Origin of the sequence: Priestia sp. BR_2 (genome assembly GCF_041954005.1) — a bacterium.
GTDB classification, from domain to species: domain Bacteria; phylum Bacillota; class Bacilli; order Paenibacillales; family Paenibacillaceae; genus Paenibacillus_AQ; species Paenibacillus_AQ lautus_A.
On sequence record NZ_JAVFHM010000218.1, the window covers coordinates 288,358 to 343,362 of the forward strand.

The window sequence follows — 55,005 nt, forward strand, 5'->3', positions numbered from 1 at the left end:
TCATCGCCTCCTCATAAGCCGCCGCATATTCCTTCTGCCCATCCTCTGTAACAAAACCGCTTAACGACCCGTCATCTCTGAATAGAAAGCCTGCTACCGTCAGTATAGCTAGTATCGCAATGAGAATGCTACCCAAGATAATCCATCCTTTTCTTCGTTTCACTTCAATCCCCTCCTAAGGCGACTATAAGCTATGACGTAACGTTATACGCAACCCCCATGCGCTCTATAGCTGCCTGTTACCGAATCGGCTTGAAATCCCTTCCTTCTTGTGCAATAGTGAAAGGTAGAATATTGAAGGAGGGATCCGCTTGTCCCTTACGGAATGGATGGTTGATATCTTTGGCTCGCTGGACGGGCTCGTGGCCGCGCTTCTTGCCACTGCGGTATTTGCGGGCCTGTACATATACAGTGCGTCCCGGCTGCTCGGTGCACGCAAGGATTCGCTCGCTCGCATTCGTCAGACCTTGACGGTCTACGCCAGGCTGGCAGGGCTTCTCGGCACGCTGATCCATCGACCGACCCGGACGGCCGTCCCCGAGGATCTGCTGATCCGGCTTCTGCAGGAATGCAAATCCGCTGACCTGTTGACGCGTGAGCTCCACGAACAAATGGATATTTTTCTAAGCGATCGCGATGAATCCCGATTGACGACGCTTCACAAGCTGCTGGACCGCGAGATCAACAGACTCATGAAGGAGCGCGACGAGCTGGTTGGACGGCTGGAGAAGCCCGGCTGGGGGATGGGCTTGTGGCTGCTCCTAAAACCTGCCGTACCTGCCCTTTCACTGGGTGCCGCGCTCCTATGGACGGCGGTCCTTGCGGAGGAACTCAGGCAAACATCGGCCTGGGCAAGCCCCGAGGTTTGGTGTTTATGGCTCTCCAATATCATTGCCACGATCTCTTTCTACCGTTTATTGATGGATTCGAGAAGAAAAACGCATGGCATGATTTATACCGTGCTGCATCTGCTGATTGTGGCTTCGGCCTTATTTAATCTGATCGGCGGCGAAGCCTCGCCTTACGTTCTGGCTACCCAATGCTTGCTCTATCTGGCGGGTTTCCGGGTAACGGCCACCCGTAAGCGGCGTGAGCGGCCCTATGCCGGCCATCCGGAGCTGATGGAGCAGTTCCTTCATCCTGCCGGGGATCACGATCCTCTAAGCGAAACAACAGGCGCAGGCGAGCCGGAGATCGGCAGCAGCCCGCTCCGGTCGCGATAAGATGCCTGATACATGAATACGATTAACAAACAGCCCGACCGATTCAACGGCCGGGCTGTTTGTATTATTCATATACTCTATCTCTAATAGAAAAGAACTCCCGCATGATTCCCAAAGCGCGTTCCCCTGGTCTACTTGGTCAACACCCGTGGTGTCTTTTCCATGTCGACTGGACAGGCTGCACTTCAGTTATCTGGCGGAAGTTCTTTTTACGGTACCTGATAGCTTTTGCTTGGTCATCTTGTATTCGTTCTTCGCTGTTGGCCGGATGCCCGGGACGATCCTGACGTCTTGACCGCTCCGGAGGCCGTATTCTCGAAACGCTTGCGCTCCGTTCGTTCCATCTGAACGATTTGACCCTCATGCACTACGATTTGCAGCGAACCGAATTCCATGTCGTTCAGCAGGCTTGCTATGCGCTCGAGCCACATTTCATCCACTTTTAATGGTTTAGCCATGGATACGCCTCCTCACCGGGCAAAGCCCTCATTTATTCACTCATCTTCATCAGCCGAAGACACATTCACAATGTAAACGATCATTATTCATTCTTTTCCAACCAATATAGTATGAATTAACCTTAGCATGGGGTGGAAACGACTGTCAATGGGCATTTTTTCGCGTAAACCAATTTTTAAGCAGCAGCGTAATCACGGCTAACAACAGCAATAAGGAGGCCACCGCGAACGATGCCGAAAACTGATACTCATTGTACAAAATCTCGACATGAAGGGGCAGCGTATTGGTCTCTCCGCGGATATGGCCGGATACGACGGACACGGCCCCAAACTCGCCCATGGCCCTGGCATTGCACAGAATGATGCCGTACAGCAGTCCCCATTTGATATTGGGCAGGGTGACCCGCCAGAAGATTTGCCAGCCCTTGGCGCCGAGCGTTACAGCCGCCTCCTCTTCCTTCGTCCCTTGGTCCTCCATCAGCGGGATCAACTCCTTGGCCACAAAAGGAAACGTAACGAATAACGTAGCCAGAACGATGCCGGGCACGGCAAATATGATCTTGATATCATGGCTTTCGAGCCAAGGGCCAAACCAACCCTGACGGCCGAAAATAAGCACGAAGACGAGGCCTCCGATAACCGGCGATACCGCGAACGGTAAATCCAGCAGCGTAATCAGCAGATTTTTGCCTTTAAAGCGGAACTTCGTTATGGTCCAAGCCGCGATGACGCCGAATATCGAATTCAGCGGTACCGCAATCGCCGCCACCAGTAAGGTCAACCGCAGCGCGGACAAGGCATCGGGATCGGACAAGGCCGCGATATAAACCTCCCATCCCTTCTTCAGCGCTTCGGACAGCACCGTAACGAGCGGCAGCACAATAAGCCACAGAAGCACAAGGCCAGCCAAACTAATGAAGGTCCATTTCACCCAGGTTTTCTCCGCTGCAGCCGGAGAGGGCGATGTGCCTCGTTTCCCTGCCGGGACGGCAGCGGGTACGGTTCCAGCCATATAGTTCCCCCTCCCTAGCGTGCGGTTTTCCGCGTCCAGTGTTGTAAAATATTGATTCCGAGCAGCAGCGCGAAAGAGATGAGCAGCAGAATCAAGGCAACCGCCGTAGCGCCGGCATAATCAAACTGCTCCAGCTTCGTCATGATCAACAGCGGCGCAATCTCCGTCTTCATCGGCATATTTCCCGATATGAAGACGACGGAGCCGTATTCTCCGATCCCCCGGGCAAAAGCGAGCGCAAACCCGGTCAGCAGCGGCGGAATCAGAGTCGGCAGAATGATGGTGCGGAACGTGCGCCACCGGCCTGCCCCTAGCGTGGCTGCCGCCTCTTCCGTGTCCCGCTCCGCGTCCTCCAGCACAGGCTGTACCGTCCGCACGACGAACGGTATGCCGATGAACATCAGGGCCAGCGTGATGCCCAAGGAAGAGAACGCCGCCTTGATGCCGAGCGGCTCCAGCAGCGATCCGATCCATCCATTCGCGGAATAGATCGCGGTTAATGCCACCCCCGCCACGGCCGTTGGCAGGGCGAAGGGCAGGTCGATCAGGGCATCCCACCATTTTTTGCCCGGAAAATCATACCGCACCAGCACCCAGGCCAGCAGCAGCCCCAGTATCGTATCCGCTAATGCGGCCAGCGCCGCCGTCGTCAGACTGACCCTGTAGGATGCCAGCACCCTCGGATCGGTTGCAACCGACCAGAACTTCTCCCAGGTCAATCCGGTTTGATTAAGAAGCAGCGCCGATAGCGGCACGAGCACAACCAAACTCATATAAAGGACAGTCAGTCCCATGCCGACTCCAAAACCCGGGAGCACCCTGCGATGATTTCTGCCTTGCTTCCGTACGGGGAGTACCGTCATATCCACTCATCCTTTCCTGCCTTCGGCGGTTATGCCGATCAGCTGCCTGGCACGTAAATCTGATTAAAGATGCCGCCGTCATTAAAATGCTTGGTTTGCGTCTCTTCCCATGTTCCAAACACGTCCTTGAGCGTAAACAATTCGATGGCCGGGAATTTCTCCTTGTATTTGTCGGCTACGCTGGCAAGCGTCGGACGGTAGTAGTTCTCCGCCGCAATCGTCTGCCCCTCTTCGCTGTACAGGTATTCCAGATAGGCTTCGGCCACCTCCCGGGTGCCGCGCTTGTCAACGTTCTTATCCACGACGGCAACCGGCGGTTCTGCCAAAATGCTGACGGACGGGTTCACGATTTCGAATTTATCCGGTCCCAGCTCGTTAATCGAGAGATAGGCTTCATTCTCCCAAGCCAGCAGCACGTCCCCGATTCCGCGTTCCACAAAGGTGGTTGTCGCTCCCCGTGCGCCGCTGTCCAGCACCGGCACATGGGTGAACAGCTCTTTCACGAATTCCTGTGCTTTCGCTTCGTCGTTGTTGTTGTTAACCTTGAGTGCATAACCCCATGCCGCCAGGTAGTTCCACCGTGCACCGCCGGAGGTCTGCGGGTTCGGCGTGATGACCTCCACGCCCTCCTTAATCAGATCCGGCCAATCCTGGATGCCTTTCGGGTTTCCTTTGCGGACGAGGAAAACGATGGTCGAGGTGTAAGGCGCGCTGTTATGCTCAAACTTGCTCTCCCAGCCTTCATTGATCAATCCGGCCTGACGGATCGCATCGATATCGTATCCGAGGGCCAGTGTCACCACATCCGCCTCCAAACCGTCGATAACCGAACGGCTTTGCTTGCCCGAACCTCCGTGCGATTGCTTAAACGTCACCTTCTGGCCTTGTTCCTTCTCCCAATGCGCCGCGAATGCCTTGTTGTACTGATCGTATAACTCCCGGGTCGGATCGTAAGAAACATTAAGCAGTTCCACGCTCGGCTTGCTTGAACCCGAAGCAGGCGTTGCTTCGCCGGCGGTTGCGGCCGTTTCTGTTTTCTGTGAGCCGCAAGCCGTCAGCGCCGCCGTCAGCATGACTGTTAATCCGATGAGAACCCCTTGCTTCAACACCTTTTTCATATGGATCACTCCCCCTATTCTTCTCTACTAAACAGGCCCCATGGCAAAAAAAGACGGAGGAAGGCTCATCGGAACAGAGTCAAGCCGGTTTGCAACCGTGCCTGCCCTTGTTCTTCGAGCGTTCCTCCGTCGATACGGTGAGAACAATATATTATAATTCCTACCTGTTTAGTATGTTATGTTGCTATTGTAATAAGTCCCCCTTCTGCTGTCAAACCTTTTTTTCAAAAAATTTCAAGTTTAGGACCATTCGGACCATAGAACCATTTTTGGTACAACAAACGCAGTCACGGCGCGGATTTCCATTTACTGATGGTTGTATGAACCCGTTTCCAACCTTATAATTCTACCCCAAAGGAGTTGATCACGATAAGAAAGCCAATACGGAAAATCATATCTGCTTTTTTCCTTAGTGTTCTTCTGATCCTGCCGACATTCGCCCAAACGACGGAGGCCGCTCCGCTGTTAAAGCCCGGCAGTGAAAACGGGGATGTCTGGGACCTTCAATATCGCCTGAAAACGCTGGACTTCTACACGCAGCCGCTGGATGGCAAATATGGCGCAAACACGAAAGCAGCCGTTAGCCGTTTTCAAAAAGAATACGGCGTGCCAGCCGATGGAATTACCGGTGCGCAAACCTGGAGACAGCTGAAAAAATATACGTTGAATCAATCCGAAATGGACGTCATGGCCAAAGTCATTTACAGCGAAGCCCGCGGTGAGCCGTACAAAGGGCAGGTTGCGGTCGGGGCCGTTGTCATGAACCGCATTCAATCCAGCGAATTTCCGAATGACATTCGGGGCGTCGTCTTTCAAAAAGGGGCTTTTACGGCCGTGGATGACGGACAATACTGGCTGACGCCGAACCGTTCCGCCTATCTTGCCGCATTGGATGCCGTTCGCGGCTGGGATCCGACTTACGAATCCCTGTATTATTTCAATCCTAAAACCGCGACCAGCGACTGGATCTGGTCCAGGCCGCAAGTGCTGCAGATCGGCAATCATATTTTTGCTCATTAAGGATTCATTCAGTTAATCTTTCATTAGCTGAAACACACGAAGACAGAATTTTCGACGCCTTGTTCCTTGTCCGTCGCTGCGGGCAAGGAGAGACGCATAAAAGAAGCAGCTTGATTCCCTTCCCGGGTCTTTAAGCTGCTTCTTCTTTCATATAAGTTAACGTTTGTTTGCTTTGGCCTTCTCCACGGGACAAATGCACACCGGGCGCGTGACTTCCAACGTATAGCCCGTAGAGACCAGATTCCCCGTATCCGGGTCGATCCGGAAGCTTGCGATCAATCCGTTATCCTGATTCGCCGTAAGCAGGAAGCCATCCGGCAGTATATTGAAGTGGCGCGGCGTTTTGCCGCCGGAAGACACCCAGTTGACGGCACGGAGCGTACCGGCTTCCTGGTCGATTACATATTGGACGATGCTGTCATGGCCCCGATTTGAGGCATACAGGTAACGGCCGCAAGGAGATACCAGCAGATGGGCCGATGTATTGCTATCCATCACGACGTCCTCCGGCAAGGTCGAGATATGCTGCAATATTTTCAGATCCCCGAACGTTGCGTCGTTCGCGTATGCCGTTACCGTGCTGTTCAGCTCGTTCGTGCCGTATACCCACTTGCCAGACGGATGAAAAGCCACATGCCTCGGGCCGGAGCCTGGCGGCAGGCTGATTTCGCGGTGGGTCACCAGCTTTCCGTCTTCCAGCCGGTACACAATCACGTCATCCATCCCCAGGTCACTGACCAGGATATACTTGTTGACCGGGTCTTGGAATATCGAATGGGGATGCGCCTCTGATTGACGGTCATCGCGAAGGCCGCGTCCGCTGTGCTTGATCTTGGAGGCCAGCTCGCCGACCCGTCCGTCCTGCTCCAATGCCAGCACCGAAATCTGTCCATCGCCGTACCCTGTCGTAAGCAGATGCTTCCCGTCCGTTGTGCGGGATACATGACACGCGCCGGACGAGCCGGTAGACTGAACATTCAGCAGCGTCAATTCGCCGGTGACCAGATTGGCCGAATAAGCCGACACATCGCTTTCGCCCTTCTCGCTCGCCGCATACAATACGGAAATCGAGTCATCGAAATCCAGATAGGTCGGGTTCTCGATGCCTGCCGTACCGCCTAACAGGCGCAGCTCCCCGGTAGCCCGATCCATCGCCCCCCAATGAATGCGATTCTCTTCTTCCGAACCATAGGTTCCTATGTAAAATATCAGTTCCTGTCCTGCTGTCATGTGATCCACTCCTTTGTCTGATGAATGATCCGGTGGCCCGGCCTGATTCTTACTATGTATTACCCATCGGAGCCCCATGCCTACCGCCCTTTTTTAAGTCGTTCCGGCAAGTCGTCACCGCGCTGTCTCTACCAATTACTGCACGCAAAGAAATGTATTGCTACCATTGGTTTTATCATGTACGATTACCACAATTACCTCTCTATTCTATCATTCGTTGAAGGAGATGACAGCACATTGAAGAAAAAAATCAGCCTACTGGCTATCGCTTTCCTGTTCTTGTTCGCAAGCGCGGCCCAAGCCGCTCCGGCAAAGGATCAAGGGAAAATCAGGGTCTATCTCGATAACCGGGAAATTCAATTTGCGGCGGCGCCGATCATGAAGAACGGAGTCACTTTCGTTCAATTCCGCCCTTTGTTCCAAGCCCTGGATTATAAGGTCCATTGGAACGGCGCGAACAAGCAGGTGACGGGTACATATCTCGATCAGAAGCTGCAGATGACGATCGGGCAGAAGACCGCCTATGTCAATGGCGCAAAAACCACGCTGCAGATCGCTCCTTTCACTCAAGGCGGCAATACGCTGGTTCCCCTTCGTTTTGTGGCTGAAGCCACCGGACTCCCGGTAAAGTGGGATTCCAAGGCGCGTACCGTCAAGATTGACCGCGAGGGTGCGACCGCCAAAGCCGAAGACGAGGTGAAGAAGCTTTACCATATCATTGAAGAGGCTGGAAGCGCCAAGAAACTGGACGAAGTTATGAGCGTATTCCACCCCGAATCTCCCGTTCTTGCGGAGGTTAAGCAAAACTATCAGGATCAATTCAAGAACGACAAACATGTATCCGCGGACGTATGGGATGTAGCGGTAGCCGGAACGTCGATCCACGCCTACACCAGTGTGAGCCTAGACCGCATCGGCGGGCCGTTTGCATGGGATGTTACGCTCCATTACGAGAATCTCCTGAAGAAAGATGCGTCGGGCGCATGGAAAATCTATGATTTGAACCTGTACGAGACAGAATATTTCCTCGGAGACAAACTGCTTGAAGCTCGTCCCGTAGTGCCGGAAGCGGAGCAGAAAGCCATCGTGGAGTCTATCGACATTCAGTACAAGGGCTTCAATGAGGAGAATGGCCCGCTGCTCATGTCTGTCATTCACCCGGACTCGGTCTTCCACGAGATGTTCCAAACCAGCATTGAGGAAGGCATCTTCGATGAGGTGAATTTCAACCTCAAATCGGGGGAGCTCCGGACGGTCTTCTTCCAAGGTGAAGACGCCGTCGTTTATGCCGAAGAAAGCGATGATGCGGACGGCGAAACGATTTATTCGACGTCGCTCTACTGGCTCAAGAACACCGAAGGCAAATGGCTGATCTATGACGTGCTGGAGCTTGAATAGATTGCGGATATCATGAAAAGCTTACGTAATAACCGTGAATTCCCGGCAAGGGAAATTCGCGGTTTCTTTTTTTGCACCTTCTTTAATTAAATCCTCCTCCGTCTAGGTCTACTTCGCCCCAGGTGACATATATCATAATAGTAATCCATAAAGGAGGGGTTTTATGGGGATTAAATTAATCAAAATCGCTGCTGTTTACTTCGTGCTCGGGGTGCTGCTCGGCATGTACATGTCGATCACCCACAGCTACGATTACGCCTCGGTTCACGCACACGTCAACCTTCTGGGCTGGGCGTCCCTGGCTCTTGCAGGCGTTATTTATGTTCTGTTCCCGGCTGCCGGGGAGTCCACTGCCGGCAAAGTGCATTTCTGGCTGCACAATATCGGTCTGCCCGTCATGATGATCGGTCTTGCCCTGCTGATGAGCGGCATCGAATCGGTAGAGCCGGTCATTGCCGTGGGAGGCGTTCTGGTAACGCTGGGCGTTCTCGCTTTCCTCTATAATGTGTTCACCCATGTGAAGAGCTCGCAGAGTAGAAGGAAACGCTGACTTTTTTCCTTAAAGAATCGCCTATTGAGGGCGATTCTTTTTCATGTTTCAAACTGCTCCTTAAGGGAAGATGGGTCACAGTTACCGACTATTGGGTAAAAGTAGATACCTTTCTCTTTGAAGGAGGCAACATAGACATGGAAACGAACTCGGCAATTCAAGTCCAATTCCACTGCCGCCAGTGTCAAACGGAAATCGGGGTTACGTTCACATCCGAACAGTTCACCACGGTTCACTGCCCGCAGTGCGATTACAGCTATTCACTCATGCGACCGACCATCGGGGAAGAGATATTGCTTGATTGGGAGAAAGAAGCCGTATTCCAAAAAGTCCGCGCAGACCAAACCGAGCATGACAAAATGGAGCTGATGCTCCTCGTCATTAAGGTCGTCGAGCTGCTGACCTGGCGGGATGAAGGCAACGGCCATATCCGTGCCATCGAAACGCTTCGCCAATGGCTGATCCTCAACGGCGTGCCCAAAGCTCTGATCGAGCTGCTGGATGCTAAAGGACCGGCAGGAAGCTCCCCAACCGAGCGCAGGGAATAGCGGCATCGACCCATGATCCAGGATTTAAATAAATGAGAAAAAAGGAACCGTCCTCCGGCCTTCATGGTCGGGGGCGGTTCCTTTTTCGTGTCCTAAATACCCTTCGTGTCCTAAATTTCGGACCATCCTATTTTTCATGTAACGGAACTTACTGCTAAAACCATTCGTAGTAACTCTTAAGAGAGGGGCTGATCAAATGTTCGATTTCATTTCTGTGCTGTTCATGGGTCTTGCGCTCACCGGGATCGGCATTTATGCCATCCGCAATCCGTACTCTTGGTGGTTCAGAAGATCGAGAGATGACACGGAACCCAGCGATCTGAGAATATGGTACTTAAAACTTATGGGTAAAGTAACCTTGGCATTCGGCGCATTGGTCATTCTGATGAGCTTTCAGCATCTCTAATCTCATCGAATCGGCACCTCGAATGCATGTTCCATAACGCCAGGGTAGCTGCTTAACGTAAACGTGAGCGGCTGCGGGTAATCCCCGGGTTTAAGGTGGATATACTGCGTGATGAGGCTTTTCCCGGTATCCGAAGAGGATCGGGACGAGGAACTGAGTCCACCTGCGTCCTCGTTAATTGTATGCTTGTTCCCTTCCCCGTCCACGAACTCCGGCTCAATCGATACGCTGCCCATATGCCGGTCAGCCCGCTCCTCGTATTCCAATGTCAGCGTATGCCCCGTGTACGCTCCGAACCGAAGATCGCCGTCCGGTGCACGAAGAATCTCCTTCTTATCCGTATCGACTACAAGTTTCATCTCGGAGGGGTCCACCGCTTGGAATCCGCTCGCTTTCAGCGTGATCGAATCCGGATTCTCCAATATATTGCTGTCGAAGAAGTATGTCATGTCCCCTCCTCCCGCACCAGGCAAAAATGCGGAATCGCTGTTCAATCGGATCTGCTCGCCGTTCACCACGGTTTCCAAATACACGTCCCATAAACCGGATACCTTCATCGTATTGGTCGAAGGGATGTTCGCTTTCAAGACGATGCCGGCAGGGGATAACACGGCTTCCTTCAAATAGAACCTTTGACTCTCAATCTGCAGCATTTTGTTGAGCGGAATCGTGCGGGTAAACTTTTGGACGGTCTCCATATCAACGGATACGTCGATATCGAGAACCTGCTCGCCCTCTGCCGAGGATTGATGCACCGTATTCGTTGTATAAGGGGCGATGCTAAAAGATAACGTCATTTCTTCGGGCACGAATTGGTTCTCGCCCATATGAATGTCCGATCGGGAACGGAATGTTTGGCCGGGCTTAATCTGGGTTCCACCCGACGACCCGATGCTGTATGGCAGCGACTGGCTGGAGCCCTTACGCTTCATCTCGACCCGCTTTAGGTCCGCATGATACTCCGCATCGTTTTGGATCGTATAAAACACCTCCATCTGCTGGGAGCCGACAAGTATCCCGTTCAGCGTTATCGTATAATCCCCCCGGGTCACCGATTGATTCACCGGCTGGATCATGCCGTGTTGGTTAGCCGTATTCAGCGTAATATCTTCTCCGAGATCAAACCCGGTCAATGGCGGGTACGGCCCTTGCGCCGCCATTTGCTCCTTCGGCTCCACGATGCCTCCATCTCCGCCCCATACCACGAACAGCAGTGCGGCAGCTACAGTGGCGATCACGGAAGAAAAGGCAGCCATTCGCTTCCGGCTCCGCTGCATGCCCCGTCCTCTCCGCATTCCGCTTCGAACAGCCGCTTCCAATGCTTCATCGGACACAACCGCCGTGTAGATCTCCGCATCCCTATTCATCTCGTTCAGCATCCGCTCTTCCTTCTCATACATGGAATACGGCACCTCCTGGCTCGATTTTTTGCCGAAGCAGCTTTAATCCTTGATGCAGCCGGGTTTTGACCGTTCCCTCCGGCACATCGAGAATATGCGCGATATCGCTGATCGTCATGTCCTGGTAATATTTCAAGATCAGCACATGGCGATATTTGGGCTTCATGCGGCTCAGCGCGCGCTCCAGATCCAGCTTGCTGTCGCTGACCATCTCCGCGGCCGCCTCCCGGCTGCGCACTTCTTCTACGGGAAGCATGCGCTTTTTCCGTTTCTGTTCATCCACGCAGCAGTTAATCAATATCCGAATGAGCCAAGGGACGAACGCCTCCGGATGCTTCAGCTTCCGGCATTTCATCCACGCCCGGCATACCGTCTCCTGCAATGCCTCCAAAGCGTCGCTCTCGTTATGCAGATAACTGTACGCAATTCCGTATAGGCGCCTCCGATGCTCGGTGACGAGTGCATAGAACGCTTCCTCGTCTCCCCTGCATGCCGCAGCCGCCAGCTCTTTAGTTTCCAACATCCGATATACCTTCCCCTCGTTCGACCTGCCTCGCTGTTTACTTCACTCTATATAAAGACTGCGAAGCCAATCAAACGGTTTTTTTATTTTTATGCACAAAAAAAGCCCGCCCGGGCAAGGCAGACTTGTATGTCAGTCCCAATTAACTTCGTCTTCTGCGTCCTTTAAAGAAATAATGGTATCCCAGATAACCGATGCCGCATAACAGCAGCATCAGAGCGGAGATCCAGATGACAGGAAGCAGATATGGCGTGTGCTGGCTGGCTACGTATAACAGAACTGCGGAGAAGGCATACATCACCATCAGAAGTACGATGCGTTTGAACATATCCATATCGTCCGCCCCTCATCCTTCATCTAAACAACCTACATTTTTTTCCGTATATCTATCTTTATGGTAACGCAAACCGACGAAAATTGCACTCAAAATTTGGTAAATATATAAAAATTTTAGTGGTTCAAAGGCTCTATTCATGAAAATGTTAAAATCAGGCTTGCTAAAACTAATATCATTAGTTATTATACTAATAACATTAGTTTTAAGCGAAAGGGGTTCGGCTTTATGTTAAAAACGACGATTGAACAGGTGACTCAAATTTCTTTTCTTCCTCGCCTTTTTCCGATCAACGTTTACCTAGTAGAAGAAAGCGATGGGGTTACCCTCATCGATGCGGGGATGTCATTTTCCCAAAAGGGAATCCTGCAGGCTGCGGCCGATATCGGAAAACCCATTAAACGGATCGTGTTGACCCATGCCCACGGCGACCATGTCGGTGCGCTCGACGGATTAAAGAAGGAGCTTCCGAATGCCTCGGTCTGCATCTCGCGGCGCGATGCGCTGCTGCTGAAAGGAAATGCCGAGCTCCAGCCCGGAGAGCCGCAAACGCCGATACGCGGGGATATCCCGAAGAACATGACCACCGTTCCGGACGTTCTTCTGGAGGACGGGGACTCCATTGGTTCCCTCAAGGCCATCTCGACTCCAGGCCACACGCCGGGGCATATGGCGTTTCTCGATGAGCGCAGCGGCATCCTGATCGCCGGCGATGCTTGGCAGACGCGTGGCGGATTGGCCGTATCGGGCGTCATGAAACCATGGTTTCCGTTCCCTGCCATGGCCACCTGGAGCAAGGAGCAGGCCTTGGAAAGCGCCGGAATGCTTACCGCGCTCAAGCCCGCCGTTCTGGCCGTCGGCCATGGACGGATGCTGAGAAATCCGGCGGGTGCCATGCAGCAGGCCGTTGCGGAAGCCGAATCAACGCTCAGGAGGAATGCACGATGAGTCCAAGACCCGGCATCGATCGACTTCAACTGCTTCAAACCGCTGCCGAATTAGCGGATCAGGAGGGACTTCACGCGGTGACCCTGGCTGCGCTTGCAGCCAAGCTGGGGGTTCGCTCCCCTTCCCTGTATAACCACGTAGACGGGCTTTCCGGTCTGCATGCCGCCCTGATGCGGCATGGTCTCCAGACGCTCCATGACGAACTGCTGAAGGCTGTCGCCGGCCGGTCGGGCGAAGATGCCCTGCGCCTTGTATGCCTTACTTATGTCGACTTTGCTCGAACACACCCCGGATTGTACGAAGCCGCCTTGCAGCCGGTCCGTCCCGAAGAGCAGGAGACGCAGCGAGTAGGGAATCAGATTGTCGAGCTGCTTCTTCAAATCCTGGCCCCTTACCAGCTCAGCGAGGCGGAAGCGTTGCATGCCGTACGGACCCTTCGCAGCCTATGCCACGGCTTCTCTTCCCTGGAACGCGCGGGCCAATTCGCCATGGATCTGAGTGTTGACGACAGCCTGGATTTCATGATCCGGAGTTTCGTCACCGGGCTCCATCTTCAAGACGGACGGCGCTAGAAGGGCCGTACCTCCTGCGCCTGCCTGATTTTGCCTGGCATCAGAATGTGCTATAATCATAAGGCAGCACATTGTGATGTCATTTTATTTATGGAAAGAGGTCTGAATTGTGGTTAATTTCGATTCCCCAATTCTTCAGATAGGCTCTACGATCGCGATGCTGGTTATGGCGCTGGCCGTTATTTTCATTCGAATGAAGGCGAGCAACCGTCCCGTAACCGTCAAGAAGATTATCATCCCTCCCGTAGCGATGAGCACCGGATTCCTGATGTTCGTTGAGCCGCAGGTACGCATCCCCTTATGGTGGGCGGGAATCGCCTTTTTGGTAGGCTGGTTCATCTTCTCGTACCCACTGATCCGCAGCACCAAATTCGAGAAGGTCGACGGTCAGATCTTCATGCAGAGATCGAAAAGCTTCGTGTACATTCTGCTTGGCCTGCTGGCCGTCAGGCTCCTGCTCCATGGATATATTGAACAGCATATTTCCATCCCGCAGACCGCGGCGCTGTTCTTCATGCTGGCTTACGGCATGATTGTCCATTGGCGCATTTCGATGTACCGCCAATATCAGCAGTTCATGACGCCGGAGGCGGCGATATAGCGGACATGTTCCAACGTAAACCAGTCATGAAACTTAGTTAAGCGCAAAAAGAAGAGTGCCGAAAATCACGCCATCCGGGAGGCAATTGCCCTTCCGGCCGCAAAGCTCCCTCCGAGGAGACTTGCGAAGTCGTGAAATCGACACTCTTTTATTTTTTGTATGTCAAAGGATCAGCTTTGTTCTTCGCTTACCTTCACCAGCTGTTTCCCGAGATTTTCTCCGGAGAACAGCCCCAGAAACGCCTCAATCGTCTTGTCGAAGCCGTCGACGATATTCTCGGTGTACTGAATCTTGCCATCCCTTAGCCATTCGGCCAGCTCCTGCAGCGCCTCATTGTACCTGCTGGCGTAATCGCCGACCAGAAAGCCCTTCATCAGTGCCGTATTGGTCAGCAGCAGGCTCTGGATTCTTGGGCCCGTATCCGGCTTCTCCAGGTTATAGAGCGCGATTTGGCCGCAAATCGGGATCCGCGCATTTTTGTTGATCAGGCGCAGAACCGCATCCGACACCTCGCCGCCGACATTGTCAAAATAGACGTCAACCCCGCCCGGACAAGCTTCCGCCAAAGCCGAAGCCACATCTTCGGTCCGGTAATTGATCGCAACGTCAAAGCCGAGCTTCCCGGTCAGGTATCCGGTCTTTTCGTCAGAACCGGCAATACCGACCACCCGGGCTCCCTTGATCTTGGCAATCTGCCCGACAATCATGCCAACGGCGCCAGCGGCGCCCGATACAACCACCGTCTCCCCTTCCTTCGGCTGACCGATATCCAGGAGTCCGAAATAAGCCGTCAAACCGGTCATCCCCAACACGCCCAGCGCGGTCGAGACGGGTGCCAGATCCGGGTTGACCTTGCGCAGCGTCCCGGTGCGTACGGCGGCAAAGCGCTGCCAGCCCCAGGTGCCTGCAACAAAATCGCCCTCCCGATAGGTCGGATCCGTCGATTCCATGACCTGCCCTACTGCGCCTCCGGCGATAACCTGCCCTACCTCATATGGCTTGGCATAACTCTTGGCATCGCTCATTCTGCCCCTCATATACGGGTCTACCGATAAATACACGGTCCGTACAAGGACTTCCCCGGCTTGAGGTACGGGCAAAGGCTGCTCCTCAAACGTAAAATCCGACTCCTCCGGCATGCCTTGCGGCCGCTTGGCTAGTAAAATTCGTTCATTCACGGACATCTGAGTACCCTCCTTTTAGTAAAGCCGTCATCTTATCTTTACCCATTTTGTCCGTTTACCAATTTCCTAGCCTTTGCCGCGCCCGTCCTTCATCCCCTACCTGCTCTTTACGAGCAAATTAACGGCATCCTGCACAAGCTTCTCCGTATCCTCGCCGTTCGCTTCGGCCTTGCGCACGCAGTCCACCAGATTGGAGCTTACGACAACGCCAATGGTCCGGTCGATTGCCGTACGCGAAGCGGATAATTGCGTGATGACCTCCCTGCAGTCCTTGTTTTCCTCCATCATCTTCAAAATGCCGCGAAGCTGTCCTTCAATCCGCTTGATCCGGTTTTTCATCTGATCGTCGTATTGCATATATGTTGTCCTCCTCATTGCGTATCTGCTTGTCAGGCTTGTCCTTATCCCTTTATTATACAACAAACGCCGACTCTTTCCTCTTGACTGCCCCTCCCGGCAAGATCTCGCTAAAGAACCTGGTCGTTCCGGCTTCGATGCAGCATGGAGATCTGCCGCTTGTACTTAGGGCTTGAATACGCTCAGAACGCGTGGTATATTTTTAATCAGCTAATGAATTCATAAGCAACCCGATTCAAACCTCATAATCTAAAGGCAATGTTATCTTACAAAGGTACAACCTCGGCTATTCATAGTCCTGGCTGTGCCTTTTTTTAATTTCACTATTTAAGGAGGAATCATCGATGTTTCTGGAAGCCATCTATCACCGCCCGCGCAAAAACTGGTCCTACGCTTATAACGGCACGACCATCCATCTCAGAATCCGCACCAAAAAGGACGACCTTACCGAAGTGTATGCCCTTGCAGGCGACAAGTACCTGTGGGATCAAACGATGGAATACATTCCGATGACCAAGCTGTCCTCGGATGAAATGTTCGACTATTGGGAGTGTGAGGCAACTCCTCCATACCGCCGCTTGAAATACGGCTTCCTGCTGCAGCAGGGCGACGAGAAGCGCTGGATGACCGAATATGATTTCCTGACGGAGCCGCCGGCCAATCCGGACCGCCTGTTCGAATACCCGTTCATCAATCCGGATGACGTTTTTCATCCGCCGGCATGGGTCAAAGACGCGATTTTCTATCAAATCTTCCCGGAACGCTTCGCGAACGGGGACACGAGCAATGACCCGGAAGGCGCCTTGCCTTGGGGCAGTGCCGAACCGACGCCGAAGAACTTCTTCGGCGGTGACCTGCAAGGGGTTATCGACCATCTCGACCATTTAAGCGAGCTCGGCGTCAATGCGATTTATTTCACGCCGCTGTTCACGGCAACGACAAACCATAAATACGATACCGAAGACTATATGGAAATCGATCCGCAGTTCGGCGACAAGGACACGCTGAAGAAACTCGTTGATCTGTGCCACGCGCGCGGAATCCGCGTTCTGCTGGATGCGGTCTTCAATCATTCCGGCAGAACGTTTGCCCCGTTCGTCGACGTGCAGAAGAACGGTTTGAACTCCAAATACAAGGATTGGTTCTACGTCCGCTCCTTGCCGCTGGAAGTGGTGGACGGCATTCCGACTTACGATACGTTTGCGTTCGAGCCGCTGATGCCGAAGCTGAATACGGAGAATCCGGAAGTCCGGGCTTATCTGCTCAAGGCGGCGGAGTACTGGATCAAGGAAACGGGCATCGACGGCTGGCGCCTGGATGTAGCCAACGAGGTCGGACACAGCTTCTGGCGCGAATTCCGCCAAGTCGTAAAAAAAGCCAACCCGGATGCTTACATCCTTGGCGAAGTGTGGCATGAATCCTCCATCTGGCTGGAAGGCGACCAGTTCGACGCCGTCATGAACTACCCGTTCACGAATGCCGTACTGGATTTCTTCATCAACCGTACCGCCGATGCCGAGAAGTTCTCGTTCATGCTCGGCAAGCAGCTTGCCGGCTATCCAAGACAGGCCAGCGAAGTGATGTTCAACCTGCTGGACAGCCATGACACCGCAAGACTGTTAACGCAGGCGAACGGCGACAAACGCCTGATGAAGCTGGCCGCCATGTTCCAGTTCACGTATTTCGGCACGCCTTGCATCTATTACGGCGACGAAATCGGCATGGACGGCGGGCACGATCCGGGCTGCCGCAAATGCATGGAGTGGGACGAGTCGAAACACGACAAAGACCTCTTCCATTTCTACCAAACGCTCATTAAGCTCCGCAAAGAGCATTCCGCTCTCCGCACGGGAACCTTCAAATTTTTGAAGGCCGAGAAGAACGGGGGCAAAATCGCTTACCTGCGCGAGGACGACAATGAAACGATCCTCATTGCCGTCAACAACGACAAGGCGGGCAACACGATGACCCTCCCTGTGCTGGACCGCCAGTGGACGAACCTGTGGAACGGCGAAGGCCTCAGCGCGAAGCAAGGCCAGCTGACCGTGAAGCTGCCTGCTTACGGCTTTGCGATCTTGAAAGCCGGGCAATAAACACGAAACTCCCTTTGAATGCCATCGAGCCCGAGTATGCGGGCCGGCAGTCGAAGGGAGTCTTTTTTATCCGAGCAAAAACTGATCCGCCAAAGTAAACAGCAGAATCGTCAGACTAATCACCTGATTCAGATTGTAGGAGGCAAGCTGCATCCGCCTGCGGCTGGAAGGCCTGATCATGCGATGCTCCACGGCCAGCAGCAGCACCGAGATGGCAATTCCCGTCAAGTAGAGCCAGCCCAAACCTTGGATAAAGTAAAGGGAAAGCAGCAGCATGACCATAATCCCGTGCAGCATTCTGGAAATGAGCAGTCCGCCTTCGAATCCAAACGCGCGGGGAATGCTCCATAAGCCGGTGCTGCGATCGAATTCGATATCCTGCGTGGCGTAGATGATATCAAATCCCGCAATCCACAGCATCACGACCGTGCCGATGATAAACGGAATGAAGGCCAACTCCCCCGTTACGGCAAACCATGCCCCGATCGGAGCCGAAGCGATCGTAAAGCCCAGGTACAGATGGCACAGCCAGGTGAAGCGCTTGGTGTACGAGTACGTGCAGATCAGCACAATCGCTGCCGGTGATAGCACCAAGCAGAGCGGATTCAGCATGCCGGCCGCGAGAATAAAGACGGCAAAGTTAACGACCACAAATACGTACACCTCGCGAGGCAGCAGAAGCTTTCTTGGCATATGGCGGTCCGCCGTTCTCGGGTTGGCCGCGTCGAACTTCAAATCGACGACGCGATTGAAGGCATTGGCCCCGTTGCGGGCGGCCACCAGCGCAATCAACGACCACAGCACGACATGCCATGACGGCACGCCGCCGGCGGCCCAGACCATGGATATGATCGCAAAGGGCAGCGAGAACAGCGTGTGGGAGAACATCACCAGTTCTCCGAACATTTTGGTCTTATGAACGACTTTATACATCATCTGCATCCGGATCAACCTCATTCGTTTATGTTTGGGATAACCCTGCCAGCACCTTATCCAAGGCACGGAGCATCGCTTCGATCTCTTCCTCCGGGATGATCATGGCGGGCTGAAAGGCCAGCACGTTTCGGCCCACCCCGTTTTTACCGATAATAAAGCCTTCATCCTTCATGCGCTCCAGAATAATATCAGTCCATGCTGCGCTCTCCTCGTTGGTCGCACCCCGGATTTCGGCTCCGGCCATAAACCCTTTGCCTCGGACATCGGCGATAAGCCCGTATCGGCCCTGCAGCTCCCTCAAGCCTTCGATCAGCCGTCCGCCAACGCGCCGGGAACGATCAACCAGGCCCTGCTGCTCGATGTAATCCAATACGGCAAGCGCCGTGGCCGATGATACCGGATTGCCGCCAAAGGTCGAGGCGGAGGGCCGATTCAGACTGGCGGCGATCTCATCCGTCGTGCAGAACGCGCCGATCGGCACGCCATTGCCCAAGGCCTTCGCCATGGTGAGAATATCGGGCACGATGCCGTAATGCTCGATCGCGAACATGCGTCCGGTGCGGCCGCAGCCTGTCTGGATTTCGTCGGCAATCAGGAGTATGCCGTGCTCTTCCAGCATCGCCTTCAGCTCGCGGAAATACCAATCCGGCGGCGCGATCATTCCCCCGTTGCCTTGGATCGGCTCTACGATCATGGCAGCAAAGCTGTCTCCCTTTGCAGCGAGCACGCTCGCCAAGGCATCCAGGGAGCGGCGGGCAGCGGCATCCTGATCCATGCCAGGATCATATGGTCGTGGAATAAACTCAGCCACGTCTTCATCCAAGAAATCGTCGGCACGCCACATCGGAATGCCGGTCACGTTCATGGTCAGGAAGGTGCGGCCATGAAGGCCGTATTCCAACGCCAGGAAGCTGCGGCGTTTCGTATGCAGACGCGCGGCGAGCAGCGCGCCTTCATTCGCCTCGGACCCGCTGTTCACAAAGAACGTTCGCTTTAAGTTGCCGGGCAGAACGCCGTTCGCCAACCGCTCCGCCAGGTCCACCATCGGCTGGGTAAGGTAAATGGTTGACGTATGCTGCAGCGTCTGCAGCTGTTCGATCGTTCTAGCCGTAATGGCTTCATTGCAATGGCCGCAGGCAACGACCGACACGCCCGTGAAGAAGTCGACATAAGCTTTGCCGTCATGGCCGTAAAGCGTATGCATCTTGCCGCCGACGATCTGGGGCGGTTCGCTGTAGAAATGCGCCGTGCAAGGATAGCCGTACCGCCGGCGCTTGGCAGCGACGGCTTCCGGACCGATATGCGTATGGCCTTCATGTTTCATGGAGGCTCCCCCTCTTTCGATTATTTCCGTTTTTCCATGTTCCGTGATAGAGACTGAGGAAAACGGTGCCTCGCATCGGATCATCTTCCTGCCCCGTCTCTAAGGGATCTCATGCCTCCGTCAGCTCAAGTTCCAGGGAATGGCCGAATTGGAGCGAACCGAGCGTGAACCCGGCGTATACCGGTGCCATGCTTTGATACAGCCTGCCGCACGCATCCAGGTTCGACGCAGCTTGACGATATAACCGCACCAGGCTGCGAAGCCGCTCGGTCGTATACGTTTTTCCTTCGATGCGGAAATGATCGACGCCGGCTTCATACAGCTCCTTCAGGATCGGCATGTAGCACAGCTCCTTCGCCAGCGCCAAGTGGTTGCGCCCTGCGGCGTCCCGGTAAACGGGGTTCTCCCCTTTATCCGTAAGCAGCACGAGATGGCGGTTATCCACGAAACGGTTGTCCTCTTCCGCTATGGGCTCGAACTCTGCGGCATTGGCGTATAAATCATGCTCCAGATACATGACGATTGGCGAGCCGTGAACGATGATCTCAAGGGAAATCTCCGGATGGCGCAGCAATTTCGTCAAATCATGGAGCTGAAGCTCAAGGGACGGATTGATTCGGGATATGCCAAAATGGTCCTGATAAAACGAAGCCGCCATATGGTTGTAAATGTTCAGGCTGAAATCGGCGATCAGCGGCAGCCCGATGGTTTGAAACCTGTGCATGGCACCGATGTTGGTCGCAAGCAGGCCGTCCAGACCGTAATGGTTAAACTCCTTGCCTGCGCTGAGAAACTGATGGTACTGCTCCATCTGAAGCTCATTCATCATGCGGGGCATGCCAAGGACAATCTCCGCGTCCCCTTTATCCGCCGTCAAGGCTTCGATGTCTTTGCGGCCAAACGGGCGATCCGGCTGGAATACGTCCCCCGTCAGGTAAATGACGCCTGCTCCTTCTTCTAATGCCGCACGGGCCTGCTCTACCGTGTTGACATGCACCGTAATTTGCGGAATCGAAGTGCCCGGCCGTTCCCGCTTCGCATGGCGAAGCGATTCCTTCACCTGAAGCACCCGTTCCTCCTTCGTCTCGCGTTCGGCGGTAGGCGTACTGAACACCTTCCCCGTACTGTAAAACTTGCCTGTTCCCTCATAGCGGCGATTAATGAAGCCCAGTCCCGGCTTGCCGAAGGCATAAGCCGTCGTGAAATCGCGCTTGCGATGTTTATGCAGCGTGTCCGCCCCCGCCTCGCGATTGTAGCCCAGCGGATCCGCAATATAACGATCGATGGCGTCTCCGTACGAATTCACGAGCATCAGCAAAAACTCGGTGTCTCTCATGCGTCCTTCAATTTTGAAGCTGGTGATGCCGGACTTGATCAGCTCAGGAATGCTCTCGTACATGTACATATCTTTCGCCGCGAGCGGATACTCGGTCGGATAGAGATAGCCGTCCTTCTTCACCCGGTAATCCCAGCGGCAAGGCTTCATGCAGCGCCCGCGGTTGGAGCTGTTGCCGAACAGCATCGAGCTGTACAGGCAGTTGGCCCCGTGAACCGTGCACATGTCGCCGTGCACAAAATACTCGAACTCCATCCCGCTCCTGGCCTGCAGCACCTCTGCCGTTTTCAGGTCCATTTCGCGGGAAGCCACGATGCGGGAAACGCCCAATGCTTTGAGCGCTTCGATCATTTCCAGGTTGTGCACGTTCATCATGACCGAGGAGTGAACCGGAATATTCGTGTAATTCATCTCTTGGATCAGGGGAAACACGGCCAGGTCCTGCGCGATAATGGCATCCGGGCCGATCTCGTTCAGAAAGGCGAAGTAGCGCTTCGCTTCCTCCAAGTCCTCTTCATTCATCAGGTTGTTCACTGTAATGTAGGCACGTTTCCCGCGGTCATGCGCCAATTGGACGGCCTCGCCGACCTCCTCATAACTTAAGTTGTATCCCTTGCGCATCATACGCATGTTCAGCGATGGCCCCCCGAAATATACGGCATCGCAGTTTGCGTCAATGACGGTCTTGAATATCTCGAATGTTCCGGCTGGAGCCAATAGTTCCACTTCTTTACCGTTAAAATAACGAGCCACAGTCCGTTCCCCCTACTCCCAAAAATATATTTTTTTCGATTGTAACATAATTCACAAATAAGATTAGTGAATTATTTCACATCGATATTTACAATAGGATCCCAGCTTTGAAAGGCAAATCAAGATACGAGTCGATTTTCTATTGACCAAACGTTCATTCAATAATAAAATAATGTTCATCAAGCGCTTCACATCATTGAAAATCGAATGGAGGTATTCTATTGGATCTGCACTATGAAGTTCATGGAAACGGTAAGCCGATCGTCCTTGTTCACAGCGGTGGAGCCGATCTGCGGGACTGGAGTTATCTTGTCCCTCTTTTAGCGGAGCATTTTTGCGTCATTGCCTTTGACGGTCGCGGTGCCGGACGCTCTCCCTCTCCCGCTCAGCCGCCGAATTATGTTGAAGATTTGTTATCTCTTCTTGATCATCTGGATATTCCGCAAGCTGCGATTGTCGGTCATTCTATGGGCGGCCGGATTGCCACGGAGTTCGCGATCCATTATCCTGAAAGGGTATCGGAACTGATTGTCATAGCGCCCGCCCTGTCCGGTTTTCCTTATTCTGAGGAAATGCAAACCTACATGCTCGGGGTAAGCGCCGCTGCCCCTGATATCGAGAAAATGATCGAGCTGTGCATTGAGCCGCCTTCTTATGAAATTACAAGGAACCGCGCCGAGCGGGAGCTGATGGTCCAAATGCTTCGCCACCATTTCGAGCGGACGTTTACCTGGTCCACCTTTGACTCGGTTTGGCCGGAGCCGCCGGCGATGGATCGATTACAGGATATCTCGGCCAGAACGCTGTTCATCATAGGAGATCATGAACTGACCGATAACCAGCAGGTAGGAGAACAATTTCGAAGGGTTCCAGGCATTCGATTTGCCACCATCGCGGGAGCGGATCACATGGTCACGCTAACGCATCCGGAGGAGTTATCCCTTCATATCACCCCATTCGTAAAGGAATGAAGATTTATGCCACGCTCACCCATCGAGAACGAACGCATACGCCAGATGGCAAAAGAGAAGATTTTGGAAACTGCCATGGATTTGTTTATCCATCAGGGGTACCATGCCACTTCCATTAGCGATGTAGCCAAGAAAGCCGGCACATCCAAAGGGCTGCTCTATAATTATTTTTCAGGCAAGGAAGGACTTCTTGCCGCTATGGTCGAGGAGCGAATCGCAAGCGTTGCCGAAGTTATGGAGAATTCCGCTTCACTCCAAGCACCAGCGGATCAGCTGAAATATATTTTGGAGCAAGCCATCGACAACGTCTATCAGCAGCCGGAGGTATTCCGTTTTTACTTGCATCTTCAAACACAGCCCGAAGCGGATCAAGAGCTGTTTCCCTACAGCAAGCGTCTTGTGGAAGAGGCTGCACGGCAATTTGAGATTCAATGCCGCATATTCGAAAGTCTCGGAGTACCCGAGCCGCGCAAGCGCTCCTTGTACTTTTCTTCTACCCTTCAGGGCATCATGCTGATGATATCCACCTATCCCCTGCACTTCCCCATTGAAGAAGTGAAGGAGCAGATGCTGAAGGAGTTTTGCCCGTAACGCCAAAAGAGCCGAGGTTTCCTGTATCTTTAGGATACCTCGGCTCTTTGCTGCACGAAACGATTATTATGGCACACGAAAGGGATGCTGATCTTTATCTATTATGAATTGCCTCTTCTACAGGAAACAGCATGTGGAAAGTATCGCTCTCTTGGTCACGCCCCTCACCGCACCCGTTCAGTCGGTATTCGATTCCCTGTTCCGTCTGCTCCGCTACCAGCTCCTTGCAGAATTCGACGGATTTTACCGGCTTCCCCAGCGGGTCATGCGTAGTATCGAGCCGATGCCGGATGAACTCGCCTTGGTAACCATGCTCCAAATCATGAAAAATGGGGCTGCCCTCTATTGTATACAGCGTCAGCTGTACAGAAGCTGGGTGCTTCTCCTCCACTTGCTTCACGAATTGATCCCATGCCTCCCGGTTGGCAATCAACCCATCTAAACTAAATACAACATCCCCATTCTTCTTGGCCTGCTCAGGCGTATATCGCAATTGATCGATCAATTCCGTGAGCTGGGCTGTCAACTGCTCGGTCAACGTATATCCTGTGCCGGTATCCGTTATATAGGTAAACATTCCACGTTTACTGTCGGGTTCTAGCCATAGATGAATGGATGTGCTCTCCCCGTCAAGGTGAATCACCGCATCATAATCCGGTTCTCTTACATCCATGATTCCCTGCATCCTCACCGCTGTCCGGATGGCTTCATCGAACACCTCAACGTCCTTCACGCTATCCAGCGTTCCGAAAATACCCGAACTGACTTTACCGAACCCCTGACCGCGGTGGATCGTTACATAATCTTGGAGTTGGCTATCCTCCTCCATTCCTGAAGTTATGGCTCGTTCCCCTGTTTCGGAAGACCTCTTCACATCCCCATCCTTACCGAGACCGCAGTCTGTCAGCAGCATCGTCAAAACCATCACCCATAGCAAGACCGTTCCCCTATTCGCCAGCTTATATTCCCTCATGATCCCCATCGCAACATCACCTCTACCATTCAGACGTATGACAATGCCCATTTGTTACCAGAAGATGGTCACCTTTTCTTCATCTTGTATCTCATGGCATTAAACGCGGCTGCTTGATCATCGGTAAATCATGCGGAGCGAATCCTGCGGACCCTGATCATGATTGGACTTCCTCATGACATCGATCACGTCCCCGCCCCCATGAATTACAGTAACTTTTTCGATTTTCCTCTTCCTTCATGTCCTTAATCAGTTATGCTATGAATAACAGGATCGAAACGTACGAGGAGGAAAGAAACGATGGCTATTCACTGGCTGGAACCGGATATCGCCGAATGCACCCGAAGAGGAATCGCCTACTTTACGTCGGAGCTGGAGATGGCGAATGGCCTGCCCTGCAAAATGTACCGCATTACCGAGAAGTTCGGGAGTTTATCCGATCATATGCATGACTATCTTCAAATCTGGTATGTCAGCAAAGGCGAATTCATCCATACGCTCTATGGCCAAAAATACCGGATGGTCCAGGGCAATATATTCGTGCTCCCTCCTTACAGCGTCCATCGCGTGGAGATGGTCCCCGGGAAAGAACTGGAGGTGCTCGGGTGCGAATTCATGCCGGCCTTCATTAACGAACGATTGGAGGGGATGCCGGACGAGCCGCAGCTGTTCGACATTTCCTTCATCAAGCCTTTTGTCACGACCGAAGACCGCGTCCCGCTCAAAATCACCTTGACCGGCGGCAGTGACCTAGTCGTTAAGGAACTCCTGACCGAAATGCTGAACGAGTTCGGAGGCCGGGGCCCCTTCTTTGATATTCTGCTGAAGGCCAATCTGCTGAAGCTGCTGGCGATCGTGAACCGCGAGCATGCCGAGCAAAGCAAGCATATATCCGTAACCGCGGGCAGCGCCCCGTATCGGGAGCCCATATTGGAATCCGTTCAATATATCCACGACCACTTCGATCAGCCCCTGTGGCTGGAGGATCTCTGCGCGCGGACGATGATGTCCCGGACGAGCTTTTGCCGACGTTTCAAGGAAGTGACAGGCTGGACCTTCAGCCAGTACTTGGCCAACTATCGGATACGAATGGCAATGCGGCTGCTGACGGAGCCCGAGCTGACGGTAACCGACGTGTGCTTCAAGGTCGGGTTTAACGAGCTTCCCTACTTCTGCCGCATTTTCAAAAAATACACGGGAACGACCCCCGCTTATTATAAAAAGAACGCTTTTAAAACCGTGGACTAGCGCCTCGGTACGATAATCCAATAAATAAACACGATAGTGAAATCGAAGCGATCGCGCACATGCTATACTCGGGGCAAGCAATAACGAAGAATCAAGCGACAGGCTCATGTCATCACTGCATCATCAATCCACGATTTTGGAGGAGAACCGATGAACAAAATTACAATTGCCGTGATTGGCTGCGGCACGATTGCGAACAGTGCCCATATCCCCGCCTACATGGCCAACGAAGATGCCGAGATCAAATATTTCTGCGATATCTTGAAGGACCGGGCCGATGCCGCCGTCGCCAAATACGAATGCGGCCAAGCCATCGAAGATTACAACCAGATCCTGAACGACCCTGAGGTCGACGCGGTATCGATCTGTACGCCGAATGACGTTCATGCTTCCATCGCCATCGATTGCTTGCGGGCAGGAAAGCATGTATTATGCGAAAAACCGGCAGCCCGCACCTACGCGGAAGCGCTGGAGATGCAGAAGGTTCAGCACGAAACGGGCAAAACGCTCAATATCGGGGTGGTCAACCGTTACAATGAAAGCGTAAACAGAATCAGAAAAATGATCCAAAACGGCGATCTTGGCGAGCTGTATCACGTTTATGCCAGCTTCCGTTCCCATCGCTCGATCCCGGGTCTCGGCGGCGCCTTCACGACCAAAGCCATTGCCGGCGGCGGCGCGCTGATCGATTGGGGCGTTCACTTCCTCGATGTCGTGATGTACTGTACGGGCGATCCGAAGCCGAAGACCGTCTCCGGTCAGGCTTATTGCAAGCTGGGCAAAGACATGGAGAATTACACCTTCCTCAAAATGTGGGCAGGTCCGCCGAAATATGACGGCACGTATGACGTCGACGATTTTGTCACGGCCCTCGTCCGCACGGAAGGCCCGACCATTTCCCTGAACGGCGCATGGGCGCAAAATATCGGCGCCGAAGAAATGTTCATCGACTTCCTCGGCGACAAAGGCGGCATCCGGCTGAAATACGGCGCGGACTTCACCTTCTACACCACGGAGGACGGCGCATTGATCGAAACCACGCCGAAATTCAATCTCGGCAGCATGTTCCAGAATGAGATCGACGGATTCATCCGCTGCATTCAAACCGGGGAGAAACAGCCTTCGCATATCGATACGGTCATCCTCTCCTCCCAGATCATCCAGGCGATTTACGACTCTTCCGACCAAGGCGCGGAGGTTTCGCTTCAGCCCGTTGCCCAGAACAGCCTATAACCTATAGTTCGAACGCCAGGGAGGCCCTTTTATCATGAAAAAAATCGGATTCATCGACCTGCATTTGGACCAGTTCCACGCGAACAAATATCCCGCGTGGATTGAGCAGGCATCGGAACATGCCATGAAGGTCATGTACGCCTACGGCAAGAGAGACAAAGAGAACGGGCTCACGAACGCCGCCTGGAGCAAGGAGTTTGGAATTGAGCTGCTGCCCACGATCGAAGAGGTGGTGGAGCGCAGCGATTACCTGATCGTGCTGTCCCCGGACAATCCGGAATTCCATGAGGAGCTGTCCCAGCTGCCGCTGCAATCCGGCAAGCCAACCTATATCGATAAAACGTTCGCGCCTGACCGCGAAACGGCCATCCGCCTGTTCGACCTGGCAACAAAGCACGGAACGCCGATGTATTCGACGTCCGCCCTCCGTTTTGCCAGCGAATACCGTGAGCTGGACCGAAGCGATATTCAAACGATCAGCAGCTGGGGACCGGGCGCCTTCGCCAATTATTCGATTCATCAAATCGAGCCGATCGTCAGCCTGATGGGGACCAGCCCGAAGCGGGTGATGTACATCGGAACGCCTGACTCCCCTGCCCTGCTGATCGATTTCGGGAACGGACAGCAAGCCACCGTGAATCATCTCGGGGATAATTGTCCGTTTACCTTGGGGATAAAAAATGGCGACGGGGGCTTCAAGCAGGTCACCGCGAATTCGAATTTCTTCGCCTTGTTCATCGAGAATCTGGTGAATTTCTTCGAAACGGGCGAGCCTGCCGTCAACCCGGCAGAAACGGTCGCCGTCATCACGATTATCGAGTACGGATTGAAGGCGGCTGACACCCCTTATGTGTGGGTGGATTTGCCTCAATAGCTAAACCAAGGGTTCGTTACACATAGAAATATATAAAAAGAGCTGCTCCAACAGGCCGTAAGGGCCTGAGGGCAGCTCTTTTTCATAAAACCAAGCCAGCTTTGAAATCCAGTTCTGAAGAGTTACACTTCTTTCCGCTGAAAATAGACGAAGCCCGCGAGAAAGAACAGTAGAAACCCTCCCACCACGACGGTCATGAGGCTTTCGAACGGCAGGTTGAATGCACCGAAATCGGCTTGACCCGCGGGCATCATCGCCAGAAACGGCTGCGTCCACGGATAGTAAGGGGCATACGTCTGCGAGTTGGCTACCAGCATGTTGGGTATGGTGAAAACGACGTTCAATGCCAGCGGAGCGGCAAAGCTGCTCCAGGCCGTTGAGACTCCAAGCTGCAGCGCGGCAAGCGGCAAGCAGGCGACCCAACCGCCAAGCAGGCAGCGCAGCAGCATTTCCCACGGAATCGGAGCATCCACCTTGTGGATCAAACCGGCTCCCAGCACGGCGCCCATGAACAGTAACTGGACGACGGCCAGCAGCATGGCTACCACCGAGAATTTCGCAAAATAGACGGCGCCGCGTGAAACCGGCAGGACGAGCAGCTGCTTCCATCCCCCGCCCGAATGCTCATACCGGCATACCATGGCACTGAATATCCCCGTCAGAATCGGGAGCAGCAGCATGGCATGCAGAACGATCATAATGCTGATCAGATATTCCCATGGCGCCAGCTCCTCAGGCTTTCCGTTTAATATGCCGAGCAGCATGACCAGGACCCCGCACAGGAAGATTTGCGGCCATAGCTTCGATTTCGACAGCTTAAGCCACTCTGCGGATACCGCTCTTAGATAGGATGCCATCTTAGTCCACATCCTTTCGGTTAAAATGAATCAGGCCAGCGCATGCGATCACCGCGCCCAGCAGCAAACCCGCTCCGATGACGCGGGCTTCTCCCGGCCCCATGTAAGCCAGCAGCGGCCATTTTAGCGGCATCCAATCAGGAAACTGCAGGGCGAACATCGACACGACCGAGGCGGTAATGCCGATTCCGACCGCGATCCCCTGGTTCTTAAGCGTCAAAGACATCCACAGCTGAAAGGCCAGCATGGGAAGCGCCGCGAATAACTGCACAAAGCCAATGCGCAGCAGATCGACATACGGCATTTGATCTGCCCCCATCCCCAGTATGATGCCGAGGACGGCGGTGCTGAGCGACAGAAGGAAACAGGATACGCAGAGAATCAGGAAGGCCTGCACGAACTTGGCACTGAATACCGCCGTTCTGGATATAGGCAGTGCCAGCAGCTGCTTCCACGAGCTCAGCTGATGCTCCACGTTGGCCATCAGCGAGCAGACCAGCGTGATCCCGAGGAACAGGGCAATCGGCACAAAGAAGAGCACGTTCTCCAGCAGCCCGCCCCAAGGATCCGCCGCGTAGGATTTCATCAGGTAATCGTATCGAAGTCCGAAGTTCAGCCCTTGCATCGCTGCCAGCCCGACGGGACCGAGCGCAGCGAGAAACCAGATGCCCTTGCCCCGGATCTTCAGCCAATCGGCGGAAAGCGCACGGAACATCATACCCGGCTTCCCTCCCCTACGATCTGCATGAAGATATCCTCCAGCGACCTCCGCTGCTCTTCCACCCGGTATACCGCATGCTGGTTCTCCACCAGGCGCTTCACGAGCAGCGCGATTTTGGCATCCTGCATGCTCTCCAGCTCCAGCATCTGGTTCCGCAGGACGCCTTCGCAGCCTAAGTCTAGGGCTAGTCCAAGCGCTGCCTCTGGCTCGGATACCGATAAGCGGAAACCGCTGGACGCCGTGGATACCAGATTGTCGATCGTATCCTGGAACACCATCCTTCCTTCGCGGATAATGCCGACTTTGTCCGCCATCAGCTCGACCTCGCCCAGCAGGTGACTGGATACCAGCACGGTAATGCCGTATTGGCGCGGCATATTCTTGATCAGCTCCCGGATTTCATGGATGCCGGACGGATCCAGGCCGTTGGTCGGCTCATCCAGAATGAGCAGCTCCGGATTGTTCAGCAGGGCGGCCGCGATGCCAAGACGCTGCTTCATCCCAAGCGAGTATCCCTTAACCGGGCGCTTGGCCTCCTTCGTCAAGGAGACGATCTCCAGCACTTCCGCGATGCGGGATTTCGGGCCGCCGGTAATCCGGCGGATCGCTTCCAGATTCTCTACGGCCGTCAAGTGGCCGTAATACGATGGGTACTCCACGAGCGATCCGGTCCGGCGCAAAATGTCCATTTTTTCGCTCTTTAAATCCTTGCCGAACAAATGAATCGCGCCACGCGTCGGTTGAATGAGTCCGAGCAGCATGCGAATGGTCGTCGTTTTCCCGGCACCGTTCGGGCCGAGGAAGCCGTAAATATCGCCGCGGGCGATCTCCAGGTTCAAATCCACGACCGCTGCGCGCTTTTTGTATATTTTATATAAGCCTTTTGTTTGAATGACGAGTTCCGTCACGTTCATCACCTCAGGTATACATCCTACATGTCCAAGGTTAAATGCCGGTCGGCCCCAAGTTTAAATTTTCTTTAAAAAAGCTGGCAGTCTATCCAACGTTTTAACAAGTGTCCGTATATGATATAATTAATTTGCCGAAACGCTTATGGCGTCCGTACAGGGGGGCTACCTGACGCTGATGATGGCATGCCGATCACTTTTCTCTCTTATCGATCGATTCACCGTTACGATTGGAGCGTGGTTAACCATGAATATGCATGTTTTCGTTCGCCTTGATTTCAGAATGGATCTCTCTTTGAGTCTAGCAGCTGTAGCCTGCCTTGCTTATGAACCCAGTTCACTGACGAGCTCGTGAAACTCGAGCGAAAAGCAATGGTACGAAGACGCCTTATAGGGCGTCTTTTTCTGTCATTGGCAGCAAAAAAAGAGGAACCGATAATCGTGCCGGCTCCTCTTTTTATCTATTCAACCCAGGCCTCAGCACCCCTGATGGAATGCTTGATAGCCCAGCGCTTGATTGCTCAACGCTTCCAGATGCGGATCCTCGTTCCCTCCTCCGAGCTTTCCACATGGCTTTCCAGCCCCATCTCCCTGGTCAGGTGGTCCACGATGGCCAGGCCGATGCCCGTGCCTTTGTTGCCGGAATCGCTTTCGATCCCCGGTCCATGGTCCGAAATGACGAGGACGCCCTCAAATCCTTCCCTCTCCTCGGTATGAATGCCGATGTACTGCCCGGATCGGGCGTGGCGAGCGACATTTTGGAACAGATTATCGAGGAGCCTCCGGAACCACAGCACGTCTACGTTCCAGTGGAGCGGCTCGTCTCGCACCTGGATGTCAGGCTCGATTCCCGCCTTCTCCCATACCGGATACCAGGCTGCGGCGCTTTCCTTGACGATTCGCAGCACGTCTGCAGATTCCATGTTCAGCTGCACTCTGCCGCTGGTCAGCAAGTTGTAGGACAGCAGATTGTCGATCAGGCCGCCCAAATCGGCGATTTTCGATTCAATGAGTGACAGCGATTCTTTCCCCTTCGGGCTCAGCGGCTCCCTTTCCATGGAGAAAATATGGCTTCGAATCACCGTCAGCGGGGTTCTGAGATCATGGGACAGATTGGCGATCAGGGATTTGCGCAGCTCTTCTTCCTCGCGCTGGCGGCGCTGCCCCTCTTCCAACTGGATGACCATATCGTTATAGCCCTCTTCCAGCTGTCCAATCTCGTCATACTTGGTTAACGTAACCGGCTGCGGTATGCCCGTCGTCGCATGGGACGACGTCATGGCCGAACGAAGCCGCAGCAGCCGCTTGCGTATACGCACGAAGAACAGCCAGGAGACCAGAATGAACAGGCCGGACATCGACGCCGTGAACAGCCCGTACAGCGCCGTCTCACTCGCAATGGGCTGCTGGACATTAAGGTATTTTCTCGGCAGCTGCATGACCATGAAGCCTTCTCCCGATCCCTCTCCCCCGATAAAAGCCACGGAGGTGAACGGTTCGCTATCCAGGGAGTTTTTCATAAATTGCACGGTATAGGGCGCGCTCCATACCTCGGGCAGGTTAGGCTGCACCGGCAGCTGCAGCCTGGTCTTATTGCCGCCATCCACCCAGAACATGGAGATCTCCGGATACTCCTGCCATATCGAATTCAGCTTCTGCTCAATGGCCTCCGGCGAAGCTCCGCTTAATCCGGCTGCTTCCTCGTGCCACATTCTCTCTAACGCGGCACCGCTGGTATATTTCCCGGCTGGGGCCGGCGGCCGATCCGAGAAGGTATCGTTCACGAACCAGTAAAAAATCGACGCTAACGGAAACATGATCGGCATGAAAATCATGGCCATCAAAATCAGCAGCAAATACCGGTTGGTCAGCGAATTGCGGAACCTTCCCTTCTTCCTTTTCCATCTCATGCTCTCACCCGGTAGCCAAGCCCGCGAACGGTCTCAATAATCTCCGGGTTGGCGGGGTCCCGCTCGAGCTTCTCCCGGAGATACCGGATGTGGACCATCAGCGTCTTATCCCCTTCGATATATGATTCTCCCCAGACCGACTCGTATATTTGCTCCTTGGTCATGACACGCCCCTGGTGCTGGAGCAGATACATAAAGATTTGATGCTGTTTGCCGGTCAGCAGCGTCTCCTCGCCGGTATCCTCGTTCACGATCCGATTCTCGTCTTCATATACCGATAAGTGCTTCACTCGGATGGGCTCCGCGGATTTCACGACAGACCGTCGCAGAAGCACCTCGAGACGGGCAGCCAGCTCGTCCGGGTGAAAAGGCTTTGTCAGGTAATCGTCGGCGAACTCAAGCCCCTGCAGCTTATCGTCAATGGAGGTTCGCGCCGACAGCATCAGGATGGGCAGTCCGGGATAGGCCTTTTTGAGACGCTGCCCGACCGTAAAGCCGTCCAGCCCCGGAAGCATGACGTCCAGAACAACGACCGCGCACGGAGCCGCTTCCTGTACGGCCTGTTCTCCGCTCAGCAGCCACCGCACCTCGTATCCCTTGTCTCTGAGAAATTCGCTGACCCATCCGCCGATCTCCCGGTCATCCTCAATATATAGAATGCATGCGCTCATGGTAAATCTTCCTTTCCGTACGAACATTCGTATCTCCCCATGAGGGGTTATTCTATAGCCTTTAAGTCAAAAAAAGGCCCTTGCAAGCTTTTTTTATGTATGCCGTAAATTCATCTTTTGTCATTGTAACATGGGATCCCCGATGTTCATGCATCCGATTTGCTAACCTGGCCGTACTCCCTCGGGAATATCCTGTTCTCCGGCAAACCGGCGGAGCTTCTGGAGAGCCCGCATTCCGTGACGGCCAATTATTTGCGGCAGTTTCGGGCTTAGTCCTCTGAGTAGCCTATGGGCTTGAATGTCAAACAAGACCCCGAGCACGCCTCCTTCCAGGGGCTCGGGGTCTTGTTGTGTTTTGCTGGATAAGGCAGGATCGCAGCCTATTCCAAAATAACGGTCGTATAAGGCGGCAGTGTTAAACTGCTGCCATCCCATGCCGCGCTGTCGTCGGTGGTTCTCGCCAATGACCGGAAATCCGCAGATCCGTTCTTTGATGCCAGGTCCACGGTCTGCTCCGCGCCTGACAGGTTATGAACCACTAAGGCCCCGCTCTCGTTTGTCCGGCGGATATAGGCCATCACTTGCTGGTTCCCTGACGCATAAGATTCAATCGTGCCGCTGTTCAGGGCAGGCAGCTCATTCCGCCACCGGATCAGCGTGCGATAGCGGAACAGCAGGGAATCCTCGTCTCCGGTCTGCTGCTCTACGCCTTGGACCTGATCGCCGCGGTTATGCGTAAGCGGCTCCCAGTTCGTCTGTCTCTTATCGCTGCCCGTATTGGACCAGATCATCGGCTCCCGGATTTGCTCGTCCGGCTTCGCTCCCTTCATCCCGATCTCTTCGCCGTAATAGATAAACGGATGGCCCGGCATCGTCAGCAGGATGCCGGCAGCCATCTTGGCGTGGTTCACGTCATCCTTCAGCTGGGACATGACACGGTTCATGTCATGATTCGTCAGGAAGGCAGCATCCGTAAACTTGCCGTCCGATACCTGGCTGAACAAGCCATATGTCCGCTCCAGGGTGAAGGCCAGGTTGTTATCCTTCTCGTTCATGGCGGCACCGACGATGCTCTCGCCCAAGCCGAAGTTGAATCCGGAATCGAATGCATTCTCCAAATACGGCGCGATGACCGCAGCGGAATTATCCCAAATCTCCCCGACGATATAAGCCTCCGGGTTCACTTCATTCATGCTGGCTCGGAATTCCTGCCACCAAGCCGTATTCTTGGCCGTGGTCGCCTCGCCTTTATCGGACATCAGATCCTCGTAAATATGCTTGGCTGCATCGATCCGGAAGCCGTCGACGCCCAGCTCCAGCCAGAACTTCCCGATATCCTTCATCTCCTCGCGGACCTTCGGATTATCGAAGTTCAGATCCGGCATTCCGCCCCAGAACGTGCCCATGTAATGCGCCCCGTTCATCTCATGCCAAGGGGAGCCGCTTCCCGCCGCGCTGGATCCGGAAGGCGTTTTCCCTTGATCCTCGGCCCAGATGTACCAATCGCGGGTGCCCGAGGCCTTGTCTTTCGCAGCCTGCTGAAACCAAGCATGCTCCGTGCTCGTGTGGTTGACCACCAGATCCATAATGATCTTGATCCCGCGCTTATCCGCTTCGGCAAGCAGCGCCTTAAAGTCATCCAGCGTCCCGTAATCCGGGTGAATGGAACGGTAGTCGGTCACATCATAGCCGTGATAGCTCGGCGAAGGATGGATCGGCATCAGCCAAATCCCCGTCACGCCAAGATCCTCCGAGGTTTCCGGATTTCCGTCATTCAAATAATCCAGCTTCTCAGTGATCCCTTGCAAGTCACCGATCCCATCCCCATCGGAATCATAGAATGAACGCACGAAAATTTCGTAATAGACGTCGGAAGGCAGCTCATCCACCTCCGTTTTCCCTTCTGGCGCAGGCGCTTTCGTATTCGGTTGTTTCGATTCCGAAGCCGCCGGCGGCTTCGCTTCCTCTTGCGGCGCAACCGCGGTGCCGCTGCAGCCTGCAAGCAGGCTTCCCGTAAGCGCAAAGGCCGTAAGCCATATCGGCAGAGCCCTGCGTCTTCCCCATGTATTTCGTATCACGCTGTTTCCCCCTGTTCGCTCACGGAGCTGATATTCATCGAGTCATTCCGCTTATGTAATCTAAAGTATTTTCATGTATAATCAGAAAGCGCAAACGTTTGAATTAAAAAGCACTAGATATTTCCAATAAAACGGTTACATAATAAGGTCTGGTATTAATTCCATCTTCAGCGGTTGATAACGGCCTGTTTTTGATCCCACTCTATCATAACCCACACTTTCGTTTTGTTAAATCGTTTGCACAATGCCATTTTAAGTTGTTTTCCGGTTTTTTCTGGCCATAATACCGGCCTTCCTTCCGTTTTCTAATCCTTGCTTCTTTTTTGATGCATTTGTGAAATAATTGCGTTGGACTGACTTGGATACGTATTTACAAGCCTATCGATTAACGTTAATATAGCAGTGTGAAACCGTTTAACATACCGGATCAATATGCCTTTAGATCAATAGGTATCCACGTATACACAGGGCCTGACAGACCCACAATTTAATAAAGAGGAACGGTCGGCGAACAGCGGAAAGTTACTCTTGTGAAATAAGGGAGACTCCAGTAGTCGCTTTCTTATTTTCAAAAAAACGCAAACGGTTCCACTGGAGGTCCTATTATGTCAGTAACGATAAAAGATGTCGCAAAACGAGCGGGCGTATCCCCCTCCACCGTCTCTCGGGTGCTTTCCAACCACCCAAGAATCAGCCGCGAAACCTCGCGCAAGGTGAAAGAGATCATGGAGGAAATGGGCTACCATCCCAATATTATGGCCAAGAGCCTTGTTTCCAAAACGACAGAAAGCATATGCGTCATTCTGCCGAAACCCGCGGAGGAATTGTTCCTCAACTTATTCTTCATGGAGCTGATCCGCGGTATCGTCACCCAAGCGAACCGTTCCGGATACGATGTCGTTCTCAGTTCGGGCGGCAACGAGAAAGAGGAAGTCGAAGCCGTATCCCGCCTTCTTAACGGCCGCCGCGTCGACGGCGCCATCTTGCTTTACTCCAGGCAGGACGACCAGGTCGTTGATTTTCTGAAATCGAACAACTACCCGTTCGTGCTTGTCGGCCGGAGCGAGAAATATCCTGACCTGTTATCGGTCGATACCGATAATGTGCAGGCAGCCTATGATGCAACCAAGCATTTGATCTCGCTTGGGCATCAGCGGATCGGTTTTGTCAGCGGGCCGCCAAACCTGATCGTATCCCAGGACCGGATGAAGGGCTACGGAAAGGCACTCGCCGATGCAGGCCTTGAAATGAGAAAAGAATGGATTGTCGAAGGCGAGTTCCTGCAGGAGAGCGGCTATCGCGCCATGTCCTTCTTCATGAACCTGCCCGAGCGACCGACGGCGCTTGTCATTGTCGACGACATTGTCTCTTTCGGCGTGGTTCGCGGACTGCACGAGCTGGGGTATAAAGTTCCCCAGGACGTTTCGATCATCAGTTTCAACAACATCTCATTGACCGAACTATCGACCCCGCCGCTGAGCAGCGTTGACATCGGCATCTATAATCTGGGTTATACCGCCTCGCAGGCGTTGATCCAGACGATTCGCAACGATGACAACACGATCCTGCCGCACCGCTATATTATTCCGCATCGATTGATGATCCGCGAATCCTCGATGTTTTCGCCGCCGAAATCTTGAGTGTCGACGAATTTGCGGAGCATAGCAAGAAGTACTTCAAAATAAAGAAGCATCCTGGTGCTTCCTTTATTTTTGCAGCTTGGTTCAAACGTTTGCACTAATTCCTTAAGGAGGATGATCATGTCAACCCTATCCGCTTGTTTATTCGATCTGGACGGTGTGCTCGTGGATACCGCCAAGTATCACTACATTGCCTGGAAGCGTCTTGCCGGAGAGCTCGGGTTTGAATTCACGGAGCAGGACAACGAACGCCTGAAGGGAGTAAGCCGCATGGCTTCCCTCGATATTCTGCTTGAGGTTGGCGGAGTATCGCTGGATGAAGACGCAAAGCTGGCGCTGGCCGAGAAGAAGAATGCTTGGTATGTCGAGTATATTTCCAATATGGACGAATCCGAGATTTTGCCTGGAGCCCTCGAATTTATCCAAGCCTTGAAAGACCGCGGCATCAAGGTTGCGCTGGGCTCCGCCAGCAAGAACGCGATGCTGATCCTGAACAATACCGGCCTGACGCCTTACTTCGACGCCATCATCGATGGAACGAAGACCAGCCAAGCAAAGCCGGATCCCGAGGTATTTACGCTGGGAGCTCGCGAGCTTGGCGCCGCCCCTGACGCCTGTGTCGTATTCGAGGATGCCGAGGCCGGAATCGAAGCCGCCATCCGGGCGGGAATGCGCAGCGTCGGCATCGGTTCGCCCGAAACCTTGGGGCGCGCCAACCTCGTCCTTCCTTCCCTGGAAGAGTTAACGGTGGACCGACTGCTGGAGTTATAAACGTGTGAGCACATGCGTTTACAGCATTCAGCAGCATCATCCCATATAGATATGCAACCATTTTTCCTAAACCTAAAGGAGCCGATGATTGTGAAACAATATTTAAAGCTTGATGAATGGTCAATTATTGAAGAGGGCTTTGATCCTCACACGCATGAAATTTCAGAGAGTATCTTCAGTATCGGTAACGGATTCATGGGCCAACGCGCCAACTTTGAGGAGTCCTACAGCGGTTCCTCCCTGCAGGGCAGTTACATGGCCGGGGTGTATTATCCGGATAAAACACGCGTAGGCTGGTGGAAGAACGGTTATCCTGAATACTTCGCCAAAGTGCTGAACAGCACCAACTGGATCGGCATCGGCATTGAAATCGACGGCACGCCGCTGGATTTGGCCAAATGCACGGTGAAGGATTTTGTGCGCGAGCTGAATATGAAGGAAGGCTTCCTCTCCCGCCGCTTCACCGCTGTCATGGAAGACGGCAAGGAGCTCCAGATCGAGGCGGTTCGCTTTGTCAGCATTGTACGCCACGAGATCGGTGCCATCCGGTATGCCGTAACGCCGCTTAATTTCGCTGGAGAGCTTACGGTTACGCCTTATCTCGATGGCGATGTGAAGAACAAAGACTCCAACTATGACGAGAAGTTCTGGCTCGAGGTATTCAAGGAAGCCGCGCAAGGCTCGGCCGCATTGACCGTAAAAACCAAAAAGCTCGATTTCCATGTTACCTCCGTTATGTCTTATTACCTTGTTAAGAACGGGGTGAAGCTGGATCTTCAAGCCGAGCTGATCGAGAAAGAGAAATATGCCGCGAACCGCGTAAGCGTCCCCGTATCCGAAGGCGAAGCCGTTACCATCTATAAATACGTGGCCAACGTCACTTCCCGCAATCATGGATTCGGCGAGTTGGTGGATGCTGCGCGTGCCGTGCTGGAACCGGCGGTGGAGACCGGATTTGAACAGCTGCTGAAGGAGCAGGCAGATGCCTGGGGCGACAAATGGAAGGAAAGCGATATCGTCATCGAAGGCGATGTGGCGGCCCAGCAAGCGATCCGCTTTAACATTTTTCAGCTGAACCAAACCTACAGCGGCGAAGACGACCGCCTGAACATCGGGCCTAAGGGCTTTACCGGGGAAAAATACGGCGGCAGCACCTACTGGGATACCGAGGCTTATTGCCTGCCGTTCTATCTGAGCACCGCCGATGCCAGCATCTCGCGCAACCTGCTGATCTATCGTTATAAGCACCTGGAAAAGGCGAAGGAAAATGCCAGAAAGCTCGGCTTCACCAAAGGGGCGCTCTATCCTATGGTGACGATGAACGGCGAGGAATGCCATAACGAGTGGGAGATTACGTTTGAAGAAATCCACCGTAACGGCGCGATTGCCTATGCCATCTATAACTATGTCAATTATACCGGCGACTTCTCTTACCTCGGCCAATACGGTCTGGAAGTGCTCGTGGAAATCTCCCGTTTCTGGGAGGAGCGCGTGAATTACGTGCCGGCGAAGGACCAGTATATGATGCTGGGCGTTACCGGCCCGAACGAGTACGAGAACAACGTCAACAACAACTGGTATACCAACCGCATTGCCAGCTGGACGATGGAATACACGATCGACGTGCTGGAGTATTTGAAAGAGAATGAGAATTCCCGCTATGCCGAGCTTACGGCGAAGCTTGCCCTGCAGGATGCCGAAACGGCCAAATGGCAGGATATCATCAGCAAAATGTACTACCCGGTAGACGAGGAACTCGGCGTCTTCCTGCAGCAGGACGGTTTCCTTAACAAGGAGCTGGTTCCGGTGAAGGAATTGGACCCTGCCCACCTGCCGCTGAACCAGAATTGGTCCTGGGACCGCATTCTGCGTTCGGTGTACATCAAGCAGGCCGACGTGCTGCAAGGATTGTTCTTCCTTGGCGACCGGTACGACCTGGCTACGAAAAAACGCAACTTCGACTTCTATGAACCGTTCACGGTACACGAGTCCTCCCTCTCGCCATGCGTACACTCCATTCTCGCGTGCGAGCTCGGGTACCAGGAAAAGGCGTACGAGATGTACCTTCGTACAGCCCGCCTGGATCTGGACAACTACAACAACGATACCGAGGACGGCTGTCATACGACCAGCATGGCGGGAACCTGGATGTCGGTTGTGCATGGCTTCGGCGGCCTGCGCGTGAAGGACGGCGTATTGCATCTGAACCCGTTCATTCCGGGGCATTGGTCCTCCTTCTCCTTCAAGGTGATGTTCCGCGGCTCCCGCCTGAAGGTTAACGTCAAAGGCCATGAAACCCTCATCGTGAACGAAACGGATACGCCCGCCGTCCTGAACGTGAGCGGCAAGGAATACGCCATCAGCGGATTTGGAGAGGTAACGGCTGCAAGATAAAAGGCACTGGAGCTTCAATGCGCCGGCCCATACAAAAACAAGAGCCCTGGAAAATCTTCCAGGGCTCTTGTTTTTACAGAAAACGGGCTCCTCTACATCATGGCTCATTCTTGAAGAACCCGTCTTCGTCCATGTCTGGCATCATCTGCAGGTTCGGCTTCAGCCATAAGCCGGGATCAGATAAATGCCATCGCTTTGCGCCTCCGTGCGGGGGAAATGCCGATTATGTATGTTATGAATAGATCAGTTGAGTATGAGGATCACGCGGAGGGCGCTCGGCTGGCTTCCCAAACAAATACCCCTGCGAAAGCTCGATCCCGATATCTCGGCAAAAATGAAACTCCTCCCGTCTCTCGATGCCTTCTGCAAGCACCATGGCCCCGAAATCATGAGCCATGTTCGTGATCATTTCGAGCTGCTTCTGCTGGGCGGGATTTCGATCGCAATGGTCGATAAGACTCCGGTCGATCTTCACATAATCCGGCTTAAGCTTAATCATCTGCTCCAATGTGGAATAACCTGCGCCGACGTCATCCATGGCTACCGAGATGCCGTGGCTTCGATATACCTCGAATATCGACTGCAAATGCTTCACATCGTCGATCTTCTCGGTTTCCACCACCTCGAATACGAAATCCCTCGGATCCAGATGGAGCCTGTCGATCGTATTGAAGGTGTGGCTCAGACACATCTGCGCATCGTATATCGAGGACGGCAGGAAATTCACGAACCGCTTCACGCCGATCGGAAGCCACTCGGCACTGGTCTCAATCGCACTGGTGCGTGCCGCCTGGTCCAGGAATGAATGCAGTCCGGTTTTTCGGGCTGTCTCAAACAGCTCGTACGGCTGGAACCGGAGTCCCCACTCTACCGGTCGAAGGAGAAATTCATAGGCCACGATCTGCTCGTTTGGATCCACGATGGGCTGCATGTAGCTCGTAAACTGCTTATGTAAAATGACATTCACCATATCATAATGCTCCATCTGCAGTTCGAACTTCTGCATAGGGATCCACGAATGCCGGATTTGCGGAGCTCCTCCACGGGTAACACAGAAGGACAGCTCTTGACGAATCTTCAGCGGAAGGGGTTGCAGACACTCGATGATGGAGATCAGGTCCGCTCGTACCTTGTAGTTCACAGCACAACCCTCATTGTTCTCTTGTACCGCGTAGCCGTTCACTGCCAGCAATTGAATAAGCTCACCACTTGCAGGCTTCATATGAATGGTCCCCTGGTCCTCAATCGGTTCAAAGGTGCTGCAATTGTCGCAAATCATGTTCGTCCTCCTTGGCAAGCTAGCTCTCACTATGCTTCTTATCGGCATTTTGAATATGATTTCTTTGCATTTTATGGATTTTATATCGAAGTTATGACCTATTTTGCGAGAAATGCGCAAGATTCGTGCAATGATTGCGCTAAATTCTACAATAATCGACTTATATTGCTCTTAACAACACATTGTCGATATCCGAATCTTTTGTCTATTCGACTTTTTGATCCAACAGCTGCAGCAGCATCGTTCGTTCCACATCGAAATGCCAGCGGGCGTTTCGCTCTTTGGCCGCATACATCGCTGCATCCGCGCGACCGATCAGCTCTTGGTCGTTCCTGGCATGATCCGGATAGACCGCGATGCCGATGCTCGGCGTGGTTCGGACCTCATGCCCTTCCAGCTCATACGGCTCGCTCAGCATCGTCCAGATCTCTTCCGCCATCCAGATCAGTTCCTGATCCTCGCCGGCCGGATGAATCACTACCGTAAATTCGTCCCCTCCTAAACGGGAAACCAGAACGCCTTTGGATTCAAGGGTTTGAAGACGGGTCGCGACCTTGCGAATCAGCAAATCGCCGGCACGATGGCCGTAGCGGTCATTCACTCGTTTAAAACGGTTCATATCCATATATAGAAGCCCTACGCGGGAACCCGCACGGTCCGCCTCCTGCAGCGAGCTCGACAGCCTTGCGTTAAAGTAGCGGCGGTTATAGAGTCCCGTAAGATCGTCGCGATGCGCCAAGGTCTCGCTCTGCATCAAGCTTTGATGCAGCTGGTCAAACAAGCGGTCATTCTCGAACTGGATCAGGATCTGCCTGATCAGAATCAGGATGACGCACAGGGATAAGCCGGTAAAAAGCCCGTTCCACCCTCCGAACCGCTGCACCATAAGGGCAAACATCCCGCCAAGCACGCTGTAGGGAAGCAGATATCTTACGATCAGATTTCCGAACGAACGGGGCTCCCTCTCATCCAACGATTGATTTCGGGCATCGGGAGCTGACCGCCCTCCTGCCAAACCAATGATGAATACCGATAACGTATACAGTGGGTACAGGTATGAACGAACTTCAACACCCTTATAATCGACGAGATACATATGCAGAACATCGGCGGCAATGTACATGCTCCCGCCGAGGCACATCAGGAAGACTGCCCGTTTCCTTAACTGCCCTGTGTTAAAATACAACACCAAGGTGAAGAAAATAAGCACCGTTGCGCACAGCGGGTACAGCATGTCCACCCACAGCTTTCCCCATAAGGCTTCATTCGCCAAACCGTTAAGCTCGGGCTTGATGAAATATTCCCAGCCTACCGTCATGACCGTTATGCCAACGATCACGATATCCAGCATAAACCGCACTCCCCGAAACGAACCTTGTACGTGCCGGAACAAATAAATGAGGGCACCTGCAAACAGGATGATTTCGAATCCCCAGAATAATTGAGTCGAAATTGTACGGGAAGCGCTCTCTTTCCCCAGCCAAAAATAACAAGCATCGATGATTCGAGCCGAGGCATCCGCCATCAGCCCGGCACTTGCGATAAGCCAAAACCTTCGAAGATGCGGCTCGTAATGCCTACTGATCCGTAGTAAATAGACGGAAGCGGCAGCGGCAGCCATAATGACTAGAACACGCTGAAGCAATAAAGCATCAGGCATCCACAGAACGGTCATTATCTGAATGAATGCATATATGATGGCGAGTCGAATCCACAGATGATCTGCTGGAGTTGGACTCATAAGCATTCCTCCTCGGCCAAAAGGCAAGCTTTCTTCAATGCTTGTTTGTTAGGTCTTTTGAATTAATAGTTATAGTTCTCATGATACTTTTTACCCACCTAAAAGTAAAGATGAGGAAATGAAAGAAAGACCATCGATTCTACTCTATTAAACCATCGCGCTCCAAAAGCTTTCCGTCCTCAAGACCCACTTGACGTATAGGAATTATATGATAATATTTCAGTCATATCTCATATGAATCGGAAAGGGTGTTTAGCCTTGTCACAGAAACGATTGGATCATGTCGGCATTGTCGTCCGGGACCTTGAAGCCACGATTGCTTTTTACACAACCGTCGTCGGACTTGAACTGAAGGATCGCCTTACCCATACCAATGGCGTCATCCAGCTGGCATTCCTCGGATTTAACGGCAGCGACGAAACGGAAGTCGAGCTTATCCAGGGTTACAGCGACACGCTTCCCGCAGAAGGCACCGTCCATCATTTCGCCGTCAGCACCGATAACATCGAAGCGGAATATGTGCGCGTACAGGGACTGGCCGTACCTCATCTTGACGAGGAAATCGTAACGCTTCCGAACGGGTACCGCTATTTCTTCGTCCACGGTCCCGAAGGAGAATGGATTGAGTTCTTCCAGCGCTAACCGCTGGCGAACAGGATCCTATCAAAATGCTTCATCCCGTGAATGGTTAACGGGGTTCATTCTTCCAACCGCACAAGCCATGTCCAATACGAAGACCTGCCTCGTTCGCATCCCCTTCCGAACTAGACAGGTCTTTGCGTTAGGACTATAATAACGGATGTAACGTCCGAAACTTCATAAATCCCGGGGGAGCTGGAAATTGGCCGGCTGAGAGTGTATCCGATGATACTGACCCTTACACCTGATCTGGGTAATGCCAGCGTAGGAAGTCCATGTTTGCGGCAGCTATGATTTGCCGTGGTATACACTTACGCCGTCATGCGTCCTGATATCATTCAGGGCGCTTTTTTTGTGGAGTTAACGAGGTCATAGAAAGAGAAAGAGAATTCAAAGGAGAGAAGACAAGATGAAGAAGGGAAAATGGATGGCGCTGCTTCTCGCTTGCGCCCTGCTGATGGTTGCGGCGGGATGCGGTACAGGCGGACAGAACGAAAATACAGGTACCGAAGGCGCAGACGGCCAGGCGGCCGAAAAGCTCCGCGACGTACAGCTGATGCTCGATTGGTCGGCCAACACAAACCACACCGGACTGTATGCAGCCAAGGAGCTCGGGTATTATGAGGAAGAAGGGCTTAACGTCCAGATCGTCCAGCCGGGGGCCGGCGGAACGGATACGCTGGTCGCATCCGGCAAGGTGCCGTTTGGCATCAGCTACCAGGAAGGCGTCACGCTTGCCAGAACCCAAGGCCTGCCGCTTGTCTCCATTGCGGCGATTATTCAGCATAATACATCCGGCTTTGCCGCCCCCAAGGACAAGGGGATCGTCAAGGCTGGCGATTTTGAAGGGAAATCCTACGGCGGCTGGGGCTCGCCTGTTGAGGAAGCCGTCATGAAATCCATCATGGAGATCGACGGTGCCGATGTCAGCAAAGTAAATATGGTTAACATGGGCGATGCCGATTATTTTACGGCCGTCAAACGCGATATTGATTTTGCCTGGATCTTCTATGCCTGGACCGGTATCGAAGCCGAGCTCCGGAACGAGCCGCTTGACATGATCTATGTGAAGGACTACTCCGAGCAGCTTGACTATTACACGCCGGTGATCGTAACGAACGAGAAGCTGATCCAGGAGGACCCGGAGCTTGTCAAAGCATTCATGCGGGCGACCTCAAAAGGATACGACTATGCGATTCAACATCCTGAGGATGCGGCTGCCCTGCTGACGAAGGCCGTTCCCGAGCTGGATGCCGAGCTGGTTCATGCCAGCCAGAAATGGCTGAGTCCCCGCTATCAGGATGATGCTGCCCGCTGGGGCGAGCAGAAAGCCGAAGTATGGTCGGGGTATGCAGACTGGATGTTTGAACGCAAGCTGCTCGAGAAGGAGCTTGATGCGGACAGCGCCTTCACCAATGAATTTTTACCGGAGAAACCATAGGATGCATTTAATTTGGAAGAGAGACGGCCTGTCCGGCAGGCTGCCTCTCTTCCATTACAATATAGCTTGCATGAAAGGATGAGTTTAGATGGCAAACACCCTCTTGAGCATACAAGTGATACCCAGAACGCCGGATGGAGGCGACAGCATTCCTTATGTGGATGAAGCGATTCGGGTCATTCAGGAGTCGGGCGTGAAATACGAGGTCCATGCGCTCGAAACCACCTTGGAAGGAGAGCTTTCCGAGCTGCTGAAAATCGTTGAGCGCATGCATGAGGCGCTGGTGAAAGCGGGAAGTCCCAGCGTCATATCCCAGGTCAAAATCGCGCACCATCCGGGCGGCATCAGCATGGATAAGCTGACTGAGAAATACCGTCCATGAGAAAAGGCTGGTGGAGCACCGTTTGGCCGCCCGCTGCAGCGGTCCTTTTCTTTTTGACGGTATGGCAGGCCGCGGTATCGGTATTCGATATAGAGCCGTATATTTTGCCGGCGCCGACGGCCATCGGGCATGAAGCCGCCACCGGCGCCTCCGGCCTATTTCAGCATACGCTGGCCACGCTGCAATTAACCCTGGTCGGATTTATGATCGGTACGGCGATCGGCCTTGTCATCTCGTTGGCCCTGCATCTGGTGCCTTTTCTCAAAACAGCCCTTTATCCGCTTCTTATCCTTAGCCAGAACGTGCCGACGATCGCTCTCGCCCCGCTCCTCATGATTTGGTTCGGCTTCGGCATGCTGCCCAAGGTTATCGTGATTACCCTGGTCTGCTTCTTCCCCGTAGCCGTTGCCGCCCTGGACGGACTGGCGCGTACCGACCGAACCATGATGAATTACATGCAGATGGCGGGAGCCACTTCATGGCAGATCTTCACCAAGCTGGAGCTGCCGCATGCGCTCCCCTCCATCTTCTCCGGGATCCGCATCGCGGCCACCTATTCGGTCATGGGTGCGGTGATCGGGGAATGGATCGGCTCGGACCGGGGCATCGGCTACTATATGATGCTGCAAAAATCCGGCTACCGCACGGACCGGGTGTTTGTTGCCATTCTGATCATCGTCCTGCTCAGCCTGCTGATGGTGCTGCTGATCACCCTGCTGGAGAAGCGCCTGATCCGCTGGAATCGAAAAGGCTAGAACCACGGTGAACGGACATTTTCCAACCTATATAAAAGGAGGCTGTTTAGCGACATGACATATCAAGTATCCCTGCCGGATCATGACGGGCAGCGCCGGTCATCTACCGCGGTCCCGCCAGCGCCTGCCCTTGAGGTTCGCAGCCTTCATATCACCTTCCGCGAACGGCGCAGCGAAGTGCACGTGCTGGATGGCCTTTCGCTTCAGGTGCAGCCCGGGGAATTCGTCTCCTTGATCGGTCCTTCAGGCAGCGGAAAGAGCACGCTCTTCCATATCATCGGGGGGTTAACGGCTCCGGATGCGGGCTACGTACTCATGGACGGTCAGGACGTGACCGGAGAGAAAGGCCGCATCGCCTATATGCCTCAACAGCCGGCCCTCTTCCCTTGGCGTACGGTGGAGGACAACGTGCTCCTTCCCGAGGAGCTGAGAGGCACCTCGAAAACCGCCGCCAGGGAAAATGCCCGCAGCTGGATGGAACGGGCCGGGCTTGCCGGCTTCGAGAAGGCGTATCCGCATACCCTTTCAGGGGGGATGCAGCAGCGGGCCGCCTTTCTGCGCGCGCTGATGAGTCCGCAGGAGGTTATGTGCCTGGACGAACCGTTCAGCGCGCTCGACGCTCTGACACGCGGCGATATGCAGCGCTGGCTGCTCGATATCTGGGAGGATACGCGCCGTTCGGTGCTGATGATTACCCATCATATCGAGGAAGCGCTGCTGCTCTCGGACAGCATCTATATCCTGTCGGCGCGGCCCGGAACGATCCTGAAACGTGTGAAGGTCCCTTTTCCCCGTCCGCGCAGGGAAGACATCCTGAACGACCCGTCCTTTATCGCGCTAAAAACCGAAATCTCCGCCATCATGCGCGAAGAACAGCACAAGCGTTGAGCCGCATAGGCAGGATACAAATGCCTAAGCTCCTGTATCCATTATTCAAGAGCGCTTCTCGGAGGCGTACAAGCGAGGTGATGTAACGATGAAATCATTCACGCAGACGGAAACGAATCTCCCTCTGCTGGACACCCATATTCATCTGGATTCTTATGCCTTCTCCGATCAGCAAACGATTCTTGCGGATATCCGCAAAAGCGAAGTTCAGTCCATCATCTCCGTTTCCATGAACCTGGCTTCCAGCAAGCGAAACCTGGAGCTGGCCAGGGAGTACGGACCGTTGGTGTGGCCGGCATTTGGTTATCATCCGGAACAGCCCGTCCCTTCCCCTGAAGAAACCAAGGAACTGCTGGATTGGATGGCTAATCATGTCGACGACATGATTGCCGTCGGAGAGGTCGGCCTGCCCTATTATGCCAGGCTGGAAGCCGAAACGGAGGGTCGGCCGTGGGATAACCGCCCTTACGAATGCCTGCTTGAGCAATTTATAGCATTTGCGAAGCGGCATCATAAACCGGTTATACTGCACGCTGTATATGAAGATGCGGATACCGCATGTGATTTGCTCGACAAATATGGCGTCACCCGCGCCCATTTCCATTGGTTCAAGGGCTCCCGTGACACCTTGCAGCGGATGGCGGATAAAGGCTGCTATATCTCCTTCACGCCCGACATTCTTTATGAGGATGAAATTCGCGATATTGCCCGTATGTATCCCGAGCATCTTGTCATGACCGAAACCGACGGCCCTTGGCCGTTCGATGGCCCGTTCACCGGACAAATGACCCATCCTAAGATGACGGCTTCCGCAGCGGCGGCATGGGCCGAGCTTCGCGGGCTGGCCGTTTCCGAGGCTCGCAGGATTTTTTACGAGAATGCGGTTAGACTTTACGATCTATAAAAAAAAGAATTCCCGTTCCATTCAAGCCGGTTGTTTACGCAATCGGTTTGTTTTCTTTAAGGAACCGGTTATATTGGTTAATCAGTTCATCGAGCACGATCGATTGCCTGAGGACTTTAGGATGGTTAAAATCACGATACCGCTGCTTCATTTTATGAAGCTTATTTCTTTCCTGCTCGATATCAAACCTAATGCCTTCCTTCGTTTTCATGACTTTATGTCCTCCCCTCATGTAATATTTTATGCTTTAATGTAAAATTATAGGATGTTTGATGTTAGACATCAGGGGCCTAAAATTGAAAGGGACAGGTCCCAAGAAACAAAAAAAACCACAATGCGAGCTCACTCGCATTATGGTTTGGATTTCGGTTATTTCACAAATTTCTCCTGATACGCCTTCGAGATCTCCTCTGTAATCTCCTTCATCTTCGGATCGCTTTTAATCGTTTCGATCAATTTATCGTACGATTCAACCGGTTCCTTGCCGGTAATGACCATGACCCGCATATCCTCTACTTTCTTGGAAATCTCGGGATAGTATTTGTTATAGGCTTCGGAGTAGAGCTCGCCTGAAGGATTCGGCACCTTAACCGTCTTGCGCTCCGTAACGATCTCTACGTTTCGTTCATACACCTCGTCCGGCATCCCTACCGCATTGATGGCCATATCGTCGCTGACGAGGTGAATCATATTGTTCAGGTTTCCATCTCCCGTCTTATCGGTGACGGCTTGCGGCGTTGCGACCTTCTTCCCGTTCTCCAGATTGTAATGGACGCCTTCGATTCCGTAGGTCAGCATCTCGTTTCCTTCTTGGCTGTAGCCATAGTCGAAGAACTCGAGGATCTTCTTGACCTTGGCCTCAGGCACTTTCTTCGGAATGAGGTACACGCCATAGTACGGGGAGCCTGAAGGCGTATACTTTACCCCGTTGGCATTCTCCAAGTAAGCAAGCGGCATCAAATCCGCCTTGGGATCAACGTCCTTCACGGCTTTGCCGGTTACCCAGGCATGGTTCATGGACATGCCGCCAACCCCTGCCTTGGCGCTTCGCATCGTATCCATCACCTGGGAGAACTTCATGATGGCAAAATCTTTGGGGAACAGGCCCTCGTCATAAGCCTGCTTGATCCACAGCATGGCCTCCCTTGACGCGTCCGATGTAATAATCGGAGACAGGGTGTTATCCGGCTGGAGCTTCCAGCCCCCTTGCGTTTCATTAAAGATATTATAAATATACGCGAGCGCGCTCGGATTAGCGGCATACGGAATCTCATCCGCCTGTCCGTTACCATTCGGATCCTGTTCCTTGAAAGCCTTTAACACGTTATGGAACTCATCCAGCGTTTTTGGCGTTTCCAGCTGAAGGGCATCCAGCCAATCCTTGCGGATCATCGGGAACACCCCGCCCCCATAGCTTGGGTAGTAACGCGGAATCACGATGTTCTTGCCGTCCACCTTGGTGATTTCCCACATTTCCTTCAGCTCTTCGCGATTTAAATTGGGGTAGTCTTTGAGAAAAGGGGTCAGATCCCAGAAGACTCCCTGCTTCAGCATCTTCTGCAGCTGCGGGTTCTGCATCGTTTCCACGAAAGTAACCTCCGGAAGGTCGCCGGACGCAAGCATGACATTGATTTTCTCTTCGGCCGTGGATGGGGACAACCACGTAATATTCAACTTGGTATTGGTGCGTTTCTCCAGCTCTTTCCAAAGCGGATTGGTGTTGTCTATGAATTCGGTGGCATAATTCAAGGTCTGTATCGTGATGCTTGTAGGTTCACTGCTGTCTGTCCCGCCCTCGCTGCCGCTCGAGGGACTCCCGCCGCGGCTGCCGCATGCGCTAAGCAAGAGCGAACTTGCTAAGAGCAGCACCCCCGACATTTTTAAAAACGACTTGCTCGGCTTTGCATCCATTTTTTTCATCATTAGACCTCCCTGTTTATGATACCTCTTTCCTGACTGACCATGTTGGAAAAAGAAAACCGTATATCGGATCATTCCTTGACGGAACCCACCATCGCCCCTTTGGCGAAGTGCTTCTGCAGGAATGGATACACTAACATGATTGGAACGGTAGCAATGACGACCGCTGCCATTTTCAACGTTTCCGTCGGAACCGGACGGTTCACCTGGAAGGCAAATCCCCCGCCGCTTCCCGATCCCATTGTCGTGGGATCCACCAGCATATTTTGGAGCAGCACTTGCAGCGGCCACATCTTCTGGTCATTAATAAACATCAGCGCGTTGAAGTACGTATTCCAATAGCCGACCGCGAAGAACAATCCGAAAGCCACCAGCGCCGGCAGCGACAACGGCAGAATGATTCGCCAGAACACGCCGATATCATTGGAGCCGTCGATCATCGCGGCTTCCTCCAGACTGTCCGGAATGCTGTCGAAGAATCCCTTCATGAGCAGCACATACCACGCGCTCGTCAAGCTCGGCAGGATCAGCGACCAGACGCTGTCGATGAGTCCCACGTTTCGGACGACCAGATACAGCGGAACCAGCCCCGGCGTGAAGAGAAAGGTGATTAACACCATAATCATGATCGCCTTGCGAAACCGAAGCCGTTTTCGGGACACCGCGTAAGCCATCCCCCCGGTAACGAGCAGACTGAGCATCGTGCCGACCGTGGCCAGGAACACGCTTATGGAGATCGAGGTGACAAACAACCCGTTGGACAGTAAATGCTTGTAAGCATCCAGCGTCCAATCCCGCGGCCATAATATCAAGCTTCGTTGATAATACTCCACCGGATCGGTAAATGACAGAATAACGGTATAGTAAATCGGAAATATCGTTGCCAAACCGATGATCAGCAGCAGGCCGTTGTTGACGAAGCCGAAGAGCCCGGTTTTCCATCCTTTCTCATGCATGCTTTACTCCTCCTTGTCTTCGCCCGTCCTCTAGTACAGGCTTTCTTGACCGTATCGCCTCGCCAATCGGTTGGCCGAGACCACCAGGATGACGCCGACGATCGATTTGAACAACCCGATGGCCGTACTGTAGCTGAATTCTCCCTGCCTTATCCCCACCCGGTATACATAGGTATCGAACACTTCGGCTACATTGGTGACGGGCGCATTCATCATCAGATAGATCTGTTCGAATCCGGTATCCATGATCGTTCCCAGGCGGAGGATCAACAGAATCAGGATCACGTTGCGCATCGCGGGCAGGGTAATATGCCATATCCGTCTCATACGGCCTGCACCATCCATGACGGCTGCCTCGTATAATTGCGGATCCACTCCGGCGATGGCCGCGAGGAAGATGATGGTCCCCCATCCGACTTCCTTCCAGATGGATTGTGCCGTCAGCATGCCCCAGAAATAGTTCGGATTGGAGAGAATATCGACCGTTCCCCAATCCATGGTAACGAGCCACTTATTGAACAAGCCCTCCGATTGAGAGAACATGAGGTAGGTCAGCCCATAGATCAATACCCAGGATAAAAAATGGGGGATATACACCAGCGATTGAATGGTCCGTTTATAGAAGGAGCTTCGTACCTCATTCAGCATCAAGGCTAAAATAATCGGCGCCGGGAAAAAGAAAATCAAGCTCAGGAAGCTAATCGCCAGCGTATTGCGCAGCAGCATCCAGAAGTCGTCGTTGGAGAAAAACCGGGCGAAATGCTCGAAGCCTACCCAAGGGCTTCCGAACACTCCGAAGTACGGCGAGTACTCCTGGAAAGCAATGACGAGATTCGTAATCGGAATATATTTGAAAATGATAAAAAAGATAAGACCCGGCAACGCCAGCATGTATAAATACTTGTCGCGAGCTACATCCGACCGGATCCGCCCCCACTTCGTTTTGGATTTCGCGGGAATAGGGGCGCTCCCGCTTCCTTTTGCCGACTGAACGGTTTCTTGTGCTTTCATCGATACTCCCTCACTTTCAGCCTTGTCGTCTCGTTCAAACCTACCGTTCGCGGAACGTATCCCTAATGTAAACGGTTGCAGAATTGCCTGCAATTCCACTTTTTTTCCGTCGCGGCCCTTTCGCCTCTCCCTTCGATGCACAATACGGAAAAATGCCTGCCTGCCAAGCGTTTCGCATCATCCATTTCCTCGAATTGCACTTTTTTTCCTTGGTGCCGGAATGCCGTGTTCATCGGCATCAATAGGAAAATGTGATCTTTTCAACTAATCCCCTCTTTCGCTATGATAGTATTTAATGATTTTCCCGGCTTTCTTCGATCAGGCCTTGGATTTGTCTATGCCAACAGGGGGTTAGTGTTATGAGGCAACAGAATCCTGAATCCGGTTTCAAAGGTGTTATGTATTGGAGAAGCATCGCGCTTGCCGTGTTGATGACATGCCTCCCCATCTCGGCCATTACGGCCGTTTACCTATACGTGGGGAACCAGCATATGATCAACCAATATCAGCAGCGGAACGAGGAAGCCCTGGTGGACGCGGCGAGGCAAGTGGACGAGCAGTTCACCCAGCTGGTCCACTACGCGCTCAATATGGTGGTGAAGCCCCATTTCAAGCCTTCCTTGTCCGATATGGACTTTGTGTCGAATATCGAGGAGACGAACGAGCTGTTTAATACGCTCAACCTGGTGGAAAATGCCGATCCCCTTGTGGATCAGGTCTATCTCTACATCAAAAAGCAAAATAAAATCATGGAGCCCGATCTCGGGCTGCGGACATTGGATCAGGAACAGGATGCGTTAGGCTTCGGCCGGCTTATGGATGGAGATTCGGACATGTTCTGGGTACATGACCTGGAGCGGCCTTTCAATAAGGGGAGATCTTCCCATGCGCTCGTCATGCGGCTTCCCTTCAACGGTCATACGCCCTACGGGGCGATCGTCATCTACATCGATCCGTCGAAGCTGCACGTGATTCGCAACAGCGAGAATCTATCGTTCCTGCTCGACGATCAAGGCCATATCATCGGGGAATCGGGCATGAGCCGCAGCATGCCGAAGGCGATGAGCGCGATCCAGGAACAGCTGAAGCTTCCGGAGAATGCCAAGCGTACGAATCGTCTGCGGATGAAGGTTCCGGTCGATCAGGATGTGTGGCTGGTGAATACCGTCCAATTTGAAAAAATGCAGCGGAATTGGACCTATGTATCCGGCACGCCGCAGTCCACGATCATCGCTCCGACGAAGCCGTATACCCATATCATCCTGATCTGCTTTGCTTTTGCTCTCGCGGCATCCCTGGGCGCAAGCTGGTTTGCCTCCAAGAGGATGTATCGCCCTATTCGCAAAATGCTGCATATGATTGGAGGCGATCAGGCCAAGCAGACATCGCGGTACAACGAGCTCGATTATATTGAACACGAGTGGAAGCAGTACCGGTTCTCGCATGACACGCTTCAAAATCAATGGAAGCGATCCTTGCCCGCGATCAGGGAGGCTTACATCAATCAATTCTTGAGCGGGCAAGCCGCCCACCTGACGGAGTCCGAGTATGTGCTCAAGCTGCAAGAGATGGAGCTAGACATAACCAATAAACAGTTCTCGGCGATCGTTCTCCAGCAGCATACCCACGGGGAGGATCGGACGCCGCTTACTGAGAACGATCAGCATCTTCTCACCTATGCCGCTTTGAACGTGATTCAAGAGCTGGCAGAGGACGTTAGCGCCTATATGCATCCCATCAATTTCTTCGACGGCTCCTTTGGCGTCATCCTGATCGTTCCGGCCTCTCCTAAAGCAGACGAACAGACACGTATGATGAGGCTGCTGTGCGACCAGATCCTGCGGGCCCTGCGCGATACGCTGCGGGTGTCGGCAACCATCGTGCTGGGCGGGCCAAGCTCGACCTGGACCGATGTTCCCCATATTCTGGAACAGGCCAAGCGGGCGCTGCATTACCGATCCTTCGATGCCGGCAGCCAGCTGCTGGAAGCGGACACGGTGCTGTCCCAAAAAAACGACTGGATCGACTTTCCGCTGGAATTGGAGCAGGATTTCATACACACCCTGAACCTCGGGCTGCAAGGGGACGCGCTGCGATCCCTAAGCCGCTTCGTCACGGCGCTTCAAGCCGGGGGCGGCTCGGAGTGGCATGTCCACCATGGACTCATGCGTTTAATCACGAGCGTTCACCGCTCCATGCTGCAGGCCGGCTTAAATCCGTATCAGGTGTACGATTTCTCCAACCTGCAGGAGCAGCTGTCCCTGCTTCGCGACCCGAAGGCCTGCGTGGACTGGTTCCAGAAAGAAATCATCGAGCCCTATCTCGATCAGCTGACGAAGAACTTCAACAGCTCCATGAAATCGCTGGTCGAAAACGTGCTGGAGCAAATCGAGCAGAACGGGATGCAGGACTTGTCCCTGGATGCCATGGCCATGGAGGCCGGCGTCAGCGTATCCCAACTGAGCAAAGCGTTTAAACAGATGACGGGCACGAATTATATGGACTATCTGACGACCGTGCGCATGAACCGCTGCAAAGAATTGCTGCTGACCACGGATCTTCGCATTCATGAAATCGCGGAGGCCGCAGGATATCAGCCTCCCTACTTCAATCGCATGTTCAAGAAGCTGGAAGGGATCACCCCGGGTCAATACCGCCAGCAGGGAATCGGCAAATGAATCGGCATGTCATCCTGATCAATTAATCTCGTATAAAAAGAGCTCTCTGAAAAAGGGGCTGTCCCTTGGTCCGTACTTCATGACCTTGTGGGACAGCCCCTATTCTGTGTTGCGACTTACGTTCAGGCGTTGTACATTGTGGCACGCTTCCTGTGTTGTGCTTACGTTCAGGAGTCGTACATTGCGGCCACGCTTAGCGTGTTGTTTCTTACGTTCATGCGTTGTACATTGCGCAACGTTTTGCGTATTGTGACTTACGATGTGGCGTTGTACAGAGGGGCATGCTTCCTGGGTTGTGTTTACGTTCCGGAGTCGGACATTGCTGCTGCGCTAAGTGCGTTTTCGTATATCCATCTGTCCTTCCCCACGCTGCGTGTCAGTAGA

At 53.3% G+C, this 55,005-nt stretch carries 52 protein-coding genes and 1 riboswitch (1 of these 53 only partly in view); of the genes, 25 read left to right on the forward strand and 27 right to left on the reverse strand.

What is annotated here, in order from left to right:
- A protein-coding gene (locus RB298_RS16890; protein ID WP_486047635.1) for an alpha/beta fold hydrolase crosses the window boundary here: on the reverse strand, window positions 1–163 show its 5' portion. Its footprint begins 821 nt before the window's first position; only the first 163 of its 984 coding nucleotides appear in the window; it begins with the start codon at window positions 161–163; its stop codon lies off the left edge, out of view.
- Window positions 164–311: 148 nt separating this feature from the next.
- Between RB298_RS16890 and RB298_RS16895 the strand changes: the two genes are divergently transcribed.
- Window positions 312–1,223, forward strand: coding sequence for a hypothetical protein (locus RB298_RS16895; RefSeq protein ID WP_096774638.1), 912 nt, complete (start codon window positions 312–314; stop codon window positions 1,221–1,223).
- Window positions 1,224–1,459: 236 nt separating this feature from the next.
- On the opposite strand, the gene RB298_RS16900 is transcribed toward RB298_RS16895, so the two are convergent.
- The 4 genes from RB298_RS16900 to RB298_RS16915 form a co-directional block, all read right to left on the reverse strand.
- Entirely contained in the window at window positions 1,460–1,681 is a 222-nt protein-coding gene (locus tag RB298_RS16900; protein WP_009595967.1) for a YezD family protein, read from the reverse strand.
- A 145-nt stretch (window positions 1,682–1,826) separates the two neighbouring features.
- Window positions 1,827–2,693, reverse strand: coding sequence for a sulfate ABC transporter permease subunit CysW (gene cysW, locus RB298_RS16905; RefSeq protein ID WP_192569837.1), 867 nt, complete (start codon window positions 2,691–2,693; stop codon window positions 1,827–1,829).
- A gap of 14 nt (window positions 2,694–2,707) precedes the next feature.
- On the reverse strand, window positions 2,708–3,556 hold the full coding sequence (gene cysT, locus RB298_RS16910) for a sulfate ABC transporter permease subunit CysT (protein ID WP_192569838.1): 849 nt from the start codon (window positions 3,554–3,556) through the stop codon (window positions 2,708–2,710).
- 38 nt (window positions 3,557–3,594) lie between these two features.
- Entirely contained in the window at window positions 3,595–4,674 is a 1,080-nt protein-coding gene (locus RB298_RS16915) for a sulfate ABC transporter substrate-binding protein (RefSeq protein WP_486047636.1), read from the reverse strand.
- Window positions 4,675–5,034: 360 nt separating this feature from the next.
- On the opposite strand from RB298_RS16915, the gene sleB reads away from it, so the two are divergent.
- Entirely contained in the window at window positions 5,035–5,694 is a 660-nt protein-coding gene (gene sleB / locus RB298_RS16920; RefSeq protein ID WP_009595961.1) for a spore cortex-lytic enzyme, read from the forward strand.
- Between the two features lie 156 nt (window positions 5,695–5,850).
- Here the strand turns inward: sleB and RB298_RS16925 are convergent, their stop codons facing one another.
- Window positions 5,851–6,924 carry a lactonase family protein gene (locus RB298_RS16925; protein WP_012818830.1) on the reverse strand — a complete coding sequence of 358 codons (1,074 nt, stop codon included), beginning with the start codon at window positions 6,922–6,924 and terminating at the stop codon, window positions 5,851–5,853.
- Window positions 6,925–7,161: 237 nt separating this feature from the next.
- Between RB298_RS16925 and RB298_RS16930 the strand changes: the two genes are divergently transcribed.
- The 4 genes from RB298_RS16930 (at window position 7,162) to RB298_RS16945 (ending at window position 9,826) form a co-directional block, all read left to right on the forward strand.
- Window positions 7,162–8,322: a stalk domain-containing protein gene (locus tag RB298_RS16930; protein WP_486047637.1), complete on the forward strand. Its 1,161-nt coding sequence runs from the start codon at window positions 7,162–7,164 to the stop codon at window positions 8,320–8,322.
- Between the two features lie 163 nt (window positions 8,323–8,485).
- Window positions 8,486–8,872 carry a hypothetical protein gene (locus tag RB298_RS16935; RefSeq protein WP_012818828.1) on the forward strand — a complete coding sequence of 129 codons (387 nt, stop codon included), beginning with the start codon at window positions 8,486–8,488 and terminating at the stop codon, window positions 8,870–8,872.
- A gap of 137 nt (window positions 8,873–9,009) precedes the next feature.
- Window positions 9,010–9,420, forward strand: coding sequence for a hypothetical protein (locus RB298_RS16940; RefSeq protein ID WP_012818827.1), 411 nt, complete (start codon window positions 9,010–9,012; stop codon window positions 9,418–9,420).
- Between the two features lie 196 nt (window positions 9,421–9,616).
- On the forward strand, window positions 9,617–9,826 hold the full coding sequence (locus tag RB298_RS16945; RefSeq protein WP_096774642.1) for a DUF6199 family natural product biosynthesis protein: 210 nt from the start codon (window positions 9,617–9,619) through the stop codon (window positions 9,824–9,826).
- A gap of 2 nt (window positions 9,827–9,828) precedes the next feature.
- Here RB298_RS16945 and RB298_RS16950 read toward each other — a convergent pair whose 3' ends face one another.
- The 3 genes from RB298_RS16950 to RB298_RS16960 form a co-directional block, all read right to left on the reverse strand.
- Window positions 9,829–11,226: a DUF4179 domain-containing protein gene (locus RB298_RS16950; RefSeq protein ID WP_486047638.1), complete on the reverse strand. Its 1,398-nt coding sequence runs from the start codon at window positions 11,224–11,226 to the stop codon at window positions 9,829–9,831.
- Entirely contained in the window at window positions 11,219–11,749 is a 531-nt protein-coding gene (locus RB298_RS16955) for a sigma-70 family RNA polymerase sigma factor (RefSeq protein WP_213580126.1), read from the reverse strand. The genes RB298_RS16950 and RB298_RS16955 overlap by 8 nt, the downstream gene beginning before the upstream one ends.
- Before the next feature lie 142 nt (window positions 11,750–11,891).
- On the reverse strand, window positions 11,892–12,083 hold the full coding sequence (locus tag RB298_RS16960) for a hypothetical protein (RefSeq protein ID WP_009595964.1): 192 nt from the start codon (window positions 12,081–12,083) through the stop codon (window positions 11,892–11,894).
- Window positions 12,084–12,311: 228 nt separating this feature from the next.
- Between RB298_RS16960 and RB298_RS16965 the strand changes: the two genes are divergently transcribed.
- The 3 genes from RB298_RS16965 (at window position 12,312) to RB298_RS16975 (ending at window position 14,204) form a co-directional block, all read left to right on the forward strand.
- A complete protein-coding gene (locus RB298_RS16965; protein WP_375121164.1) occupies window positions 12,312–13,031 on the forward strand; it encodes an MBL fold metallo-hydrolase in 720 nt (239 codons plus the stop codon).
- Window positions 13,028–13,603, forward strand: coding sequence for a TetR/AcrR family transcriptional regulator (locus RB298_RS16970; protein ID WP_096774646.1), 576 nt, complete (start codon window positions 13,028–13,030; stop codon window positions 13,601–13,603). Before RB298_RS16965 ends, RB298_RS16970 begins: the two co-directional genes overlap by 4 nt.
- A gap of 109 nt (window positions 13,604–13,712) precedes the next feature.
- A complete protein-coding gene (locus tag RB298_RS16975; protein WP_009595968.1) occupies window positions 13,713–14,204 on the forward strand; it encodes a cytochrome c biogenesis protein CcdC in 492 nt (163 codons plus the stop codon).
- 170 nt (window positions 14,205–14,374) lie between these two features.
- Here the strand turns inward: RB298_RS16975 and RB298_RS16980 are convergent, their stop codons facing one another.
- On the reverse strand, window positions 14,375–15,388 hold the full coding sequence (locus RB298_RS16980; RefSeq protein WP_096774647.1) for an NADP-dependent oxidoreductase: 1,014 nt from the start codon (window positions 15,386–15,388) through the stop codon (window positions 14,375–14,377).
- A gap of 96 nt (window positions 15,389–15,484) precedes the next feature.
- A complete protein-coding gene (locus RB298_RS16985) occupies window positions 15,485–15,745 on the reverse strand; it encodes a metal-sensitive transcriptional regulator (protein ID WP_012818820.1) in 261 nt (86 codons plus the stop codon).
- 344 nt (window positions 15,746–16,089) lie between these two features.
- On the opposite strand from RB298_RS16985, the gene RB298_RS16990 reads away from it, so the two are divergent.
- Complete coding sequence (locus RB298_RS16990; RefSeq protein WP_012818819.1) at window positions 16,090–17,838, forward strand: alpha-glycosidase; 1,749 nt, start codon at window positions 16,090–16,092, stop codon at window positions 17,836–17,838.
- A gap of 66 nt (window positions 17,839–17,904) precedes the next feature.
- Here the strand turns inward: RB298_RS16990 and RB298_RS16995 are convergent, their stop codons facing one another.
- From RB298_RS16995 to RB298_RS17005, 3 genes are all read right to left on the reverse strand, one after another.
- The gene (locus RB298_RS16995) at window positions 17,905–18,780 is read right to left on the reverse strand and encodes a UbiA-like polyprenyltransferase (RefSeq protein WP_096774649.1); all 876 of its coding nucleotides are present in this window, start codon (window positions 18,778–18,780) and stop codon (window positions 17,905–17,907) included.
- Between the two features lie 19 nt (window positions 18,781–18,799).
- Window positions 18,800–20,098, reverse strand: coding sequence for an aspartate aminotransferase family protein (locus tag RB298_RS17000; protein WP_486047639.1), 1,299 nt, complete (start codon window positions 20,096–20,098; stop codon window positions 18,800–18,802).
- Between the two features lie 109 nt (window positions 20,099–20,207).
- Window positions 20,208–22,187, reverse strand: coding sequence for a peptidase U32 family protein (locus RB298_RS17005; protein WP_486047640.1), 1,980 nt, complete (start codon window positions 22,185–22,187; stop codon window positions 20,208–20,210).
- 221 nt (window positions 22,188–22,408) lie between these two features.
- Between RB298_RS17005 and RB298_RS17010 the strand changes: the two genes are divergently transcribed.
- The gene (locus tag RB298_RS17010) at window positions 22,409–23,158 is read left to right on the forward strand and encodes an alpha/beta fold hydrolase (protein WP_213580118.1); all 750 of its coding nucleotides are present in this window, start codon (window positions 22,409–22,411) and stop codon (window positions 23,156–23,158) included.
- A 6-nt stretch (window positions 23,159–23,164) separates the two neighbouring features.
- Window positions 23,165–23,749: a TetR/AcrR family transcriptional regulator gene (locus tag RB298_RS17015; RefSeq protein WP_192569851.1), complete on the forward strand. Its 585-nt coding sequence runs from the start codon at window positions 23,165–23,167 to the stop codon at window positions 23,747–23,749.
- A 94-nt stretch (window positions 23,750–23,843) separates the two neighbouring features.
- Here RB298_RS17015 and RB298_RS17020 read toward each other — a convergent pair whose 3' ends face one another.
- A complete protein-coding gene (locus RB298_RS17020; RefSeq protein ID WP_486047641.1) occupies window positions 23,844–24,731 on the reverse strand; it encodes a YhfM domain-containing protein in 888 nt (295 codons plus the stop codon).
- Between the two features lie 291 nt (window positions 24,732–25,022).
- Here RB298_RS17020 and RB298_RS17025 point away from each other — a divergent pair, with 291 nt between their 5' ends.
- The 3 genes from RB298_RS17025 (at window position 25,023) to RB298_RS17035 (ending at window position 28,077) form a co-directional block, all read left to right on the forward strand.
- Window positions 25,023–25,970, forward strand: a complete 948-nt coding sequence (locus tag RB298_RS17025; RefSeq protein ID WP_036664640.1) for an AraC family transcriptional regulator — start codon at window positions 25,023–25,025, stop codon at window positions 25,968–25,970.
- 150 nt (window positions 25,971–26,120) lie between these two features.
- Window positions 26,121–27,203 carry a Gfo/Idh/MocA family protein gene (locus tag RB298_RS17030; protein ID WP_009591335.1) on the forward strand — a complete coding sequence of 361 codons (1,083 nt, stop codon included), beginning with the start codon at window positions 26,121–26,123 and terminating at the stop codon, window positions 27,201–27,203.
- A 34-nt stretch (window positions 27,204–27,237) separates the two neighbouring features.
- Complete coding sequence (locus RB298_RS17035) at window positions 27,238–28,077, forward strand: Gfo/Idh/MocA family protein (protein WP_486047642.1); 840 nt, start codon at window positions 27,238–27,240, stop codon at window positions 28,075–28,077.
- Between the two features lie 122 nt (window positions 28,078–28,199).
- On the opposite strand, the gene RB298_RS17040 is transcribed toward RB298_RS17035, so the two are convergent.
- The 6 genes from RB298_RS17040 to RB298_RS17065 form a co-directional block, all read right to left on the reverse strand.
- Complete coding sequence (locus tag RB298_RS17040; RefSeq protein WP_486047643.1) at window positions 28,200–28,934, reverse strand: ABC transporter permease; 735 nt, start codon at window positions 28,932–28,934, stop codon at window positions 28,200–28,202.
- A 1-nt stretch (window position 28,935) separates the two neighbouring features.
- Entirely contained in the window at window positions 28,936–29,652 is a 717-nt protein-coding gene (locus tag RB298_RS17045) for an ABC transporter permease (RefSeq protein ID WP_096774658.1), read from the reverse strand.
- Window positions 29,649–30,569 carry an ABC transporter ATP-binding protein gene (locus RB298_RS17050; RefSeq protein ID WP_375121402.1) on the reverse strand — a complete coding sequence of 307 codons (921 nt, stop codon included), beginning with the start codon at window positions 30,567–30,569 and terminating at the stop codon, window positions 29,649–29,651. The genes RB298_RS17045 and RB298_RS17050 overlap by 4 nt, the downstream gene beginning before the upstream one ends.
- Window positions 30,570–31,084: 515 nt before the next feature.
- Window positions 31,085–32,473: a sensor histidine kinase gene (locus RB298_RS17055; protein ID WP_486047644.1), complete on the reverse strand. Its 1,389-nt coding sequence runs from the start codon at window positions 32,471–32,473 to the stop codon at window positions 31,085–31,087.
- Window positions 32,470–33,144: a response regulator transcription factor gene (locus tag RB298_RS17060; protein ID WP_012818807.1), complete on the reverse strand. Its 675-nt coding sequence runs from the start codon at window positions 33,142–33,144 to the stop codon at window positions 32,470–32,472. Before RB298_RS17060 ends, RB298_RS17055 begins: the two co-directional genes overlap by 4 nt.
- A 380-nt stretch (window positions 33,145–33,524) precedes the next feature.
- Window positions 33,525–35,222, reverse strand: coding sequence for an alpha-amylase family glycosyl hydrolase (locus RB298_RS17065; protein ID WP_486047645.1), 1,698 nt, complete (start codon window positions 35,220–35,222; stop codon window positions 33,525–33,527).
- Window positions 35,223–35,827: 605 nt separating this feature from the next.
- Between RB298_RS17065 and RB298_RS17070 the strand changes: the two genes are divergently transcribed.
- The 3 genes from RB298_RS17070 to RB298_RS17080 all read left to right on the forward strand — a co-directional run bounded on the left by RB298_RS17070 (window position 35,828) and on the right by RB298_RS17080 (window position 40,027).
- Entirely contained in the window at window positions 35,828–36,862 is a 1,035-nt protein-coding gene (locus RB298_RS17070) for a LacI family DNA-binding transcriptional regulator (protein WP_009593335.1), read from the forward strand.
- Between the two features lie 120 nt (window positions 36,863–36,982).
- Window positions 36,983–37,633: a beta-phosphoglucomutase gene (gene pgmB, locus RB298_RS17075; RefSeq protein ID WP_486047646.1), complete on the forward strand. Its 651-nt coding sequence runs from the start codon at window positions 36,983–36,985 to the stop codon at window positions 37,631–37,633.
- A 90-nt stretch (window positions 37,634–37,723) separates the two neighbouring features.
- Entirely contained in the window at window positions 37,724–40,027 is a 2,304-nt protein-coding gene (locus tag RB298_RS17080; RefSeq protein ID WP_486047647.1) for a glycoside hydrolase family 65 protein, read from the forward strand.
- Between the two features lie 232 nt (window positions 40,028–40,259).
- On the opposite strand, the gene RB298_RS17085 is transcribed toward RB298_RS17080, so the two are convergent.
- Window positions 40,260–41,306, reverse strand: a complete 1,047-nt coding sequence (locus tag RB298_RS17085; RefSeq protein WP_096774662.1) for an EAL domain-containing protein — start codon at window positions 41,304–41,306, stop codon at window positions 40,260–40,262.
- A gap of 205 nt (window positions 41,307–41,511) precedes the next feature.
- Window positions 41,512–43,047 (reverse strand): diguanylate cyclase domain-containing protein, encoded by a 1,536-nt coding sequence (locus RB298_RS17090; RefSeq protein ID WP_486047648.1) that lies wholly within the window; start codon window positions 43,045–43,047, stop codon window positions 41,512–41,514.
- Between the two features lie 258 nt (window positions 43,048–43,305).
- Here RB298_RS17090 and RB298_RS17095 point away from each other — a divergent pair, with 258 nt between their 5' ends.
- The 6 genes from RB298_RS17095 (at window position 43,306) to RB298_RS17120 (ending at window position 48,056) form a co-directional block, all read left to right on the forward strand.
- Window positions 43,306–43,689, forward strand: a complete 384-nt coding sequence (locus tag RB298_RS17095; RefSeq protein ID WP_012818801.1) for a VOC family protein — start codon at window positions 43,306–43,308, stop codon at window positions 43,687–43,689.
- Window positions 43,690–43,864: 175 nt separating this feature from the next.
- Window positions 43,865–43,974: riboswitch (TPP riboswitch) on the forward strand.
- A gap of 121 nt (window positions 43,975–44,095) precedes the next feature.
- The gene (locus RB298_RS17100; RefSeq protein ID WP_096774665.1) at window positions 44,096–45,127 is read left to right on the forward strand and encodes an ABC transporter substrate-binding protein; all 1,032 of its coding nucleotides are present in this window, start codon (window positions 44,096–44,098) and stop codon (window positions 45,125–45,127) included.
- 88 nt (window positions 45,128–45,215) lie between these two features.
- Window positions 45,216–45,509 (forward strand): MTH1187 family thiamine-binding protein, encoded by a 294-nt coding sequence (locus RB298_RS17105; RefSeq protein ID WP_009594139.1) that lies wholly within the window; start codon window positions 45,216–45,218, stop codon window positions 45,507–45,509.
- A complete protein-coding gene (locus tag RB298_RS17110) occupies window positions 45,506–46,264 on the forward strand; it encodes an ABC transporter permease (protein ID WP_096774667.1) in 759 nt (252 codons plus the stop codon). Before RB298_RS17105 ends, RB298_RS17110 begins: the two co-directional genes overlap by 4 nt.
- A 54-nt stretch (window positions 46,265–46,318) precedes the next feature.
- Complete coding sequence (locus RB298_RS17115) at window positions 46,319–47,152, forward strand: ABC transporter ATP-binding protein (protein WP_486047649.1); 834 nt, start codon at window positions 46,319–46,321, stop codon at window positions 47,150–47,152.
- An 88-nt stretch (window positions 47,153–47,240) separates the two neighbouring features.
- Window positions 47,241–48,056, forward strand: coding sequence for a TatD family hydrolase (locus tag RB298_RS17120; protein ID WP_486047651.1), 816 nt, complete (start codon window positions 47,241–47,243; stop codon window positions 48,054–48,056).
- Window positions 48,057–48,090: 34 nt separating this feature from the next.
- Here the strand turns inward: RB298_RS17120 and RB298_RS17125 are convergent, their stop codons facing one another.
- The 4 genes from RB298_RS17125 to RB298_RS17140 all read right to left on the reverse strand — a co-directional run bounded on the left by RB298_RS17125 (window position 48,091) and on the right by RB298_RS17140 (window position 51,943).
- Window positions 48,091–48,267 (reverse strand): aspartyl-phosphate phosphatase Spo0E family protein, encoded by a 177-nt coding sequence (locus RB298_RS17125; RefSeq protein ID WP_009594144.1) that lies wholly within the window; start codon window positions 48,265–48,267, stop codon window positions 48,091–48,093.
- Window positions 48,268–48,425: 158 nt separating this feature from the next.
- Entirely contained in the window at window positions 48,426–49,976 is a 1,551-nt protein-coding gene (locus tag RB298_RS17130) for an extracellular solute-binding protein (protein ID WP_374705893.1), read from the reverse strand.
- A 71-nt stretch (window positions 49,977–50,047) separates the two neighbouring features.
- On the reverse strand, window positions 50,048–50,932 hold the full coding sequence (locus RB298_RS17135; protein ID WP_009594160.1) for a carbohydrate ABC transporter permease: 885 nt from the start codon (window positions 50,930–50,932) through the stop codon (window positions 50,048–50,050).
- 30 nt (window positions 50,933–50,962) lie between these two features.
- Complete coding sequence (locus RB298_RS17140) at window positions 50,963–51,943, reverse strand: ABC transporter permease (protein ID WP_036664971.1); 981 nt, start codon at window positions 51,941–51,943, stop codon at window positions 50,963–50,965.
- A 359-nt stretch (window positions 51,944–52,302) separates the two neighbouring features.
- Here RB298_RS17140 and RB298_RS17145 point away from each other — a divergent pair, with 359 nt between their 5' ends.
- Complete coding sequence (locus RB298_RS17145) at window positions 52,303–54,621, forward strand: helix-turn-helix domain-containing protein (RefSeq protein WP_486047653.1); 2,319 nt, start codon at window positions 52,303–52,305, stop codon at window positions 54,619–54,621.
- The last annotated feature ends 384 nt before the right edge of the window (window positions 54,622–55,005 follow it).

What these genes read in the sequence shown, in the direction of transcription:
- RB298_RS16945 (WP_096774642.1), top strand. Translation starts at nt 9,617, where the DNA reads ATGTTCGATTTCATTTCTGTGCTGTTCATGGGTCTTGCGCTCACCGGG.
- RB298_RS17035 (WP_486047642.1), top strand. Translation starts at nt 27,238, where the DNA reads ATGAAAAAAATCGGATTCATCGACCTGCATTTGGACCAGTTCCACGCG.
- RB298_RS16985 (WP_012818820.1), bottom strand. Translation starts at nt 15,745, where the DNA reads ATGCAATACGACGATCAGATGAAAAACCGGATCAAGCGGATTGAAGGA.
- RB298_RS16955 (WP_213580126.1), bottom strand. Translation starts at nt 11,749, where the DNA reads ATGTTGGAAACTAAAGAGCTGGCGGCTGCGGCATGCAGGGGAGACGAG.
- RB298_RS17020 (WP_486047641.1), bottom strand. Translation starts at nt 24,731, where the DNA reads ATGGGGATCATGAGGGAATATAAGCTGGCGAATAGGGGAACGGTCTTG.
- RB298_RS17040 (WP_486047643.1), bottom strand. Translation starts at nt 28,934, where the DNA reads ATGGCATCCTATCTAAGAGCGGTATCCGCAGAGTGGCTTAAGCTGTCG.
- RB298_RS17100 (WP_096774665.1), top strand. Translation starts at nt 44,096, where the DNA reads ATGAAGAAGGGAAAATGGATGGCGCTGCTTCTCGCTTGCGCCCTGCTG.
- RB298_RS17030 (WP_009591335.1), top strand. Translation starts at nt 26,121, where the DNA reads ATGAACAAAATTACAATTGCCGTGATTGGCTGCGGCACGATTGCGAAC.
- RB298_RS17060 (WP_012818807.1), bottom strand. Translation starts at nt 33,144, where the DNA reads ATGAGCGCATGCATTCTATATATTGAGGATGACCGGGAGATCGGCGGA.
- RB298_RS16935 (WP_012818828.1), top strand. Translation starts at nt 8,486, where the DNA reads ATGGGGATTAAATTAATCAAAATCGCTGCTGTTTACTTCGTGCTCGGG.
- RB298_RS17000 (WP_486047639.1), bottom strand. Translation starts at nt 20,098, where the DNA reads ATGAAACATGAAGGCCATACGCATATCGGTCCGGAAGCCGTCGCTGCC.
- RB298_RS17015 (WP_192569851.1), top strand. Translation starts at nt 23,165, where the DNA reads ATGCCACGCTCACCCATCGAGAACGAACGCATACGCCAGATGGCAAAA.
- RB298_RS17085 (WP_096774662.1), bottom strand. Translation starts at nt 41,306, where the DNA reads ATGATTTGCGACAATTGCAGCACCTTTGAACCGATTGAGGACCAGGGG.
- RB298_RS16980 (WP_096774647.1), bottom strand. Translation starts at nt 15,388, where the DNA reads ATGTCCGTGAATGAACGAATTTTACTAGCCAAGCGGCCGCAAGGCATG.
- RB298_RS17130 (WP_374705893.1), bottom strand. Translation starts at nt 49,976, where the DNA reads ATGAAAAAAATGGATGCAAAGCCGAGCAAGTCGTTTTTAAAAATGTCG.
- RB298_RS16900 (WP_009595967.1), bottom strand. Translation starts at nt 1,681, where the DNA reads ATGGCTAAACCATTAAAAGTGGATGAAATGTGGCTCGAGCGCATAGCA.
- RB298_RS17140 (WP_036664971.1), bottom strand. Translation starts at nt 51,943, where the DNA reads ATGAAAGCACAAGAAACCGTTCAGTCGGCAAAAGGAAGCGGGAGCGCC.
- RB298_RS17055 (WP_486047644.1), bottom strand. Translation starts at nt 32,473, where the DNA reads ATGAGATGGAAAAGGAAGAAGGGAAGGTTCCGCAATTCGCTGACCAAC.
- RB298_RS16940 (WP_012818827.1), top strand. Translation starts at nt 9,010, where the DNA reads ATGGAAACGAACTCGGCAATTCAAGTCCAATTCCACTGCCGCCAGTGT.
- cysW (WP_192569837.1), bottom strand. Translation starts at nt 2,693, where the DNA reads ATGGCTGGAACCGTACCCGCTGCCGTCCCGGCAGGGAAACGAGGCACA.
- RB298_RS17050 (WP_375121402.1), bottom strand. Translation starts at nt 30,569, where the DNA reads ATGAACGTGACGGAACTCGTCATTCAAACAAAAGGCTTATATAAAATA.
- RB298_RS17105 (WP_009594139.1), top strand. Translation starts at nt 45,216, where the DNA reads ATGGCAAACACCCTCTTGAGCATACAAGTGATACCCAGAACGCCGGAT.
- RB298_RS16960 (WP_009595964.1), bottom strand. Translation starts at nt 12,083, where the DNA reads ATGGATATGTTCAAACGCATCGTACTTCTGATGGTGATGTATGCCTTC.
- RB298_RS17135 (WP_009594160.1), bottom strand. Translation starts at nt 50,932, where the DNA reads ATGCATGAGAAAGGATGGAAAACCGGGCTCTTCGGCTTCGTCAACAAC.
- RB298_RS17045 (WP_096774658.1), bottom strand. Translation starts at nt 29,652, where the DNA reads ATGATGTTCCGTGCGCTTTCCGCCGATTGGCTGAAGATCCGGGGCAAG.
- RB298_RS16990 (WP_012818819.1), top strand. Translation starts at nt 16,090, where the DNA reads ATGTTTCTGGAAGCCATCTATCACCGCCCGCGCAAAAACTGGTCCTAC.
- RB298_RS17070 (WP_009593335.1), top strand. Translation starts at nt 35,828, where the DNA reads ATGTCAGTAACGATAAAAGATGTCGCAAAACGAGCGGGCGTATCCCCC.
- pgmB (WP_486047646.1), top strand. Translation starts at nt 36,983, where the DNA reads ATGTCAACCCTATCCGCTTGTTTATTCGATCTGGACGGTGTGCTCGTG.
- RB298_RS17145 (WP_486047653.1), top strand. Translation starts at nt 52,303, where the DNA reads ATGAGGCAACAGAATCCTGAATCCGGTTTCAAAGGTGTTATGTATTGG.
- RB298_RS17115 (WP_486047649.1), top strand. Translation starts at nt 46,319, where the DNA reads ATGACATATCAAGTATCCCTGCCGGATCATGACGGGCAGCGCCGGTCA.
- RB298_RS17110 (WP_096774667.1), top strand. Translation starts at nt 45,506, where the DNA reads ATGAGAAAAGGCTGGTGGAGCACCGTTTGGCCGCCCGCTGCAGCGGTC.
- RB298_RS17125 (WP_009594144.1), bottom strand. Translation starts at nt 48,267, where the DNA reads ATGAAAACGAAGGAAGGCATTAGGTTTGATATCGAGCAGGAAAGAAAT.
- RB298_RS17090 (WP_486047648.1), bottom strand. Translation starts at nt 43,047, where the DNA reads ATGAGTCCAACTCCAGCAGATCATCTGTGGATTCGACTCGCCATCATA.
- RB298_RS17120 (WP_486047651.1), top strand. Translation starts at nt 47,241, where the DNA reads ATGAAATCATTCACGCAGACGGAAACGAATCTCCCTCTGCTGGACACC.
- RB298_RS16995 (WP_096774649.1), bottom strand. Translation starts at nt 18,780, where the DNA reads ATGCAGATGATGTATAAAGTCGTTCATAAGACCAAAATGTTCGGAGAA.
- RB298_RS16965 (WP_375121164.1), top strand. Translation starts at nt 12,312, where the DNA reads ATGTTAAAAACGACGATTGAACAGGTGACTCAAATTTCTTTTCTTCCT.
- RB298_RS16970 (WP_096774646.1), top strand. Translation starts at nt 13,028, where the DNA reads ATGAGTCCAAGACCCGGCATCGATCGACTTCAACTGCTTCAAACCGCT.
- RB298_RS16915 (WP_486047636.1), bottom strand. Translation starts at nt 4,674, where the DNA reads ATGAAAAAGGTGTTGAAGCAAGGGGTTCTCATCGGATTAACAGTCATG.
- RB298_RS16925 (WP_012818830.1), bottom strand. Translation starts at nt 6,924, where the DNA reads ATGACAGCAGGACAGGAACTGATATTTTACATAGGAACCTATGGTTCG.
- RB298_RS17025 (WP_036664640.1), top strand. Translation starts at nt 25,023, where the DNA reads ATGGCTATTCACTGGCTGGAACCGGATATCGCCGAATGCACCCGAAGA.
- RB298_RS16950 (WP_486047638.1), bottom strand. Translation starts at nt 11,226, where the DNA reads ATGTATGAGAAGGAAGAGCGGATGCTGAACGAGATGAATAGGGATGCG.
- cysT (WP_192569838.1), bottom strand. Translation starts at nt 3,556, where the DNA reads ATGACGGTACTCCCCGTACGGAAGCAAGGCAGAAATCATCGCAGGGTG.